This window comes from Lawsonibacter sp. LCP25S3_E2 (assembly GCF_052117285.1).
Taxonomy (GTDB): domain Bacteria; phylum Bacillota; class Clostridia; order Oscillospirales; family Oscillospiraceae; genus Lawsonibacter.
Map to the genome: position 1 here is coordinate 56,598 of NZ_JBQKJL010000006.1, position 55,724 is coordinate 112,321.

Annotated in this window: 54 protein-coding genes, 1 tRNA gene and 1 other annotated feature (2 of these 56 cut by a window edge); of the genes, 37 read left to right on the plus strand and 18 right to left on the minus strand. The window is 54.3% G+C overall.

Annotated elements, in window-relative coordinates; all coding sequences use genetic code 11:
• From ACTQ3R_RS07105 to ACTQ3R_RS07125, 5 genes are all read left to right on the plus strand, one after another.
• Positions 1–1,960, plus strand: the 3' portion of a protein-coding gene (locus ACTQ3R_RS07105) for an ATP-dependent helicase (RefSeq protein WP_441778499.1). Its footprint begins 584 nt before the window's first position; the window shows 1,960 of its 2,544 coding nt (coding positions 585–2,544); its start codon lies beyond the left edge, outside the window; it ends in the stop codon at positions 1,958–1,960.
• 316 nt (positions 1,961–2,276) lie between these two features.
• The gene (locus ACTQ3R_RS07110) at positions 2,277–3,941 is read left to right on the plus strand and encodes an efflux RND transporter periplasmic adaptor subunit (RefSeq protein WP_441778498.1); all 1,665 of its coding nucleotides are present in this window, start codon (positions 2,277–2,279) and stop codon (positions 3,939–3,941) included.
• A 14-nt stretch (positions 3,942–3,955) separates the two neighbouring features.
• Positions 3,956–4,651: an ABC transporter ATP-binding protein gene (locus ACTQ3R_RS07115; RefSeq protein ID WP_441778497.1), complete on the plus strand. Its 696-nt coding sequence runs from the start codon at positions 3,956–3,958 to the stop codon at positions 4,649–4,651.
• Positions 4,648–5,895, plus strand: coding sequence for an ABC transporter permease (locus ACTQ3R_RS07120; RefSeq protein ID WP_441778496.1), 1,248 nt, complete (start codon positions 4,648–4,650; stop codon positions 5,893–5,895). The genes ACTQ3R_RS07115 and ACTQ3R_RS07120 overlap by 4 nt, the downstream gene beginning before the upstream one ends.
• A 233-nt stretch (positions 5,896–6,128) precedes the next feature.
• Complete coding sequence (locus ACTQ3R_RS07125; protein ID WP_441778495.1) at positions 6,129–8,450, plus strand: S-layer homology domain-containing protein; 2,322 nt, start codon at positions 6,129–6,131, stop codon at positions 8,448–8,450.
• Between the two features lie 58 nt (positions 8,451–8,508).
• On the opposite strand, the gene ACTQ3R_RS07130 is transcribed toward ACTQ3R_RS07125, so the two are convergent.
• Positions 8,509–9,123: a DNA-3-methyladenine glycosylase gene (locus ACTQ3R_RS07130; protein ID WP_441778494.1), complete on the minus strand. Its 615-nt coding sequence runs from the start codon at positions 9,121–9,123 to the stop codon at positions 8,509–8,511.
• A 70-nt stretch (positions 9,124–9,193) separates the two neighbouring features.
• Here ACTQ3R_RS07130 and ACTQ3R_RS07135 point away from each other — a divergent pair, with 70 nt between their 5' ends.
• The 4 genes from ACTQ3R_RS07135 (at position 9,194) to ACTQ3R_RS07150 (ending at position 12,142) form a co-directional block, all read left to right on the plus strand.
• Positions 9,194–10,114 carry a DMT family transporter gene (locus ACTQ3R_RS07135; RefSeq protein ID WP_441778493.1) on the plus strand — a complete coding sequence of 307 codons (921 nt, stop codon included), beginning with the start codon at positions 9,194–9,196 and terminating at the stop codon, positions 10,112–10,114.
• A gap of 140 nt (positions 10,115–10,254) precedes the next feature.
• A complete protein-coding gene (locus ACTQ3R_RS07140; RefSeq protein WP_441778492.1) occupies positions 10,255–10,560 on the plus strand; it encodes a DUF2089 family protein in 306 nt (101 codons plus the stop codon).
• A 20-nt stretch (positions 10,561–10,580) separates the two neighbouring features.
• Positions 10,581–10,997 (plus strand): hypothetical protein, encoded by a 417-nt coding sequence (locus ACTQ3R_RS07145; RefSeq protein ID WP_441778491.1) that lies wholly within the window; start codon positions 10,581–10,583, stop codon positions 10,995–10,997.
• A 197-nt stretch (positions 10,998–11,194) separates the two neighbouring features.
• Positions 11,195–12,142, plus strand: coding sequence for a collagen-like protein (locus tag ACTQ3R_RS07150; protein WP_441778490.1), 948 nt, complete (start codon positions 11,195–11,197; stop codon positions 12,140–12,142).
• A gap of 128 nt (positions 12,143–12,270) precedes the next feature.
• Here ACTQ3R_RS07150 and ACTQ3R_RS07155 read toward each other — a convergent pair whose 3' ends face one another.
• The 4 genes from ACTQ3R_RS07155 to ACTQ3R_RS07170 all read right to left on the minus strand — a co-directional run bounded on the left by ACTQ3R_RS07155 (position 12,271) and on the right by ACTQ3R_RS07170 (position 17,561).
• Entirely contained in the window at positions 12,271–13,803 is a 1,533-nt protein-coding gene (locus ACTQ3R_RS07155) for a recombinase family protein (RefSeq protein ID WP_441778489.1), read from the minus strand.
• 175 nt (positions 13,804–13,978) lie between these two features.
• Positions 13,979–14,347 (minus strand): helix-turn-helix domain-containing protein, encoded by a 369-nt coding sequence (locus ACTQ3R_RS07160; protein WP_441778488.1) that lies wholly within the window; start codon positions 14,345–14,347, stop codon positions 13,979–13,981.
• A 121-nt stretch (positions 14,348–14,468) separates the two neighbouring features.
• The gene (locus ACTQ3R_RS07165) at positions 14,469–15,566 is read right to left on the minus strand and encodes an S-layer homology domain-containing protein (protein WP_441778487.1); all 1,098 of its coding nucleotides are present in this window, start codon (positions 15,564–15,566) and stop codon (positions 14,469–14,471) included.
• A 228-nt stretch (positions 15,567–15,794) separates the two neighbouring features.
• Positions 15,795–17,561, minus strand: coding sequence for an S-layer homology domain-containing protein (locus tag ACTQ3R_RS07170; protein ID WP_441778486.1), 1,767 nt, complete (start codon positions 17,559–17,561; stop codon positions 15,795–15,797).
• Between the two features lie 152 nt (positions 17,562–17,713).
• Here ACTQ3R_RS07170 and ACTQ3R_RS07175 point away from each other — a divergent pair, with 152 nt between their 5' ends.
• The gene (locus ACTQ3R_RS07175; protein WP_441778485.1) at positions 17,714–17,953 is read left to right on the plus strand and encodes a helix-turn-helix transcriptional regulator; all 240 of its coding nucleotides are present in this window, start codon (positions 17,714–17,716) and stop codon (positions 17,951–17,953) included.
• A gap of 48 nt (positions 17,954–18,001) precedes the next feature.
• Here ACTQ3R_RS07175 and ACTQ3R_RS07180 read toward each other — a convergent pair whose 3' ends face one another.
• On the minus strand, positions 18,002–18,598 hold the full coding sequence (locus ACTQ3R_RS07180; RefSeq protein ID WP_441778484.1) for a helix-turn-helix domain-containing protein: 597 nt from the start codon (positions 18,596–18,598) through the stop codon (positions 18,002–18,004).
• Between the two features lie 164 nt (positions 18,599–18,762).
• On the opposite strand from ACTQ3R_RS07180, the gene ACTQ3R_RS07185 reads away from it, so the two are divergent.
• The 6 genes from ACTQ3R_RS07185 to ACTQ3R_RS07210 all read left to right on the plus strand — a co-directional run bounded on the left by ACTQ3R_RS07185 (position 18,763) and on the right by ACTQ3R_RS07210 (position 22,223).
• A complete protein-coding gene (locus ACTQ3R_RS07185) occupies positions 18,763–18,987 on the plus strand; it encodes a hypothetical protein (RefSeq protein ID WP_441778483.1) in 225 nt (74 codons plus the stop codon).
• A gap of 192 nt (positions 18,988–19,179) precedes the next feature.
• The gene (locus ACTQ3R_RS07190) at positions 19,180–19,374 is read left to right on the plus strand and encodes a hypothetical protein (protein ID WP_441778482.1); all 195 of its coding nucleotides are present in this window, start codon (positions 19,180–19,182) and stop codon (positions 19,372–19,374) included.
• Positions 19,375–19,566: 192 nt separating this feature from the next.
• Positions 19,567–19,932, plus strand: coding sequence for a hypothetical protein (locus tag ACTQ3R_RS07195; RefSeq protein ID WP_441778481.1), 366 nt, complete (start codon positions 19,567–19,569; stop codon positions 19,930–19,932).
• Between the two features lie 52 nt (positions 19,933–19,984).
• Positions 19,985–21,052 (plus strand): FtsK/SpoIIIE domain-containing protein, encoded by a 1,068-nt coding sequence (locus ACTQ3R_RS07200; RefSeq protein ID WP_441778480.1) that lies wholly within the window; start codon positions 19,985–19,987, stop codon positions 21,050–21,052.
• A 129-nt stretch (positions 21,053–21,181) separates the two neighbouring features.
• Positions 21,182–22,099, plus strand: coding sequence for a rolling circle replication-associated protein (locus tag ACTQ3R_RS07205; protein WP_441778479.1), 918 nt, complete (start codon positions 21,182–21,184; stop codon positions 22,097–22,099).
• Positions 22,053–22,223, plus strand: a complete 171-nt coding sequence (locus tag ACTQ3R_RS07210; protein WP_441778478.1) for a hypothetical protein — start codon at positions 22,053–22,055, stop codon at positions 22,221–22,223. Before ACTQ3R_RS07205 ends, ACTQ3R_RS07210 begins: the two co-directional genes overlap by 47 nt.
• Before the next feature lie 300 nt (positions 22,224–22,523).
• Here ACTQ3R_RS07210 and ACTQ3R_RS07215 read toward each other — a convergent pair whose 3' ends face one another.
• Together ACTQ3R_RS07215 and ACTQ3R_RS07220 are read right to left on the minus strand one after the other, a co-directional pair.
• Complete coding sequence (locus ACTQ3R_RS07215; RefSeq protein WP_441778477.1) at positions 22,524–23,570, minus strand: DUF4062 domain-containing protein; 1,047 nt, start codon at positions 23,568–23,570, stop codon at positions 22,524–22,526.
• 92 nt (positions 23,571–23,662) lie between these two features.
• A complete protein-coding gene (locus ACTQ3R_RS07220) occupies positions 23,663–24,166 on the minus strand; it encodes a hypothetical protein (protein ID WP_441778476.1) in 504 nt (167 codons plus the stop codon).
• 243 nt (positions 24,167–24,409) lie between these two features.
• Between ACTQ3R_RS07220 and ACTQ3R_RS07225 the strand changes: the two genes are divergently transcribed.
• From ACTQ3R_RS07225 to ACTQ3R_RS07240, 4 genes are all read left to right on the plus strand, one after another.
• The gene (locus ACTQ3R_RS07225) at positions 24,410–25,594 is read left to right on the plus strand and encodes an MATE family efflux transporter (protein WP_441778475.1); all 1,185 of its coding nucleotides are present in this window, start codon (positions 24,410–24,412) and stop codon (positions 25,592–25,594) included.
• Positions 25,595–26,020: 426 nt separating this feature from the next.
• Positions 26,021–26,443, plus strand: coding sequence for a sigma-70 family RNA polymerase sigma factor (locus ACTQ3R_RS07230; RefSeq protein WP_333635468.1), 423 nt, complete (start codon positions 26,021–26,023; stop codon positions 26,441–26,443).
• Between the two features lie 411 nt (positions 26,444–26,854).
• Positions 26,855–27,067: a hypothetical protein gene (locus ACTQ3R_RS07235; protein WP_441778474.1), complete on the plus strand. Its 213-nt coding sequence runs from the start codon at positions 26,855–26,857 to the stop codon at positions 27,065–27,067.
• A gap of 72 nt (positions 27,068–27,139) precedes the next feature.
• On the plus strand, positions 27,140–28,756 hold the full coding sequence (locus ACTQ3R_RS07240; protein WP_441778473.1) for a recombinase family protein: 1,617 nt from the start codon (positions 27,140–27,142) through the stop codon (positions 28,754–28,756).
• 54 nt (positions 28,757–28,810) lie between these two features.
• On the opposite strand, the gene ACTQ3R_RS07245 is transcribed toward ACTQ3R_RS07240, so the two are convergent.
• From ACTQ3R_RS07245 to ACTQ3R_RS07260, 4 genes are all read right to left on the minus strand, one after another.
• Positions 28,811–28,886 (minus strand) — tRNA-Ala (locus ACTQ3R_RS07245).
• A gap of 204 nt (positions 28,887–29,090) precedes the next feature.
• On the minus strand, positions 29,091–30,206 hold the full coding sequence (locus ACTQ3R_RS07250; protein ID WP_441778472.1) for a DHHW family protein: 1,116 nt from the start codon (positions 30,204–30,206) through the stop codon (positions 29,091–29,093).
• Between the two features lie 13 nt (positions 30,207–30,219).
• Positions 30,220–31,623, minus strand: coding sequence for an MBOAT family O-acyltransferase (locus tag ACTQ3R_RS07255; protein WP_441778471.1), 1,404 nt, complete (start codon positions 31,621–31,623; stop codon positions 30,220–30,222).
• Between the two features lie 86 nt (positions 31,624–31,709).
• Positions 31,710–32,705: an Ig-like domain-containing protein gene (locus ACTQ3R_RS07260; protein ID WP_441778470.1), complete on the minus strand. Its 996-nt coding sequence runs from the start codon at positions 32,703–32,705 to the stop codon at positions 31,710–31,712.
• A gap of 291 nt (positions 32,706–32,996) precedes the next feature.
• Here ACTQ3R_RS07260 and ACTQ3R_RS07265 point away from each other — a divergent pair, with 291 nt between their 5' ends.
• Genes ACTQ3R_RS07265 through ACTQ3R_RS07275 form a run of 3 tightly spaced genes read left to right on the plus strand, consistent with a single transcriptional unit; the run spans position 32,997 to position 35,552 of the window.
• A complete protein-coding gene (locus tag ACTQ3R_RS07265; protein WP_441778469.1) occupies positions 32,997–33,356 on the plus strand; it encodes an ArsR/SmtB family transcription factor in 360 nt (119 codons plus the stop codon).
• Between the two features lie 15 nt (positions 33,357–33,371).
• Complete coding sequence (locus ACTQ3R_RS07270) at positions 33,372–33,593, plus strand: heavy-metal-associated domain-containing protein (protein WP_441778468.1); 222 nt, start codon at positions 33,372–33,374, stop codon at positions 33,591–33,593.
• A gap of 15 nt (positions 33,594–33,608) precedes the next feature.
• Positions 33,609–35,552: a heavy metal translocating P-type ATPase gene (locus tag ACTQ3R_RS07275; protein WP_441778467.1), complete on the plus strand. Its 1,944-nt coding sequence runs from the start codon at positions 33,609–33,611 to the stop codon at positions 35,550–35,552.
• A 49-nt stretch (positions 35,553–35,601) separates the two neighbouring features.
• Here the strand turns inward: ACTQ3R_RS07275 and ACTQ3R_RS07280 are convergent, their stop codons facing one another.
• Together ACTQ3R_RS07280 and leuA are read right to left on the minus strand one after the other, a co-directional pair.
• Positions 35,602–36,486: an aminoglycoside 6-adenylyltransferase gene (locus ACTQ3R_RS07280; protein WP_441778466.1), complete on the minus strand. Its 885-nt coding sequence runs from the start codon at positions 36,484–36,486 to the stop codon at positions 35,602–35,604.
• Between the two features lie 80 nt (positions 36,487–36,566).
• A complete protein-coding gene (gene leuA, locus ACTQ3R_RS07285; RefSeq protein WP_441778465.1) occupies positions 36,567–38,258 on the minus strand; it encodes a 2-isopropylmalate synthase in 1,692 nt (563 codons plus the stop codon).
• An 81-nt stretch (positions 38,259–38,339) separates the two neighbouring features.
• Positions 38,340–38,595, minus strand: a binding site (T-box leader).
• A 159-nt stretch (positions 38,596–38,754) separates the two neighbouring features.
• On the opposite strand from leuA, the gene rpmE reads away from it, so the two are divergent.
• The 6 genes from rpmE (at position 38,755) to ACTQ3R_RS07315 (ending at position 42,691) form a co-directional block, all read left to right on the plus strand.
• Complete coding sequence (gene rpmE, locus ACTQ3R_RS07290) at positions 38,755–38,958, plus strand: 50S ribosomal protein L31 (RefSeq protein ID WP_441778464.1); 204 nt, start codon at positions 38,755–38,757, stop codon at positions 38,956–38,958.
• A gap of 117 nt (positions 38,959–39,075) precedes the next feature.
• Positions 39,076–39,576, plus strand: a complete 501-nt coding sequence (locus ACTQ3R_RS07295; protein ID WP_441778463.1) for a flavin reductase family protein — start codon at positions 39,076–39,078, stop codon at positions 39,574–39,576.
• A 57-nt stretch (positions 39,577–39,633) separates the two neighbouring features.
• Positions 39,634–40,923: a GTPase HflX gene (hflX, locus tag ACTQ3R_RS07300; protein ID WP_441778462.1), complete on the plus strand. Its 1,290-nt coding sequence runs from the start codon at positions 39,634–39,636 to the stop codon at positions 40,921–40,923.
• A 137-nt stretch (positions 40,924–41,060) separates the two neighbouring features.
• Positions 41,061–41,606, plus strand: coding sequence for a GNAT family N-acetyltransferase (locus ACTQ3R_RS07305; protein WP_441778461.1), 546 nt, complete (start codon positions 41,061–41,063; stop codon positions 41,604–41,606).
• Positions 41,603–42,244 carry a YigZ family protein gene (locus ACTQ3R_RS07310; RefSeq protein ID WP_441778460.1) on the plus strand — a complete coding sequence of 214 codons (642 nt, stop codon included), beginning with the start codon at positions 41,603–41,605 and terminating at the stop codon, positions 42,242–42,244. Before ACTQ3R_RS07305 ends, ACTQ3R_RS07310 begins: the two co-directional genes overlap by 4 nt.
• A 225-nt stretch (positions 42,245–42,469) precedes the next feature.
• Positions 42,470–42,691: a hypothetical protein gene (locus ACTQ3R_RS07315; protein ID WP_441778459.1), complete on the plus strand. Its 222-nt coding sequence runs from the start codon at positions 42,470–42,472 to the stop codon at positions 42,689–42,691.
• 105 nt (positions 42,692–42,796) lie between these two features.
• On the opposite strand, the gene ACTQ3R_RS07320 is transcribed toward ACTQ3R_RS07315, so the two are convergent.
• The 4 genes from ACTQ3R_RS07320 to ACTQ3R_RS07335 all read right to left on the minus strand — a co-directional run bounded on the left by ACTQ3R_RS07320 (position 42,797) and on the right by ACTQ3R_RS07335 (position 48,748).
• Positions 42,797–44,899, minus strand: a complete 2,103-nt coding sequence (locus ACTQ3R_RS07320; protein WP_441778458.1) for a sodium-translocating pyrophosphatase — start codon at positions 44,897–44,899, stop codon at positions 42,797–42,799.
• 250 nt (positions 44,900–45,149) lie between these two features.
• Complete coding sequence (locus tag ACTQ3R_RS07325) at positions 45,150–46,589, minus strand: TrkH family potassium uptake protein (protein ID WP_441778457.1); 1,440 nt, start codon at positions 46,587–46,589, stop codon at positions 45,150–45,152.
• Positions 46,586–47,986 (minus strand): Trk system potassium transporter TrkA, encoded by a 1,401-nt coding sequence (trkA, locus tag ACTQ3R_RS07330; protein ID WP_441778456.1) that lies wholly within the window; start codon positions 47,984–47,986, stop codon positions 46,586–46,588. The genes ACTQ3R_RS07325 and trkA overlap by 4 nt, the downstream gene beginning before the upstream one ends.
• 45 nt (positions 47,987–48,031) lie before the next feature.
• A complete protein-coding gene (locus ACTQ3R_RS07335) occupies positions 48,032–48,748 on the minus strand; it encodes a hypothetical protein (RefSeq protein ID WP_441778455.1) in 717 nt (238 codons plus the stop codon).
• A gap of 217 nt (positions 48,749–48,965) precedes the next feature.
• On the opposite strand from ACTQ3R_RS07335, the gene udp reads away from it, so the two are divergent.
• The 8 genes from udp to ACTQ3R_RS07375 form a co-directional block, all read left to right on the plus strand.
• A complete protein-coding gene (gene udp / locus ACTQ3R_RS07340; protein WP_441778454.1) occupies positions 48,966–49,739 on the plus strand; it encodes a uridine phosphorylase in 774 nt (257 codons plus the stop codon).
• Positions 49,740–49,856: 117 nt separating this feature from the next.
• Complete coding sequence (locus ACTQ3R_RS07345) at positions 49,857–50,792, plus strand: hypothetical protein (protein ID WP_441778453.1); 936 nt, start codon at positions 49,857–49,859, stop codon at positions 50,790–50,792.
• Between the two features lie 12 nt (positions 50,793–50,804).
• A complete protein-coding gene (locus ACTQ3R_RS07350; RefSeq protein WP_441778452.1) occupies positions 50,805–51,041 on the plus strand; it encodes a helix-turn-helix domain-containing protein in 237 nt (78 codons plus the stop codon).
• Positions 51,022–51,975, plus strand: coding sequence for a hypothetical protein (locus tag ACTQ3R_RS07355; protein WP_441778451.1), 954 nt, complete (start codon positions 51,022–51,024; stop codon positions 51,973–51,975). Before ACTQ3R_RS07350 ends, ACTQ3R_RS07355 begins: the two co-directional genes overlap by 20 nt.
• Positions 51,976–52,246: 271 nt before the next feature.
• Positions 52,247–53,422 (plus strand): ABC transporter ATP-binding protein, encoded by a 1,176-nt coding sequence (locus ACTQ3R_RS07360; RefSeq protein ID WP_441778450.1) that lies wholly within the window; start codon positions 52,247–52,249, stop codon positions 53,420–53,422.
• Positions 53,412–54,299, plus strand: coding sequence for an ABC transporter permease (locus ACTQ3R_RS07365; protein WP_441778449.1), 888 nt, complete (start codon positions 53,412–53,414; stop codon positions 54,297–54,299). Before ACTQ3R_RS07360 ends, ACTQ3R_RS07365 begins: the two co-directional genes overlap by 11 nt.
• On the plus strand, positions 54,296–55,180 hold the full coding sequence (locus ACTQ3R_RS07370) for an ABC transporter permease (protein WP_441778448.1): 885 nt from the start codon (positions 54,296–54,298) through the stop codon (positions 55,178–55,180). The genes ACTQ3R_RS07365 and ACTQ3R_RS07370 overlap by 4 nt, the downstream gene beginning before the upstream one ends.
• 64 nt (positions 55,181–55,244) lie before the next feature.
• Positions 55,245–55,724: the 5' end (the start) of an ABC transporter substrate-binding protein gene (locus ACTQ3R_RS07375; RefSeq protein ID WP_441778447.1), read on the plus strand. It continues 675 nt past the right edge of the window; the window shows 480 of its 1,155 coding nt (coding positions 1–480); its start codon is at positions 55,245–55,247; the stop codon falls past the right edge of the window.

Sequence of the window (55,724 nt, forward strand, 5' to 3'; positions counted from 1 at the left end):
ACGGTCGGTGCTGGGGTACATCTCCCGAGCCAAGGACCAGCTGCTTCTGGCCCAGGACTATCTGGTCCAGTGCGAGAAGGCGGGAGACTTCCGCCTTTCTAAAATCGCAAAGATCTATGTGGAGTATCAGCGGCGGCTGTGGGAGGCCAACGCCCTGGACTTTGACGATATCATCCTTCATACGGTACGTCTGTTGCAGGGATTTCCTGAGGTACGGGAATATTATCAGAAAAAGTTCCGCTATGTGCTCATTGATGAGTACCAGGATACCAACAATCTCCAGTACCTCCTGGCCTCCACTTTGGCGGGGGGATATGAAAACTTCTGTGTGGTGGGGGATGACGACCAGTCCATCTACCGCTTCCGGGGAGCCACGATTGAAAATATCCTCTCCTTTGAACAGCAGTACAAGGGGGCCCGCGTCATCCGTTTGGAGGAAAACTACCGTTCTACCGGCCACATCCTGGATGCGGCCAATGCCGTCATCCGCAACAATCAGGGCCGCAAGGGCAAAGAGCTGTGGACAAAGGCCGGGGCGGGGGAGAAGCTGAAGCTCTACTCCGCTATGAACGAGAGCGATGAGGGGCAGTATGTGGCCGCCCGGATTTTGGAGAACTTCTCCAAGGGCCGGGCCTGGAAGGACCATGCCGTGCTCTACCGGATGAATGCCCAGTCCAATCAGTTGGAGCAGGCATTTAAACGAAACGGCATCCCCTACCGGATCATTGGCGGCACCCGGTTCTTTGACCGGGCAGAAGTGAAGGACATGATCGCCTATCTGGCGGTACTCAATAACCCGGAAGACGATTTGCGCCTTACCCGAATCATCAACAATCCCCCCAGAGGGATTGGCAACACCACGGTGGAGCGGGCGGCCCAGATCGCCCGGCGGGAGGGAGCCTCTCTCTATGCGGTCATCGACAACGCGGGGATGTACCCGGAGCTGGAGCGCGCGGGCAAGAAGCTTGGGGAATTTACCGCCCTGATCAAGGGACTGCATGAGCTGCTGGAGGAGAACAAGCTCTCCCTGGCCGATTTCTATGAGGAACTGCTGGTCCGCACCGGGTACGCAGTCATGCTGGAGAGCAAGAACACCGTGGAGGACCGCACCCGTCTGGAGAACGTGCGGGAGCTGCTCACCTCCATCAACGGCTATCTGGAGAACCGGGCTGATCCGGAGGAGAGCCTTTCAGATGCCCTCCACGGATTTTTGGATGAAATCGCCCTGTATACCGATCTGGACAGCCACGACCCCAACCAGGACTGCGTGGTGATGATGACCATGCACGCGGCGAAAGGTCTGGAATTCCCGGTGGTCTTTGTTGTGGGGATGGAGGAGGGGATTTTCCCTGGTATCCGTGCCATCGGTGAGATGGAGGAGATGGAGGAGGAGCGAAGACTCTGCTATGTGGCCATGACACGGGCCCGGCAGGAGCTCTATCTCACCTGTGCCCGGCAGCGTATGCTCTTCGGCCGCACCAGTGCCAACCGACCCTCCCGCTTTACCGACGAGATTCCTCCGGAGCACATGGAGCGCTCCGGCCGTTCCTACCTGAGTGGGGAGGACGGCAGCTGGGGCGGCGTGTCCAGCCGGACCTCCGGCTATGAGGGCTATGGGGACTTTGGCCGCCGTGACTATGATGGGGGACGCAGCTCCTTTGATCAGCGTCCGGCTTCCTATGGGGGCTTTGAGCGTTCTGCCAGCCGAACTGCCTATGGAGCGGGCCGCACTGTGGCCTCCTCTTACGCTGCCCCCACTGGAAGAGGAAAGGCCCAGGGGAACGCAGCGGGTTTGAAGCTGATGAAGGGAGACCAAGTGCGCCACAAGGCCTTTGGAAATGGAATGGTCCTTTCGGTGCAGCCCACCGGGGGAGATACCTTGGTGGAGATCGCCTTTGACAACGTGGGTACAAAGCGGCTGATGCTCAAGTTTGCCGCTGCCCAGATGGAAAAAATTTAAAAAATATGGAAGAAGCCGAAACCTTTGGGTCGGCTTCTTCGTCTATTATCATAGAGGTCTCTCTGCCATCCGGGAAGACACCGGCATTTCGCACAAATAAAAGGGAGGTTTTTTGTAGGGTTATTCAAAAGGAGCCCGGAACTTCAGAAATTGCAGGGGGATTATTAAGAGAATCTTAAACATTTTGTAACCGACCGGTGGTTGTTTCCCAAAGGGGGTTGACCTATAATGAATTATGATAGACAATCCCTGTCAGTCCGGTCCTGTTCTCCCAAATCGGGGAAGGGACGGACCATCAATTTAGGAGGAAATCAAAATGCCAGAAGTGGAAGTGAAGGTACCTCAGCAGGAGACGAGCGCAGGCCAGCAGCCTCCCGTTCCAGAGAAAAAGCTCCCCGCCAAAAAGCGCAGTCCCAGAAAGACAAGAAATATGATCATCGCCCTGGTCGTGGTGGCGGCTTTGGCTGTGGGCGGTGTGTTTCTCTACCAGTTTTTGACGAAACAGCAGAAGGTGAACAGTGAGATTCAGAGCTCGCCGGTCTCTTTCGGTTCCATCCAGAGCAAGGTCACCGGCAGCGGAAACGCCATGGCAAAGGAGTCCGCCGCTATCACCCTTACCGCCGGCGGCATGGTAGAAGAAGTGTTTGTAACAGCGGGCGATGTGGTCACTGCCGGCCAGCCCCTCTATACCATCAGCAGTAAGGAAGCCCAGGATAAGCTGGATAACCTGAACTCGGAACTGAAGGACCTGTTGGAGCAGGCCAACAACCTTACCGTCCGGGCCCCCTTTGCCGGCAAGCTCCAGGATGTAAAGGAGTTCCAGCCGGACCAGCCCGTATCCACTGGCCAGGAAATTGCCACCCTGGTCAACGATAAGAAGCTGAAGCTCTCCCTTTACTTTAGCTACGCCTATGAACATGATATCTCCGTAGGCCAGTCCGTCCAGGTCTCCATCCCCGCGGTGATGCAGTCCTATACCGGCAAGGTGGAGGAGATCAATAAGGTGAGCTTTATCTCTCCGGAAGGAGCGGTCCACTTTGAGGTGGTTATCGTCTTTGACAATCCCGGCACCCTGACCGCTGATATGGATGCCTCCGCCATGCTTACCGCCTCTGATGGCAGCGCCATCTATCCCTATCAGAACGGCAAGACGGAGTTCTATGAGATCCGCACCATCACCGCCAAGGCTGAGGGCCCGGTGACTGGAATCGGCAATCTGCTGAACTATGCCAATGTCTCTGCCGGAGAGCCCCTTCTGTACCTGGGTTCCGACACCATTGACGAGAAGATCCGCGCCAAGCAGGAGGAGGTCAATGAGGCCCAGAAGGAGTTTGACAACTTCAACGCCGTCTCCCCCATCGATGGTACCGTTACCTCCTGCACCCTGGTGCCCGGCACCGAGGTGAAGAGCGGTGACACCGTCATTACTATTTCCAACACCACCAACATGGTAGTGGAGATCAGCGTGGACGACCGGAACATCGCCTTTGTGCAGCCTGGGCTCATGGTGGAGCTGAAGGACTGGAACGAGAATGTATTTATCGGCACCGTCTCCTCCATCAACATGGCCAAGGCTGAGAGCAGCAACGGCATGACCAGCTACCCCGTCACCCTCACCGTGGACAACGCCGACGGTTCTTTGCTGGCGGGTATGTATCTGGACTATTCCTTCGTTACCAGCCAGTCTGACGACTGTATGATGGTCCCCATGCAGAGTGTGAAGTACGTCAACGACGCAGAGGGTGCCACCTACTCCGTGGTCTTTATCCGCGCCGAGGAGAAGCCGGAGAACGCTGTGGATCTGGAGATCCCCGAGCCCATGCCCGGTGAACTGCCCAAGTACCCCTCTCCCGAGGACGGCTACTATCCCGTGAAAGTGGAGACCGGCCTTTCCGACAACTACAACGTGGAAATCAAGAGCGGCCTCAACGGAGACGAGGAGGTCTTTGTAAACTTCCTGGTCGAGCAGGCCTACGGCTAAGGCGAGGTGAGGCCATGCTCATTGAAATCAAAGATATCTACAAAATTTATAACGAAGGTAAGGAAAGTGAAGTCCGGGCCCTGGACGGGGTGTCTCTGCACATCGACCGGGGGGAGTTTGTGGCCATTATCGGAGCTTCCGGCTCCGGTAAGTCCACACTGATGAACATTCTGGGCTGTCTGGACATCCCCACCTATGGGGACTATGTTCTGGATGGCACCGACATCACCGACCGGTCCGACCGGCAGCTGGCCCGGATCCGGAACAAGGAAATCGGCTTCATTTTCCAGGGCTATAACCTGATCCCCGCCCTCACCGCCTATGAAAATGTGGAGTTGCCCCTCATCTACCAGGGGGTACCCCTGTGGAAGCGGGAGGAACTGGTGATGGAGGCTTTGGAGAAGGTGGCCATGGCCGACCGGTGGAAGCATAAGCCCTCGGAAATGTCCGGCGGCCAGCAGCAGCGTGTGGCCATTGCACGGGCCATCGCCACCCACCCGCCCATTATCATGGCTGACGAGCCCACCGGCGCGTTGGACTCCAAAACGGGCAAGCATGTGCTGGAGATCCTTCATACCCTCAATGAGGAGGGTACCACCATTATTCTCATTACCCACGACAATGGCATTGCCGCCACTGCCCACCGGGTGGTGCGCATTTCCGACGGCCATATCGTGGCCGACGGAACCAGAGAGGAGGTGGGCCTGTGAAGCTGGGCCAGGCGGTCAAAATGGCCGCAAAATCCATCTTTTCCAACGTGGGCCGCTCGGCCCTGACCATGTTGGGCATTATCATTGGCCTGGCGGCAGTGATCATTTTGGTATCCTATGCTCAGGGGCAAAACGCTGCTATGAAGGCCTACTATGAGAGTATGGGTACCAATACCGTCCAGGTAAGTGCCAGTACATGGAACTCCTCCATCAATGTATCACAAGCCCTCTATGATTACTGTCTGGGACTGAGTGACCATGTGGTGGGCGTTACACCAAACGGGAGCGTGTGGAGTGACACCAAAATCTCTTATGAGTCCAAAACACTCACTGGTGAGGATTGGAACACCCGTATAAATATTTATATGGGCAACGACCAGTATGGGCTTTGCAACGACTTTAAAATTGCCCGTGGCCGGGAGCTGTCCTACCTGGATATTGAAAAGCTCAACCAGGTGTGCGTCCTAGGCTCCGAGGCTGCCCAGCAGATCTTTGCCTTCGCCGATCCCCTGGACAAGACCATCACCATCAACGGGATTCCGTTCCGGGTGGTAGGAATCTACCAGAGTAAGGCGCAGGGGAAGAACCTGGGTACCAGTGAGAATAACCAGTGGATTCTGGACGAGATCAAACGTAAAGACCGGATGATCCTGATTCCTTCCACCATGACCCGGTACTTCAATCAAAATCGGCCCATTGAGGAATATGTGGTGAAGGTGAAGAGTTCGGATGACATCGCCACTGTGGTGACTAGTCTCAATGGTTATCTTGGTGGTCTCATCAATGAGAATAACGGCTATTTCTCGGTCAATTCTCCTGAAACCTGGCAGAACAGCCAGAATGAGGCCGCTGCCCTGCAGCAGCGATTTTTGGGCGGTATCGCCGCCATCTCCCTGCTGGTAGGCGGCATCGGCATTATGAACATCATGCTGGTCACCGTTACCGAGCGCACCCGAGAGATCGGTATCCGAAAGGCCATCGGTGCGGAACGTAAGAGCATTATTGTGCAGTTCCTCATTGAAGCGGCTATGATCTGCGGCATCGGCGGATTGTTCGGCATTGGGGTAGGCTATGTGGGTACCCTCATTGTGGGCAAATTGTCCTTTGGGATCATCCTTATCCCGAGTCCCGGCGTCACAGTGGGAGCCGCGGCCATTTCGGTGGCCTTGGGTATCATTTTCGGTATGTACCCCGCCGTCAAGGCTTCCGGTCTACAGCCGGTGGTGGCCCTGCGGGCAGACTGAGGAACTTCAAACCGGCGGACGAACCGCCGGTTTGAGAGGGATGCACAAAAGCCTTCCCTCGATTTCGTTGAAATTGTCGGGAAGTCTTTTGCGAGAAGTGTTTTTTCGGTCGGCAGAGCCGCCGAAAAAACAGATTGCAATTGATTTGCGCCTGCGGGCGCAAACTCCCTGCGGGAGGGCTTTCGGGCCTCTGCGATGTATGAAAAGACCGGAAGATATAAGGAGATAGAACAATGAATAAAAAACGACTGATTTCAGGCCTTTTGGCCGGGGTGCTGACCCTGGCTCTGGCTGCGCCCCTTGCGGCGCCGGCCCAGGCGGCGGGGAATTCCTCCTTCTTGGATGTCCAGGACAGCAACACCGCCGTCAACGCCGATATTTTGCGCCTTATGGGTGTGGTCAGCGGTACTGGCGGCAACTTCTTCAATCCCACCAGCCAGCTTACCCGTGGTGAGTTCTGTGCCATGGTGGTCAGCTTCATGCAGCGCTCCAGTGAGGTGGCCATCCATTCCACCCGCACCATTTTTACCGATGTGCCCAGCTCTCATTGGGCCAGGGGTTACATCAACCTGGCTTCCAGCATTTCCATCAGTGAGGGAGAGGACAAGAAGGTTCCTCTCATTACTGGCATGGGAGATGGGACCTTCCTTCCTGACCAGGCCATTACCCAGGCTCAGGCGGTTACCATTCTCATCCGTATGCTGGGCTATACCAGCGCCCAGGCTGGTGCCCTGTGGCCTCAGAGCTATATGAATCTGGCCGATTCCATCGGTCTGAGAGATGGCCTGCCCCAGGACTATAACCAGCCCCTTACCCGTGCCCATGCCGCCCAGCTCTTTGTCAATGCCCTGACTTGTAAGACCAATGAGGGCAAGGAGTACTATAGCACCCTGGGTGATCCCAAGGAGGACACGGTGATCCTGGCGGTGAACGTGGCCACCGACACCGGTGAGGTCATGGGCGCGGTGCGTACCTCCAACGGCACCTATGTGCCCAAGGTGGAGAATGTGGCCCCCACCGCCCTCCAGGGCCGTCGGGGCACGCTGATGGTCAATGATAACCAGGAAATCGTTACCTTTGTCCCTGATGACAGTACGCCGGTGACCATTACCCTCACCGGAGATGCCGAGCCCGGCTATGTGAAGGGCGGCGGACAGCAGTATACTATCTCCGGTGATACTCCTGTCTTCACCTCCGACCAGGAGAAGGGTAAGAGCTATCTGGAGTGCTATGAGACCCTCTACTCCGGTACCCAGCTGACCATGTTCACCCAGCGGGGCAAGGTGGTCGCTATCTATGCTGTGGGCGCCACTACCTCCGCCAGCACAGAAGCTGTGGTGGTGATGGGCAACGCCACGGTGGGTACCTTCCACCAGCTTACCGGTGGTGCCACCAACTTCAACATCATCAAGAACCGTCAGCCCATCAAGCTTTCGGATATCCGACCCTATGATGTGGTTACCTATGACGAGCTAAGCAATACCCTCATCGTCTCCGACCTGCGCATTACCTGTACCTATCAGGATGCCAAGCCCACTGTGAACACGCCCAAGACCATTACCTCCCTGGGCAATGAGTTTACCGTTTTGGAGAGTGCCTGGAACACCACCAAGGACTTCACTCTGGGTGACACAGTTTCTCTGCTGCTCACCGCCGACGGAAAGGTGGCCGGCATGGCGAAGGCCGGTGCGGATACCCGTTCCACCGCAGTGGGTATTGTGGAAGATGGTGCGGCGAAGGTATTCCTGCCCAATGGCAGCACCATGGACCTGAAGGGGACCATCAACGGCAGTGCCGGCAGCGTAGAGGGCCAGCTGGTGATCTTCTCCATGGGTAGTAAGGTTCTGAACGTCAGCCGCCTGTCTGAAAACCGGGTGCCTGGCACGTTCAATGTGGCCGAGATGACACTGGGTTCCTACACGGTGTTAAACAGCGTGCGCATTTATGAGAAGGTCACTACCAGCGCGCTTGCTGAGATCGATCTGAACGATCTGGCTATGGGCAGCATCCCCTCCAACCAGATTGCTGGTTACCACCTGAATAGTGCGAACATGGTGGATTATTTGGTCTTGGACAACGTCACTGGCAACGCCTATGAATACGGCATGATGTCCGGAATCACCACAGGTAGCAAGGATGATCCCAAGACCCAGTGGTCCCTCATGCGCGGCGTAGGCGGCAATCTCAAGCTGGGTGAAAAGGCTGGTTACTCCGGCAAGACCGGCGATATTGTGGGTATTGTTACCTACGAGAGCCAGAAGGGCGAATTGCTCATCCGGGATGTGCTCCAGCTGACCAAGATGGTGGGCATCACAGGCAAGGACTTCTTTGAGAGCCAGGGCGATCTGTACGTCTCTGTGGGCGGTACCAACTACCGCGTGGCAGACGATGTGGAGTGCTATGGCGGCATGAGCGGAAACCGCAATGATCTGGGCAGCTGGTTTACCCAGAGTGAGGCCCGCGACCGGGTCAACGCCATGAAGGCCTATGCCGATACTATGGCTATCTATATTGATCCCATCGGCAAGCAGGTGAGAGTGATCACGGCTGGCTGAAGAGATACCTCCCTTTGATACAAGAGGGCGGGCCCCAACGGGCCCGCCCTTTTTGCTGCTATGAGTGGATTGTATCGTCTGATTCACACCAGAACCGCCAGGGGAAGTCGATTGCCTCTTGAGCATAGTCAATGCCAATACGCTTGCCCACAAAAATTTCCTTTGGACTGGGGCCGGGGCAGACATAGAGACCTCCTGTCTTGTTTGTCAGATCCAATCCGTTTTCGTTCCGGGTGAGGAGCAGGCCCTTGCAGAGCTTTCCGGGTCCGTTGAGGAAATTCTTTTTCTGGTAAGAAGTGAGGGCTTCCATCTTGCGGCCAAAGCGGTTTTTTGCTATAATATCTCCGTTTTGTACCGCCTGGACCCCTCGGATGAGCACAGCGGAGGGCTCTCCTTCAGACTCCGTGACGAAGTTGAGGCAGTGATACATGCCGTAAATAAGGTAGATATAGGCCGTTCCCGGAGGCGCGAACAGAGTCTCTGTACGGGGGGTGCGCTTATAGCCATAGGCGTGACAGGCCTTATCCATTCGTCCCACATAGGCTTCGGTCTCCGTGATCCGGCAGATAAGCTCGGTCCCATCAGGAAGCGAGCGTACCAGATATTGCCCCAAAAGGGCTTGGGCTGCCTCCACGGTATCACGGTCATAAAAGCTTTTCGGTAAAGGTTCCATATTGCCCTCCCTGCGTTTTTTTCCATAGTACCACATCAGGCGTTTACTTTTCAATCAGGAGTTGAAGTCCATGTCCCCTAAAACCATGCACCTTCTGGCAAAGCCCATGCTTTTTGCCGCTGCCATCATCTGGGGTACTTCCTTTTTTATCATGAAAAATGCCCTGGATGTCATCCCTGTGTTCTTTCTGCTGGCCTTGCGTTTTACCGCTGGGGCGGTGCTGCTGGCCCTTATTGTTGGAAAACGCTGGAAGAAATTTACCCCCGATTACCTGTGGCGGGGGGCTGTAATGGGGGGCTTTCTCTTTCTGGCCTACTCCATCCAGACCTTTGGCTTGGCGCTGACTACGCCTTCCAAAAACGCCTTTCTCACGGCCGTGTACTGTGTGTTGGTTCCCTTCTTTACCTGGGCAGTGGTAAAACGCCGCCCAGACCGGTACAACATCTCTGCGGCAGTGCTGTGTGTGGCCGGAGTGGGACTGGTATCGCTCAATGAACAGTTGTCCATCAATGTGGGAGATCTGCTCACCTTGCTGTGCGCCGTCTTTTATGCCAGCCACATTGTGGCCGTGGAGAAGGTCTCTCCGGGCAAGGACATTACCATCCTCACCGTGTTTCAATTTGCCTTTACCGCCCTGTATGCCTGGATCGGCGGCCTGCTTACAGAGGATTTTCCCGGCGCTGCACTCCTGGACCCGGCAGTCTATTTGCCCCTTGCCTATCTGTGCGTCATGGCCACTACGGTAGCCCTCCTCTTCCAGAATGTGGGCCAGGTGTGGTCTGACCCCGCTTCGGCCTCTGTGATCTTGTCTCTGGAGTCGGTGTTTGGGGTACTGTTCTCCGTTATCTTCTACGGCGACCCTGTGACCCTGAGACTGCTGATAGGCTTTGCACTGATCTTTGTGGCCGTGGTGTGTTCGGAGACAAAGCTTGCGTTTTTGCGGAAAAAGACCGTTTCAGAAGGGAAGTCCATCTCCTTATCGAAAAACTGAAGTTAAAGATCCCGCCGGACTTCCGGCGGGATCTTTTTGCCATATATAAACAATTAAAAAGAAAACGAAAAATAAAATTAAAGATTGACTTTAATAAAATTAAAGTGTATACTGAGGACACAGAGAAAGGAGGGGACAAAATGGCACTGGAGATGCTGCCCGACTGGATGGTCAATTTGGAAGAGGAGGACATTGCCTTCATCAAAAAGTTTATTCTGGCTTCCGGATCGTTGAAAGAGGTAGCTGCCCAATATGGGGTGACCTATCCTACGGTGCGGCTGCGGCTGGACCGGCTCATTCAGAAGATCAAAATTGGGGAAGACACCGCCGCCGATCCCTATATTGCCACCATCAAGCGCCTGGCGGTGAGTGACCGGCTGGACTTTGACACCGCCAAGCTGCTTATTTCTGAATATAAGAAGACAAAAGGAGAGCCGCCCCTGTGAGGGTGGGGAAGGAGGAGACTATGTCCTTTGCAAGTCCATTGGTTTGGCTCAGCCTGATGATGAGCCTATTTTTCCTGCTGCTGCCAGTTGCGCTGTTGGTGGTGCTCCAGGTATGGCTGTGCAGAAAGAGTCGGAAGCTAGGGTTAATTCTGCCCGTCTTGTCCCTTGTGGTATCGCTCCTTCTGGTGCTGAGTCTGGGTGTTTTCCAGCGCGTTGGCGGAGGGGCTATGAGAGTTACCGACGAGTACGGGAACGTAGTGCAAGAGGAGTACATAGAGGCGAAGCCTATCACTCCGGGGGATATTGGTGCCCTGGCGGGAATGTTTCTGGTGAGCAACATCCCAACGGTAGTGTTTGGCGGGATCTGGCTGTATTACAAAAACCGCCGGGATTTTAAAGATGACCTGAAACGAATGAAAATAGAGGACCTGGAATAAAAAATCCGCCGCCGAAATTTTCGGCGGCGGATTTTTTGGGAACTCTGCCGGACCCTTGACCATAGAATAAGAAAAAGAGGAAAGGCAGGGAAGCGTTTGTGAACCACCATAAAATGCCTCCAGACGGTTTTTGCCCCGAGCCGCCATTCTGGGCTTGCTGGGTGCTCTCACCTGAACTGCGGGGGCCTACCGGGCCTATGGGCCCTCAAGGCGAGATTGGCCCAACAGGTCCTGCAGGAGCTACTGGACCCCAGGGAGAGCCAGGGGAGACAGGTACGCCTGGCCCCACCGGTCCCCAGGGAGAAACTGGTCCCACCGGACCTACTGGGCCGCCTGGCCCCGATGGGCGTACAGGCATCGCAGGAGAGGATGGTCCCACCGGCCCCACCGGTCCCCAGGGAGAAACTGGTCCCACCGGACCTACCGGGCCGCCTGGCCCTGATGGGCGTACAGGCATCGCAGGAGAGGATGGTCCCACCGGACCTACCGGCCCCCAGGGGGAGATGGGCCTTACCGGACCTACCGGCCCCCAGGGGGAGATGGGCCTTACCGGACCTACCGGGCCCCAGGGGGAAATGGGTCCTACCGGACCGACTGGTCCCCAGGGAGTGATTGGTCCCACCGGGCCAACAGGTCTCCAGGGGCAAACCGGTCCAACTGGCCCAACTGGTCCCCAGGGAATACCAGGTGGCGCGGGTCCGCAGGGGGAGGTCGGACCCACCGGCCCTGCAGGAGAGGCTCCACAGGACAGCTTTGCCTCCTTCCTCAACACCCAATATCCCATGAGCAACGGCACTCAGATCGTCCTGCTGCCCGATGTGAGGGACACTACGGGAAATATCACGCAGCCGGATGTGACAAAAATTGGTCTGGCACCGGGCTATTATCTCATCTCCTATAAAGTTTCCTGTCTCTTTCGTCAGGCCAGCTATATGCAGGTTACCCCATTTTATAATGGTACCTCTCATCTGGAGACTGGAATCTATTTTGCTACCAGCACGGAGGGTTCCAGTGCCTGCGGTTCGGCCTATCTTATTCTTCGTGCACCGACAGCCACGCAGTTCAGCCTAACCTTCACCAGTTCCAGCAGTGCCACGGACGGGGAGATCAACGTGACGGTTTTGAAGCTGAACCGGCCCCTTTGAGGGAAACGAAAAAGGGGACGCTGGCCGGAGAGCGGCGTACCAAACCGGCCTTCTGGCCGGCGGCGCTTTTGCGCCATAAATTCGGAGCGGAGAATTGCGCAGGGGTGGCTCTGCCGACCTCGAGCATTTCAATCCCGGAAGGGTGAAGGCGGCAAAGCCGCCGAAACCCAAAAAGAAAGACACGCTAAAAAGCGTGTCTTTCTTTTTGGTGGACACCCTGCTTCCAAATCCGAACCGTTTATATTGTCTAAAGTGATTGTTTCCGTTCCGTCTTGATAGTTAAAGGTCAGAATGATTTTATCATCGTACACATAAACCGCATTGACAAAGCTATCAATCAAGCGTTGCCGCTGCTCCTGCTTGGTGGTATCAATGGCGCGGAAGCGTTGCAGGAAAAATAAAATCTGCTCTTTGCTAAGGTGCGGTTTTTGAAGTTCTTCCTGTAAGATGCTGACTGTCAACTGCTCCTTGGTGGCTTCCAGTTCCTCCAACCGCTGTTTTGTAGACACGGTGAAAATTCCTTGCTGAATGGCGTTCAACATATTTTGTATGCCTTGCTCGGTCTGCGCCAACTGCGCCTTTAGAACGGGCAGAGAGGTATTTTCCCGCGCTTGTACATCAAGCACCATACTTGCGATTGCGTTAAGCGTTGTATCATCAAATATCATTTGCATGGTACGCTCGACCACCAGATTTTCTATCCAGTCCTTTTTTACCGCCTTTTTAGTACAGCCAGTTTTCCGCTTTGCGCTTCCGCATTTGTAATAGTAGTGCTTCTTCCCGGTATGGCTCGTACCGCTTTCGCCTACCATCAGCCGCCCACACTTGCCGCAAAACAGCTTCGTTGTCAGCAAAAAGGCTTCATCCGCTTTACTCATAGCCGGGGCGCGTTTGTTCCGTGCTATGCGTGCTTGTACCCGGTCAAATAGTTCCTGCGGAACAATGGCGGGAACGCCGCCGGGGATAACTACATCTTGATACCGATACTCGCCTATGTACTTTCTGTTTTTCAAGATGGCGTTGAAGCTGCCTAAACTGTACGGCTTGTTGTGCTTGGTCTGCAACCCTCGCTCATTGAGAGATTCCACGATAGCGCGGACGGTTTCGCCATCGGCATAGCGGGTGAAAATCTCCAACACCACGGGCGCGGTCATGGGGTCAACCGCCAATCGTTTATCACTTCCCAACACATACCCCAACGGAATACCGCCGCCGTTGTTCAACCCCTTTAGGGCGTTTTCTTTCTGCCCTCGGTGTATCTTCTCGGACAGTTCAACGGAATAAAACTCGGCGTACCCCTCTAACAGACTTTCCAGCAAAATACCAGTGCTGTCCTCTGCAATAGCCTCTTTTGCCGATACCACCTTAACACCGTTTTTCTTCAAAATGGCTTTGTAGTGGGCGCTGTCATAGCGGTTTCTGGCGAACCTGTCCAACTTCCAAACAAGGACAATATCGAACAGGCCGTTTGCGCTGTCCTTAATCATGCGCTGGAAATCCGGGCGGTTATCTGTTTTCGCGGACAATGCACGGTCAATATAGGTGCTTAACACCGTTATGCCGTTGCGCTCGGCGTATTCCTTGCACTCCCGAAGCTGCCCCTCTATGCTTTCCTCACGCTGACTGTCGGAAGAATAGCGGGCGTAAATTACAGCTTTCATATCTGCACAACCTTTCGTTACTCTGTGGGTGGCTTGCCCGCCTCACTGGTGGGCGTTTCCCTTGATGTCCTGCCATTCAAAAATCTCCGTTTGTCAAGGTCTGGCACAGCCAGTTCATTTTAACCTTGACGGGCGGAGATCTTTTGAATATTCTCCGCAAGGGGAAACTCCCGCCCTATTTTCGCTGTTCCTCTAATAGCTTTGTCAGCGTTTCCCGCAGTTTTTCACTGACCGGGGAAGTCGGGTCAAAGCACATATCTACAAACTGCCGTAGTTCCTTGTTGTCCTGTGTAATGGCTTCCACCACTTTCGGCTTATGCTCGTATAGCTTTCCCTCTGGCTGCTCCGTTCTGGCAAAGATATAATCCAAAGAAACATCAAAAAAATCGGCATACCACCGCAAAATCTTTAGCGGCGGGGAGGACTGTCCGTTTTCATAGCGGTTCACACTGGCCTGTGTTGCGCCCATCAGCGCGGCCAATTTAGCCTGCGACAAGCCGACACTTTCTCGCAGAGATTTAAGCCGCTGCGCTACCTCTTGCATAGTCAACACTCCTTTCTTGTTTTATTGTGATACAATATACGAGTTAAATAGTCAACACGAATATAGCATAAAACGAGGCGGTCAGAATAAATACTCTGACCGCCTCTGAAACAATAAAGGCTTATTTAGAAAATGCCCGGTACAGGAAGGTCACAATCTGGGCGCGGGTGCAAGTGGTATCGGGAGAGAATATGGTTTTGCTCGTGCCGCTTGTCACACCTTGTTCAACCGCCCAGTCAACAGCGGGTGCATAAATCGTTGTAGTGGCTACATCTGTAAAGCTACTGCTTTTTGCCGCAGCGGGGAAGCCTGCCGCACGCCAGATATAAAGAACCGCCGAACTACGGGTACAAGGGGTGTTTCCATTGAAAACAGTGCTATCTCTGGAAACGATATTATTTTCTTTCGCCCACAACGCGGCCTTATAAAAATAGTCGCTTTCCTTTATGTCGGTGAATGTGTTCGTCTTGCTAGTCGGTTCGGGCGAACCCTGTGACCGCCAGAGGAAAGTCAAAATCTGCGCCGTGGTGCAGGTGCTATTCGGGGAGAAGGTCGTTTTAGATGTTCCCGCTGTGATACCCTTATCGACTGCCCAAGCCACCGAGTTCGCGTAATAGGCGTTGGCGGCTACATCGGTAAAGGTCTGGCCGGTGGGCGTGCTGGGTTTGCTCGGAGTGCTCGGAGTGGATTTTGAAGTGAATGGACTGCCCGCCGTTTCGTCCCATGGAACAAAGAAAGCAATCATGCCGTTATTGACCGCATCGCTTGTCAAATATCCAGTCGATTCATCGATTGCGCCGCCCGATGTGCAGAAGTGCGCGGCTAAAAGACCTTGTGAACCATCTTCGTAGTCAAAAGACTTCCACGGGTAGCCGCCGCCGTCATCTTCATCGACTTTGCAGGCATCGCCTTCCTGAGTGAGCCACACGCCAAGCATAGAGTCGATCCAGCCGCCATTTGGAGCCGTAATAACCGTACCGGTAGAAACCGCATAAACAACGGATGTTTCCTCTTTGATTCGATTCAAAATGTAGCTGCTGCCCTGTATTGCTTCCAAATCCGAAACAGGAATGGTGTACAGGATGGGTTTTGAAAGCGTGTAAATGTTTCCAGATTTGTCAGTGACGGTGGTGTCTCCCGCTTTGTTTGCGGCAAATGCGGGGACAGTCAAACTGAAACAGAGTGCTAATGCGAGTGCGAGGGATAGGAATTTTTTCATTTTTCTTTCCTCCTAATTTGTGCGAAGTGGGGTTGCTACTTGTAGTCTAACATATATTTTTCAGTGACGCAATCATTTTATGTGAGGTTATACCTAATATACGCCTTTGGCAAATCGGGGAATACTTTCGTTCGACAGTGGCACACAAAATGAATGTTGTAGACAACACGAAGAATAAAGCGAGGCGGTCAGAATAAATACTCTGACCGCCTCTGAACTAACAAAGACTTATTTAGAAAATGCCCGGTACAGGAAGGTCACAATCTGGGCGCGGGTGCAAGTGGTATCGGGAGAGAATGTCGTTTTGCTTGTGCCGCTTGTCACACCTTGTTCAACCGCCCAATCAACAGCGGGAGCATAAATCGTTGTAGTGGCTACATCGGTAAAGCTGCTGCTTTTTGTCGCAGCGGGGAAGCCTGTCGCACGCCAGATATAAAGAACCGCCGAACTGCGAGTGCAAGGGGTATTTCCATTGAAAACAGTGCTATCTCTGGAAATGATATTATTTTCTTTCGCCCACAACGCGGCCTTATAAAAATAGTCGCTTTCCTTTATGTCGGTGAATGTGTTCGTCTTGCTAGTCGGTTCGGGTGAACCCTGTGACCGCCAGAGGAAAGTCAAAATCTGCGCCGTGGTGCAGGTGCTATTCGGGGAAAAGGTCGTTTTAGATGTTCCCGCTGTGATACCCTTATCGACTGCCCAGAGGACAGAATCTGCAAAATAATCTGTTTTCACTACATCGTTGAATCCGCCGACTTTTTCTGCCGTAACGCTGGGAGTGGGTGTCGGAGTAGGCTTAGGGGTAGAGGCGGAAGAAGATATTTTAGCGGTTATGCCTTTCAACTGAACCGGGGTAGTCTGCATTGCAAAGTCATAGGGGTCTTTGTCATTTCCGATTCCGTTCAAGTAACTGGAGCGCCCCCAGAGCCAAACAGAACCGTCTGTTTTAACCGCTGCCACGCTCAAATCGCCACAAGTGACCGCTGCAACACTATCCAACACTTTACAAGGCGTCAACTGGTATGGGATACCCTGTGAAGAGTAAAGCGTTCCACTATAGCCGTTGCCGACATTTCCGCTGCCATTTTCACCCCACATCCAAAGTGAACCATCCGCTTTTAAGGCAGCAGAAACAGATGGGTTGTTGCAAACCGAAACCGCATTGTCCATCACTTTGCAAGGTGTTTCATAGGTGCCCCAATTGACGGCTCCGTTTGCCATCTGTCCACTCGCATTAGCCCCCCATACCCAAAGAGAGCCATCCGTTTTGGCAACGGTTGTCACAAAACCGGTGCAATTTACGGAGCGAACATTTTCCATAACCTTAATCGGTACGGTTTGAAGTTCAGACCCGTCTACATTTTTCCCATAATATTCGTTGCATAATCTGGATTTAGAGCCCCACATCCAGAGAGAACCGTCCTTCGTAATTGCAGCCGTATTATGCCTGTCACAGCTGACAGCAACAACATTTTCCAAAACGCGGACAGGAATATCGGAATCGTTTGTAGTACCGTTTCCTAACTGCCCGACAAAATTTTTACCCCACATCCAGAGAGAGCCATCTTCTTTGATTGCGGCATAGGTATCATTATCATCAGACACACTGACAGAAACTACTCCGTCCATGATTTTTTTAGAAGTAAAGCGTTCAATATAGTTATAATTTTCATCATAGTAACTATATTTAAAAGTCCACAGTGAACCATCTGTTTTTACAACAGCGTGTTCCCACAACCCACAACTCACGGTGCGTACATTCTCCATAATTTTTGTGAACACCGGCGATGTCCCACGGTTTTCCAGTCCCAAATTTTGATAATTGGGGTCACTAATCCAAAGTACACCATTGGTATCTACAACCGCCAGTATGTCACTACCTAAGCTGATCGTATTTACTTGCCCCACCGTGGCAGAATCAGCGGCCAAGGCGGGAACGCTCATTCCCAAGCAAAGCACGAGGACAAGCGCAAGAGATAAAATACGCTTCTTCATCTTTCTTCCTCCCTAAATAAATATTTTGCCGAAGATTGCTGTTTTTAGTCTAACACATATTTTTCTTTTGTGCAATCGCTATTTATGAGGCGTTGCCTAACATACATTCCTAATGAATTTGGGTACACTTTCGTTAGGTGGTGGCTCACAAAATGGAACAGCTTGTATTCGACGAGGATATTTATAATACGATACGGCGTAATATTAAGAAATATCGTAAACAGCGCGGCTTAACGGCTGCGGAATTGGCAGAACGAATTGGACGCTCACATGACTTTATGCGACAGATTGAGAGTGAAAAGGTTGCCTACAATTTCAGCGTGGATACCTTTTATAGAATTTCCGTAGCTTTGGATGTTAGCCTAGATAAGTTAGTTAATAGAGAAAATTGAACAGAACGCAGCCCCTACGGATTAAGACCGTAGGGGCTGTCTTTTTTATTATTTACCGCCACATTCGTTATAGGCGTTTTCTAATAATCTCAAAACATTCTCATCTGTAATATAAAATTGAGATAGCAAAGCATATTCATCTTTTTCTGTTTCATCTAATAAGGCAGCTTCAGTTTTTTGCTTTTCCTCCCTTATCCATGCATCAATGATTTTATCTGGAACGCCCTTTTTCCTTAGTTGTTCTGCCTCGGTTTTGTTTTTCAAATAGTTAAAAAAGGACGCGTTTATTGAAATGAACGGTATTTCGTGTGAAGCAGCGTCCCCCAAAATCAATTTTCTCCGCTCTATAGATACATATTCACACAGCGTATCAAGTGTATTCTGTGCAGATGTACCATCATCGGCTAAACCACAAATGTAATCTGTACTTACATGGTAATGTCTTGCGATTTTTCCAGCTAACTCAAGTGAAAGTTTGCTCTTGCTCTGCTCAATATTTTGAATGGTGGCCTTCTTCTCGCCAATGGCTCCTGCAAGTTCCTCTTGCGACTCATTTTTCAGTTTCCTTAATTGCCGGAGCCGTATAACGATAATACTTTGTTGTTCATCTATGGTATTACTTTCTCGATAACTCGTAACGAGCACCTCCTTGTATCGTGAATTATACCATAAATCGCAGTATATGTCAATATATACGATAACAACATATTTTTACCGCAATTAGTGCTAAAAGATTTTTGTAGTAAGAAGTATGACAATGGTAGCAGGATGCGGTACAATAGATGACAGAAAGGAGGTGACAACATACGATGGAGCGAAAAAAAGAGATTAGTTCTATTCATCTTATCCCACTAATGGACGAGGGCCGACTGCTTCTCCTTTATGCCGACAAAGATGCGACCAGAAAATGGATGATGGGTAGAGAAGACGAGGCAAAGTTCACAGCACTTTGCATGGATTGCGCGGGAAGTGACTTTGACCGCCTTTCAATCATTCTGGAAGACGGTGTGCCTCGGAAAGTGGACATTTGCTAAAATGCGAAAAAATGTAGAAAGGAGGGTGTATCAGTCAGTTGCTTTCTGGAAGGTAGCGACTGAGGTGTGAAATCGGAGGCAGCTCCGCCGGGTGTTGGGCTGCCTCCTAAAATTTATTACAGGTTGTGGCTTATAAGTAAAACATTACAAATGTAATAAAAGCGGAAATGCAATAAAGCGTGAGGATGATATATGCCTTACAAACTTTCAGACGAAGGCCGACTACTTCTCATTTATGCCGACAAAGATGCAACCAGAAAATGGATGGCAGGTAGAGGAAACGATGCATTGTTCACAACATTTTTCATGGATTGCGCGAAAAGTGGTTTTGACTGCCTTTCAATCATTCTGGAAGACGGTGTGCCCCGGAAAGTGGACATTTGCTAAAATGCGAAAAAAGTGTGAAAAGGAGGGTGCATCAGTCAGTTGCTTTCTGGAAGGTAGCGACTGAGGTATGAAATCGGAGGCAGCTCCGCCGGGTGCTGCGCTGCCTCCTAAAATTTATTACAGATTGTGGTTTCTATAAAACAATGAAAAATATAACAAAAATAGAAATGCAATAAAATATAAGGAGGATATATGCCCTACAAAGTATCCGTTGACTTGGCTGCTGTGAATAGCAACCATAATTTTGCAATTTTGACAGGAAAATCACCGATATATTCATACGGAAGCGATGGCAAACGCACTTCCGAGGAACCTATCGGGGTTAAGCTGACTGTGGCGCTGCAAGGTGCGCGCCTTGCCCCTCTTACGGTCAAGTTTGACCATGACCCGCTGCCCAAAGTTACTGATGAAGAAATTGAGGAAGCTGTTATGAACTGTCAGCCCTTGTTTGTGCAGATTCCCGACTGTGCTGTGAGCCTTTTTTCCAGCAATGGTAGCGGTATCGGTATGACCGCTACCGCCCAGACCGCCCAGATCGTTACCCTCAACAGCAAATAAAAATATAGGGCAGACATAGGTTTTCCTATGTCTGCCCGGAAAGGAATTTTGCATGGAGCAAGTAAAAAATCTAATATTTCAAAATGATAATTTCACTTTCTATGCTGTTGTACTTGCCCTCACCCTGACTGTGGCTATCTGCCTTGTTCAAGTCATTCGTACTCCGCCGCTTTTGAAACGGCGCTTTGACCGCGCCGTGCGGCGCTGTGGCCTGCATAACGCGCAAAACGAATACCCTGTGCTTATCAGCGTCAAACGGGATAAGGACAAGCCTCATGGCTTGATTTTGAAGGTCAGAAATAAAGGACTGTCACTGCCGGATTTTAATAACCACTATGAGCGATTGAGGGTAGCTATGGGCGGAATTTTCCGCATGGAGTACGGGCGTAATATAAACTATACTCTTCTATTCTTTCTTCCACAAAAATATATTCGCCCCGCCTTGTTCACACCAGATGATTCGGCTTCTGGCAGTATTGATGTAAAACACATCATCAATATGCTCATCGTTGGCGCGACTGGCACAGGGAAAACCGTTGCCCTAAAAATCCTGCTTGCAAAAATTGCACGATTCCAGCCGGACGCGAAAATCTGGCTGCTTGATTTCAAGCAGTTTGACTTTCGCAATCTTTCGGACAAGCCCAGATATTATGGCTATGCAGACTGTTTGCAGGGCTTAGAAGATTACTATACGGCGTTCAAGCAGCAGCAGGAAAGCGGCACAGCAGGTGCGCCCCAATATCTTATCATTGATGAGTGGGGCAGCTTTCTTCTGTCCTTGGATAAGAAAACCGCCGAACAGGCAAAGGCAAGGCTCGCGGAGTTGCTCATGCTAGGGCGGGCATATCGCTTCTTTCCTATTATCGGAATCCAAAGACCGGACGCGGCTTATTTTGCCGGGGCGAGAGATAACTTTCAATGCTGCCTTGCCCTTGGCAATCTTAGTCGTGAGGGGCGGAGAATGCTGTTCCCGGATGAAGTTGCAGAATCCATTACACAGTGCAGCAAGCGCGAGGGGCATCTTTATATTGATGGCGTTGGTATCGAGAAAATCAGAATTGCAGAGGTGCAGAGCATGGATGCTTTGGACGAGGCGATTCAAGAGGCAATGAGCCGTTAAAACGGGCGGAGCGGGCGGCGAAGCAGTGCGAGAGCCGCCGAACCGCCCGCCGCCGCAGGCGGCTTAACTTGATATTTTATGAACATTGACAGAATCCCGGATGTGCGGCCAGACACGGCGGAAACGCCTGTGACGGTCAAACGATGCGGGAATGTGATTGAAGTTCGCTATATGCGTTCCACTCCATGTGCTGTCATTGAAAAGGTAAACGCCGACTTGTATGTTGATAAACGGACGGGCGAAGTCAAAGAGTTCTGTCATACAGAAAATCGGGCAGACAGCAAAGCCAGTGTTGCACAATCGCTCCGCAAGCTGCGCGACTTAATCAATGCCAATCTAACAGCCCCGGAAATGGCATTGTGGGTAACGCTGACATATAAAGAAAATATGCGGGATGAAAAGCGCGTCTACGAGGATTTCCGCCGTTTTTGGCAGCGGTTTCGGTACTATCTCAAAAAGCATGAATACCCTCCGGCGGAATACATCACAGCAGCAGAACCGCAGGGGCGGGGCGCATGGCATTTGCATTGTCTCTTTCTGTTCCCGGAGAAAGCACCGTTCATTCCTAATGCAGATATGGCGCGAATTTGGGGGCATGGATTTACCAAGACCAAAAGCCTACAAGGAATTGACAACCCCGGCTTATACCTAACCGCATATCTGGGCGATATGGAATTATCGGAAGCGCTCCGCGTCGGAAATGCAAAAGGACAGATAGCAGAGGCGGAAATAACAGACGCACAGGGCAAGCGCCAAAAGAAAGCAATTATCAAAGGGGCGCGGCTGCATCTGTACCCGCCCGGCTTTCATCTGTACCGGGCAAGCCGGGGTGTGAAAAGGCCGGAAATATGGCGGACAACGGAAGCCGAAGCGCAAGCATTGGTACACGGCGCACCGCTCACCTATGAAAAGACAATCTCCATTACCGATGAAGCCGGGGCAGTCAAGAACATTATCAACTATCGACAATATAATAGTGCCTCAAAGGAGGGAGGCCAGCTTGACACAGAGCAAGAAGCAATACCATCCCAAGATACCCGACTATGAATTAGAGGCAATCGCCCGCTGTCTGCTCCCAGATATGCAAAGCTATTTTGAAAGTGACGAGGGCAAACGGGCCTTTGCCGAATGGCAAGCACAGCAGCAAAAACAGGGTGATACTCCCAAATAACAGCGGCGGCAGTATGTGTACCACACATACCGCCGCCGTTTTGCTTTATACTATCTCGTCTAAATAAATGATAAATCCGAACCCATTCCCTATCGGAAAAAGGTTCGGATTATCTTGATTTGGTGGAGATAAGCGGGATCGAACCGCTGACCTCTTGAATGCCATTCAAGCGCTCTCCCCGTACAAGCGTGTAGCGAACCCCCTAAAAATGGGGGTGGAGAGAGTGCTTTTGGTACGCAGGAATGCTATTTAGTTATCCCAATTGGTGCACACGAATAAGTAATTGGCTGATATTGTCGTTTAGTTCTCATCTTCTTCTGATTTCTTTATTGCGATGAGTTGGGTCATAACATAATCTCCGTATTCAGTCAAAGTCCAATAATTCAATGTGTCTTTTACGCTGCGATTTCTTACACTTTTCATTATAAGTCCAAGGGCTTTATATTGGATTTTAATATTCTGAAACTCCTCGTTTTCGATAGAAAAGTCATAAAATCTACTATACCTTTTCTCTTTTAGTTCCTTTGATAATTCATCGGAAAGCAAGCCTTTAGCATACTCAACAATAGCATCTTTGATGACTGACTCTTTACATTCGATTACCATATAAGGTGCAATAATTGCAAACAAATCATTCCATGTTACTGTGACAAAATTTTTAATAGAATACCTACTATATTGGGGGGTATCTGCCTTATATCTTATGGTAATGTCAATGGTATCATCACCTTGAGATAGTTTATCGGTGCCTGCTGGAGCAGTCATTTTGCTTTTCTGAAGTTTTTGTTTTAGTTCGTCGTTTTCTTTTTGTAATCGCAGTATCTCTCTCATCGAGGCCTCATCAATGGCAGAATCGGCCCTAACCCAACCAACCGCTGGAAACTGTTTTATCAGTTTAACCATTGAACGGGAGACCACGCTTCCTAATTCATCGGGTGAACTCCAATATCGAACCATCTTTTTCTGTACTAGTTCTCTAAAATGCTCTAACTTTTCTTTGCCCTCGTCAGTCTTTTCTGTAAACGCCGATTTAATTTCTCCAGGATTTTTATGTAGGAAAGCAATTATAGGCTTGTTAGTTTCAATTGCATATCTATACTCCATTTCTGTGTAACTCATGCCTTCATCATTCGTTGAACCATACCGCCCACCAATAATAACAATATAATAATCACTATCATCAATTACGCGCTTAATTAACGACCATTGATCTTCATTTGATGCAGGAAAAAGTTCCATACCAGCCGGAATACAATCCAATTCCAGCAACGCCTGCATAACTTCACGACGTTCCTCTTGTAAATCTTCATAAGTTGAACTCACAAAGACTTGAAATCTTTTATCCATTTTAATTCTCCATACTTATTCCAGAAAATCTTGATTATATCGCAATGATAGCCACTTAACTCATGTCCATCCACAATAAGTTAAGCTGTAAATTACAAATTATCCATCAAGCCTTTAGAGGGAATCGAGGCTTTTTGAAAGGCATTTCGTATGGTCTTAGCCTGTCTTTCACCCTGCTTTGCTATCCGGCTAATTATTTCTTGACTATTTCGAAGCTGATCAGTCGAAATTGATACTTTTACTGCGGTTCCATGAAAGCGTGTTTCACCCACACGGCTCTCCCGACCCTTTTGTAACCATATAGCCTCACCCGGCTCTTTTCCAATTGTTATGCTGTCAGAAATGGACTTAAAGAAGGCCATATGAGATGCGTACGATATTGCATCTTTAGACGAATTCGGTGTAATTCTAAACGGAAATTCTAAATATTGCTTTCGGAATTGTTTAATTGCAGTTGCGGTGAAAAGCATACCAAAAGGACGAGCCCACTTAAAATTGGCGTAAAAATCAAACGGCTCATCTACGACAATTTCATGCAGTTCTTTAGAGAATCGCAGAGCACCTTGACTCGATAAGTCGTTAATTTCGTATTGCATATTATCCTCCTAGAACAAAAAATAATTTTTGTCACGAAGTTCTTATCTCAAAAAGCTGTCAGCAATATCGTCATCACTTAAACCACCGTAATGTGTTAATTATATCACCTTCCAAAAGAATACGCTACCAGAACGGGACTAAAAGTGGCGTTATTGATAAATCAATGTCAGAAAGGAGTGATACCCCCCGCAGGCCAGCCATTGGGCTGGCTTTTTTCATGTCATCACGAAGGAGGTTAGCAAATGGCAGATGACAAACTGAACGCAGGCACGAAAGATAATACGCCACCGGAGGCAGCCGCTCCTGCCGGAAAGGTCATTGACCTTTCCAGTATCCAGGCTGCTACCGATCATGACGGTAAGGAATCCACTGCTCCCGATGTGACCGCCAGACCCCTGGAGGCAGTCCCCGATCAGAAGCGCCGGGGCCGTCCCCCGAAAGAGCAGGCTGGAGTGTCTGCGGGGAAAAAGGAGAAAGCGGCGGAGCCCCGCACAGGCCGCCCGTCTAAGGTTGACAAGGCGGCCCGTGAGGAGGCCCCGCCCTCTGTCCGGGACAAAGTGTCCAGAGGTAAGAAAGCTGACAAGGGCAAGGAAACGGGCTCCGGCGGTGCGCCTGTGTCTAAATCCGCTAAGGCGGTAAAGCCGGGCAAGGCCGCTCCCGTCAAGGAGGCGGCAGTCCCGCCGCCGGAGATCAATCTGCCGCCTACGCCTGACGTGCCGCCCCGCCCGGTGGAAGAGGGAAAAATCGTCTATCTGAAAATGGCGGAGCTTCATCCGTTCCATACATTCCGGGAGCACCCCTACAAGGTGCAGGACGATAAGGCGATGGACGATCTGGTGGGGACGATCAAGGAACACGGCATTACCGCACTTGTCAGCACATATAGCGTCACAGCAATAGCAGCTTATGGAGTAACGGGAAAGCTGGAAACCATCCTATTTTATCCCGCGATGGCATTGAACATGGTCTTGACTACCATTATCGGACAATGTGTCGGTGGTACACGTTATGATCGGGCCAAGGATTATTTGAAATGTGCATTGGGGTACGGCTGTGGTCTGCTTATAATTCTTTCTGCTCTGGTAGTCGGATTTTCAAGACAGCTTTCCGGGCTATTCGTGAAGAGCGATGCTGTGGCGGCCATTGTCGGAACTTATTTTCTGATTATCAGCGTAGGGTACGTTCTGAATACGGTTACAAACTGCTATCTTGGTGCCCTTAATGGTATGGGAAAGCCCTCAAAAAGTATGTTTCTGATGATCTTTTATTACATTGTAGTTCGGATGCCTCTGGCCTATTTACTTTCCTATCTGGGTTTTGGCCTAAATGGAATTTGGGTTGCAGTTCTGGTCAGTCATGTGGTGGCCAGTGTCGCTGCAGGCATCTCTGCAACTATTACTTTCAAAAAGCGGACAAGTACAACCTAAGTCAATTTCATTTGGTAAGTGCAACTGTCCGGCGGCGGTAAATAAAAAAAACCGCCATTGGGACAGTTGGTTTTGTGCGCTCAAATTTCATTTCAACGGCGGTTCATAACGAACCGCCGTTTCTTATCATAGCGGCGGTGTCCAGGAGGTATCGCCGTGTTCTTTCTCTATCCCCCTAACCTGTCAAAAAAAGCCCACCCGCCCAACAGGATCAGTCCGGCAGTAAATATGCAATTTGGCAGTACATAAATGACGATGTAATTTCATGCGCTTGCGTGGCCTTGTGTCGCGCAGGCGCATTTTGTTTGTCCGACTTCTGGACACTTTGTCCAGAGGTGCGGGGCGGCTTCCCAGGGTGCCGCTCCCCGCCGGGCCCCATTTTGTTTCCGCTCAATCCATCAACCGAAACAAAATGGAGGACAAGCTATGACAACGATCAATCTGAAAGATTTTTATTATTGGTACTTAACGGACGAACTGGTGGAGGTGCCTGACGAGGTAGCCGAGGAACTCATGGCCAGCAAGCGGCGCGAGGCCGCTCATGCGGAACGGGTGCGCTACAACAAGGCTTATTATTCCCTGGACTGTGACGATGGGATCGAATACTCCGCCTGCCTGCACGAACCCAGCCCCCAGGAGCTCATGGATCGCAAGGAGCTGTTTTTCCGGCTGTGGAACGCCCTCAACTCCCTGCCGGAGATCCAGGGCCGCCGGGTGGACGCTTATTTGATCCTGGGAAAGAGCTACCGTCAGATTGCCCGCGAGGAGGGCGTGGACAAGAGCGCCGTCCGGCACTCGGTGGAGAGCGGTATCAAGCAGATGAAAAAATATTTGCAGGAAAATTTCTAATTGCCATCTCCATTTGGCCCCTTTTTTCTGGTGGTATATGAGAGGAGGTTCCTCTCCGCAAAGGGACACCGGGGCCCCGATATAGAGCGGGGAGCTCAGCGGCGGGTGTCTGACACCAGCACCGCAAGTGGGACAGGCCATCCCACGGCCACGATCCGCCGGGTCAGGCTGGCTGTCTGACCGTCCGGGCCGCCGCCCCTTTGCGCGGGGCCGTCGCGCCGAGTATCGCTGTCTAACGACAGGCCAAGGAAATGAGCGCGGCGGCCCCATCTTTAGACCTATGGACACTTTGTCCAGAAGCGAGGCAAGGAACAAGGCCAGCATCAGAAACGGTGCTGGCCCTGTTCGGTTCCCCACGGGACAAAGGGGAGTTTGTTCGTGTCAGTCCATCCATGAGAGAGGAGGCTGTATATGCCAAAGGCAAATGCTGTTTTTGTCATTGATGGGTTTGAAATATCCGCCACCTTTGCTGAGTCACAAAACATGGCGGCTATTGGGCAGGTCAAGCAGATTTTGCTCTCGTCCTTTGTGGCGCAGACCTCATCCACCCGGCCCGGAGTCATCCTTGTCAAGCCCTCGGAACAGAGGGATAATAATGGTGGGGGTAGTCCCTATGTACCTTGACAAGTTCAAAATCCTGCGTACAAAAAGCCTCTTTTCACCTGCCAAAATGACATTTGAAAGGATGGCTTATATATGGAAAATCAAATGATAACTGGCACTCGCGTTGATTGTTTATATCGGGTGTCTACCGACAAGCAGGTGGATCATAACGATAAAAACCAGGCCGACATTCCCATGCAGCGGAAAGCCTGCCACGCCTTTTGTGAGAAAATGGGCTGGACGATTGTTCACGAGGAACAGGAGGACGGCGTTTCCGGTCACAAGGTACGGGCGGAAAACCGGGACAAGCTGCAAATCATCAAGGAACGGGCCCGGCAGGGCAAGTTTGATATTCTGCTGGTGTTCATGTTTGACCGCATCGGGCGGATCGCAGACGAAACGCCCTTTGTGGTGGAATGGTTCGTCAAGAACGGTGTCCGGGTCTGGAGCACCCAGGAGGGTGAGCAGCGGTTTGACAACCACACCGACAAACTCACCAACTATATCCGCTTCTGGCAGGCGGACGGTGAAAGCGAAAAAACCTCCATCCGCACTAAAACCGCCCTGGGGCAGCTCGTGGAAGATGGAGGCTTCAAGGGCGGCGTTGCGCCCTATGGCTATGACCTTGTGAAAAGTGGGCGCGTGAATAAGCGCAAGCATGAGGTTTATGAGCTGGCGCTCAATGAAACCGAGGCCGCTGTTGTCCGCATTGTCTTTGACAAGTATGTGCATGAGGGCTATGGGGCCCAGCGGATCGCCACCTACTTAAACAAACTGGGCTACCGGGCCCGGAGCGGCAAGATGTGGCATCATGCCACCATTCGGGGCATCCTCTGTAACCTGACCTATACCGGCGTACTCCGTAGCGGGGAAAGCCGCTCCCCGGTGCTGCCCCACCTGCAAATCATCGAGCCGGAACTGTTTGAAGCGGCCCAGCGCATTCGTACCAACCGGGCCAATGAAACGGAGCGCACCGTTCCCCGCAACATTGCGGGCCAGTCGCTCCTGTCTGGGAATGTGTACTGCGGCCATTGTGGGGCCCGTCTCAACCTCACCACCAGCGGCAAGGCTTATCCCTGTAAAGAAGATCCCCACCGGGTCATCAAGCGGGTGCGGTACATCTGCTATGGCAAAACCCGCAAGCAGACCGAGTGTGACGGGCAGACGGGGTACACAGCCCATATTCTGGACGGGATCATTGATAAACTGGTGCGGCAAATCTTTGAGCGCATGAAGGCGATCCCGAAAAGCGAGATCGTCAACGCCCGCTACCGGGAAAAGATGGAGGAACGAAAAAATCTGCTCCGCTCCATTCGGGCCGATTACACCAAGGCAGCCGATGAGCTGGATATGCTCAAAGCGGAAGTCATCAAGGCTCTGCGAGGAGAAAGTGCCTTTTCCACAGACCTGCTGGGCTCTATGGTGTCCGAGGCTGAGGCCAAATGCGCCGAACTGCAAAAGCAGTTTGAGGACGCACAGGCTGCCTATGAGGAAGGGCAGACCGTTCTGCACTCCCTGGAGGAGCAGTACGATAATGTGATCTCCTGGGCGGATCTATATGACACGGCCAGCCTGGAGGCAAAGAAAATGATCGTCAACTGCCTGATCCGCCGGGTGGAGGTCTATCGGGACTATAAACTGCACATTGATTTCAACATTGATTTTACGCAGTTCAGCCTGGGACTGGACATTGTAGAAATCGCCGCATAAAACAAAAAACCCGTTTCCTTTCAGAAACGAGTTTCTTGCTTCACTCTCTGGTGATGGTGGAGATAAGCGGGATCGAACCGCTGACCTCTTGAATGCCATTCAAGCGCTCTCCCAGCTGAGCTATACCCCCATGTGGAAGAGAGTGAGTATTTAGTTTTTGTCGGGGTGCTGTTACACGCTTGTACCGCGCTCCCAGCTGAGCTATACCCCCGATTCACTTGTCGTGCGCCCTGTTTGGCGCTCAAGCAAGGGGTATTATACCAGCCTTTTTCGGAGCTGTCAACAGTTTTTTTCACATTTTCCACATTTTTTTACACAGAGCCCAACCTACCCTCTAGCGGGAGAGAACGAAGAGATTCTGGTCGGTGGTAAAGTTCTGGAAGGAGTAGAGGACCACCACCTGATCAATGTCATTCTGGGCCACATAGTCCTTCACGCTGGTGAGGTTATACCGGGGGTCAAAGAGGTGAATTTCAGAAAAACGTTCGGTGAGGAAGGGAGCCAGGGAGTCGGAGTAAGAGTCCCGGATCACCAGCACTTTGGGGGCATCCGTGTGCTCGGTCTCAATGACGCACAGGGATTGGTTGCCGCCCAGAAAGTAGGAGTACTTGTCCTTCTCGTTGAGGTAGCGGTCCACATAGAGGCTGCCCTCCTCCGGGCTGCCGGTGAACCAGGAAGTGACCTTTACACCGTCGCCGGAGACGTAGGTGTCAATGGAGTCGGGAGCCACCCAACGCACGCCTGAGGTGGAGAAGGTAGTGCCGTAAAACTCCGTGGTGACAGTGGTCTTCTCATAGTCGCTGAGATCCAGCGGCTCCAGACCCATGGCCTCCAGCAGGACGTTAGCCCCGTAGAAAGCCCCCAGGCTGGTCCAGTGGTGGTCGGTGCGGTAGTAGATATCCTCATCCTTGTGCTCCAGCAGAGCGCCGGACATATCCAGAGTCTGGGCTCCGGTGTTGAAATAAAACTCCTCGATCAAAGAAAGCTCATCGGCAGTGGGGGCCCCGGCAGGGAGCCGGTCGGACCACACGGCGGAAGAGGAGGGGATCAGACCCAGGTATACGGGCACAGACACATTGCCCACCAGGGCATCTACATAGGCAAGACGCTTGTCCAGCTCTTCCTGAGAGGGGGTGTTCACCCGGTTTAGAAGGGTGTCCTCCTTTCCAAAGTAAACTCCGTTATTCTCCTGCTTGCCGGAGAGGCGTTCGCTCCAGGCCTTCAGGGCCACCCAGAAGTCCCGGCCCACGATTTGGTCAGATACATATTCCTCGGCCCCTTCCATAAAGGTGCCATCGGTGAGGGTTCCCAACGTGAGCTTGGGGGGCTTTGCCAGGTAGCGGTTCTCCAGGGGAGAGAAGTTCCGGTCGGGGAGGACAGTGCTCACCAATAGCATGCCTCCCACGAACAGGCAGAAGATGGCGGTGATAAGTGAGTTGAATTTTTTCATCGTGTCGCCTCCTTTAGAAGCGGAAGTAGAGGAAGGGATTGTAGGTGCCGTCTACCAGGTAGGCCGTGCAGAGCACGAGCCCTCCCAGCACCAGCACCACGCACACCGCCTGGGCTGCCAGCCGGGGGAGCTTGCGGTAAATGCTGACTCCCAGGGGAGTGGAGGCCAGGGCCGCCACTCCCAGAATAGGCAGGTAGCTGGTGAGGTAGTAGCCCAGGTTAGCATTGACCAGGGGTACGCCTCCAAAGCCGAACATGACCTTGAGATATGCAGTGAGGTGGGAGAAGTCCTCGAGGGCGAAGATGGCCCAGCTCACCAGGACGAAAAACATGGTGTAAATATGGCCCACCAGGGCGGGGGCCCGGTCCAGAGCCTTCAGCAGGAAGAACTTCTCGAGCATCAGCAGCACAAAGAAGTACAGTCCCCACAGAAGGTAGTTCCAGCTGGCTCCGTGCCAGATGCCTGTGGCCGCCCATACCACCAAAAGATTGAACATCCAGCGGGGTTTTGAGCAGCGGTTACCCCCCAGAGGGATGTACAGGTACTCCCGGAACCAGGTGCTCAGGGAAATGTGCCAGCGCCGCCAGAATTCGGTGATGCTTTTGGAAATATAGGGGTAGTTGAAGTTGGGCAAAAACTCAAAGCCCAGCATGCGGCCCAGACCCACGGCCATGTCGGAATAGCCGGAGAAGTCAAAGTAGATCTGGAAGGTAAAGGCCAGCACACCCAGCCAGGCACCGGCCACCGTCAGCTCTCCAGGCGCCATGGCCTTGTAGGTGTCCCAGAGCATGCCGACGTTGTTGGCGATGAGCAGCTTTTTGCCCAGACCCACCATAAAGCTCTGCACGCCGGCGGAGAACTTGTCCACGTTGCAGGTGCGCTGGTCGATCTGATCCCCCAGGTCCTTATATTTGATGATAGGACCGGCAATAAGCTGGGGGAAGAGGGTGACGAAGGTGCCGAAGTTGATGATATTGCGCTGGGCCCTGGTGTCTCCCCGGTACACATCAATGGTGTAGCTCATGGTTTGGAAGGTGTAGAAGGAGATGCCGATGGGCAGGTGAATCCCCAGCACGGGCATGAAGGTAAGTCCCATGGACTGGAGAGAACCAGCGATGAAGTCCCAGTATTTGAAGAAGAACAGCAGAGCCAGGTTAAAGAAGATGGAGGAAGCGACCGCCATCCGTGCACCCTTATCGTTGCCGTTGTTCTTACACCGCTCTACCAGAAGTCCGTGGGTGAAGTCGATGGCGGTGGAGAGAAACATGATGGCCACATACTGCTGCTCCCCCCAGTAGTAGAAGAAGAGGGAGGCGCATAGAATGACCAGGTTGCGAAGCTTCCGGGGCACCAGATAATAGACCAGCATGGTAAGCGCCAGGAAGTAAAACAGAAAAATTGGGGTGGAAAAGACCATAGCCCTTCTCCTTTGCGTTAAAATTGGCGGGAAAAAGGGACCGCCGTTCAGGCGGCCCCTTTGATATTACCACATTTGTGGAGGGATTAAAACAGGTTATTAAAGGCGGTGACGATGTCGTCGCAGTTCTCGTGGACCACCATCATCACATAGTTGCCGTTAGAGACCACACGGGAGTTGTTCTTCCACTGCTCGGTGGGGCCGGGATACCAGGCGCCGCCGGGGTTCTCGCCGTCGCCGGCCATGTAGTTGATCCGGGCCTGGAGAATGCCCTTCACGGTGTCCACGTCCTTGCTGTCCTTCACCTGGACCAGGACGAACTCGCCATTGTTCATGGTCATCATGGTGCAGTAGACCAGGCACTGCTCGGTGCTCACCCCGGACAGACCGCTGTAGAGAGAGTCCATGAGAGAGGCGTCGGCCAGCTGGAGGTGAGAGAACTCATAATCGGCCATCATCTGGTCAGCGAAGGCGGTCAAATCCACATTGGAGCTCTGAGAGCCGCTGGAGGAGCTGCCGGAGCCGCTGGAAGAAGAACCGGAGGAGCTGGAGGAGCCGCCGTTATCGGGCTTTTCTTCCTCCACACGGACCCGGACGATGCAGGAGGCAGACAGCCCGGTATTTTCGTCGGTGACGGTGATGGTAGCGCTGCCCTCGCCCACAGCGGTGACCACGCCCTTCTCATCTACGGTAGCGACCTTCTCATCGCTGGAAGCCCAGCTCTGCGCACCGCCGGCGGGCTCCGCCTTGGCCTTCAGCTGCCAAGTGGCCCCGGTCTTAAAGAGGGTAAAGTCGCTCTTGCTCAGGGACAGGGAGCTCTCCGCCACGGGCTCGTCCACCTCTCCGGCGGAGCCGTCAGGGAGGGAGGCGTCGGGCACCTCGTTGGCGTCGGGGTTGGAGCTGTCGGGGAGGAGCAGGCCACCCTGGGAGCTGTCGGAAGAACTGGAGGATCCGGAGGCGCTGGAGGAAGAGGAAGATCCGGAGGAGCTGCTGGAGGTGGAGGAGCTGCCGCTCCCGCCGCCGCAGGCGGACAGCAGGATCAAGGCACAGGCCAGGGCTGCGGCAAAAATACGTCTTTTCATAGTTACAAAACTCCTTTTCTAGGGGCTGTCAATTACAGCGTGATCTTGTATACGCTGGCTTTGACGAATGATTGGGAGGAAAGGTTCCCAAATTTCAAAAATTTTTTATTACTGGGTTTTCCCGAGGAGGTATTATACTGTGCCTGCCCATCCTTGGCAAGAGGATGCGGCTGGAATTCCTTTGGGCAAAGGGACAGTTTTTTTCGTTCCCCCTTGACAGTGGAAGTGATAGGGAGTATAATCCGGATAAACATATGAATAAATGTTCATATATAGAAAGGAAACGGACGGATGAGACGAGAGATTGCCCCCTGCTGCCAGGAGCAGCAGGTCCACCCGGAAGCCCTGGAGAAGGTCCGGTCTCTGCTGCCCCCTGACGAGCGGCTTTATGACCTGGCAGAGCTGTTTAAGATTTTTGGGGACAGCACAAGGCTGAAAATTCTCTACGCCCTGTTGGAAGGGGAGCTGTGCGTGTGTGATCTGGCCGGACTGATGGCCGTCACACAGAGCGCGGTGTCCCATCAGCTGCGGGTGCTGAAAAACAGCAAGCTGGTCAAATTCCGCCGGGAGGGCAAGACCATCTATTACTCTCTGGCAGACAGCCATGTGGAGCGTATTTTAAGTCAGGGTATGGAGCATATAGAGGAGTAAAAAGGAGGGGTAACCATGAAAAAAACCTATAAAATGGAGGACCTGGACTGTGCCAACTGCGCGGCCAAAATGGAGGCGGCCATCCGGAAAATCGATGGCGTTACTGGGGCCAGTGTGAGCTTCATGGCCCAGAAGGTGACCATTGAGGGGGACGACGAGCGCTTTGAGGAGATCCTCAAGGAGGCGGTAAAGGTCTGCAAAAAGGTAGAACCCGACTGCCGCATCCTCATCAAGTAAGGAAGTGACGTAGCGGTGACCGGAAAACAGAAGAAAAATCTCATACGCATTCTTTTGGCAGGGGTACTGCTGGTTGCGGCCAGCCTGATTCCACGGGAGGTATTCCTTCAGCCGACCTGGATGATCCAGTTTGTGGATCCGGGACAGAGTTCCGCTCTCCCGCCCCAGTGGGTCCAGACAGGAGGAACGATCTATTCCTTTCCCCGGCTTTTCCTGTTCCTCATCCCCTATGCCTTAGTGGGTTGGGATGTGCTGTGGAAGGCTTTGCGCAACATCAAAAACGGCCAGGTGTTTGACGAAAACTTCCTCATGTCGGTTGCTACGGTTGGAGCTATGGCCATGGGGGAGTATGCCGAAGGGGTGGCCGTCATGCTCTTTTATCAGGTGGGGGAGCTCTTCCAGAGCGTGGCCGTCCACCGCAGCCGCCGCTCCATTGCCCAGCTCATGGATATCCGCCCGGACAGTGCCAATGTGGAGCGGGCGGGGGAGCTTTGTGAGGTGGACCCGGAGCAGGTCGCGGTGGGGGAGACCATCGTTGTGAAACCGGGGGAGCGGGTCCCCCTGGACGGCAAAGTGCTGGAGGGAAGTTCTGCCCTCAATACCGCCGCCCTCACCGGTGAATCCTTGCCGCGGGACGTGGGACCGGGGGAGGAGGTCATCTCCGGCTGTGTAAACCTGTCCGGAGTGCTGCGGGTGGAAGTGATAAAGCCCTATGGGCAGTCTACTGTGGCCAGAATTTTGGACCTGGTGGAAAACTCCAGCGAGAAAAAGGCAAAGGCCGAGCATTTCATCACCCGCTTTGCCCGGTACTATACTCCTATCGTAGTGTTTGCAGCCCTGGCTTTGGCTGTTGTGCCTTCCCTGGTGGATGGACAGTGGGGAGTGTGGGTGCCTCGCGCCCTTAATTTCCTGGTGGTGTCCTGCCCCTGCGCCCTGGTGATCTCCATCCCCCTGAGCTTCTTCGGAGGACTGGGAGGCGCTTCCCGCCGGGGTGTTTTGGTAAAGGGGAGCAATTACCTGGAGGCTCTGGCCCATGCGAGTGTGGTGGTCTTCGACAAGACGGGGACCCTTACGCGGGGGGAATTCTCCGTGACTCAGGTGAAGACTCTGGCCGGAACAGAGGAGGAGCTTTTGGAGACGGCGGCTCTGGCCGAGCAGTTCTCCACTCATCCCATCGCACGTGCCATCCTGATGGCCTGGGGGAAGGAGCCGAGCCGGGACCGGGTGGAGGACGTGGAGGAGCTGGCTGGCCACGGTGTTCAGGCAAAGGTGGACGGGCAGGAAGTGCTTGCTGGCAGCCGGAAGCTGCTGGAGGAGCATAAAATCTCCCTGCCCGATGCGGAAGAGGAACTGCCTGGTACCGCAGTTCATGTGGCGGCAGAAGGTAAGTATTTGGGATACCTGCTGGTGGCCGACCAGGTAAAGGAAGGGGCTGCCCAGGCTCTTCGGGACCTGAAGAAAGCCGGGGTACGCCAATGCGTCATGCTCACTGGGGACAGTGAGTCGGCCGCCCAGGCGGTGGCCGGGGTACTGGACATTGACCAGGTCTATGCCCGCCTGCTCCCTGGGGACAAGGTGGAGAAGGTGGAGCAGCTGCTCGGCCAGAAGCAGCCGGGAGAGAAGCTCGTTTTTGTGGGGGACGGCATCAATGACGCTCCCGTTCTTACCCGTGCGGACATTGGGGTAGCCATGGGGGCGTTGGGCTCCGACGCGGCCATCGAGGCCGCCGATGTGGTACTCATGGACGACGATCTGAACAAGCTCTCAGTGGCGGTAGCCATCGCCCGAAAGACCATGACCATTGTGAAGGAAAATACCATCTTTGCCATTGGAGTAAAATTCCTGGTGCTGGGACTGTCCGCCGCAGGATTTGCCAATATGTGGGCAGCGGTATTTGCCGATGTAGGGGTGTCAGTGCTGGCCATCCTCAATGCCTCCCGAATGATCGGAGGGAAATAAGAGAAAAAACTCCGCCTCAGGGCTTCCAAGAAGCCTGGGCGGAGTTTTTTTATGGTATTGGGGGAGTGGTAGTGCTTCGAATCCACGCCAGGTACCGGGCACAGCCCTCCTCGTCCTTTAAAGGGTACACAAATCCAAGAGCCGCACCTACCCCGCAGGCGGTACGGTGAAACAGCCCCATAGCGGTGTCTATGGCCCGGCGGAAATGGACGTAGTCCCCATCGGTGTAGGTGCTGACAAAGCAGCGGTAGTCCTCCGTGGACAGCAGATTCTTAAAATATTTGTTAAGCTTGCCGCAAGACAGGGAAAAGTCCGTCTGCACCCCGATGTACCAGCTGAGCATCTGCTCCAGCATGGGCCGGGCCAGCGTGTGGTAGGTGGTCATGGCAAAGGGGAGCTCGTCTCGTGCGATGCCCTTTTCCACATCGCACAGGCACCAGAAAAATTCCTTGCAGCACCCCTGAAAGTGCCGCTGGTCAGGCCGCTTCACATGGAAGTCCTCGTCGCTGGGAGAAGGCAGGTTGGGCAGGCAGCCCACCTTGTCCAACAGGGGGAGAAAAAGCTTGTTGCGCCAGGCGCCCCGCTCCATGGCTCCACGGGTCTCCACCCCCACGTCAATGCGGCTGCCGTCGGCGAAGAGCAAAAGCCAGGAGTAACCCTCCTGGTAATTGCCCTGCAGGCCGAAACGCTCACCATAGCCAAAGGCGTCGTCCTGTTCCTGCATGAGAAGGATCGGGCCAAACTCCTCCAGCCAGGAGGGGTCGGAGCGGAAACTGTCCACCTCAGTGACCACATACATCAGGTCAAAGTCCTGGTAGATATCCTTTGGCACGTTGGGGTTGGTGCGGGAGCCCTTTAAATAAGCGGCCAAAATCCGGGAGTCGGACTGGGCCCGGTGGAGGATGAGCTCCATGATCTCCTGATCGCTGCGCATACGCATCCCTCACTTTACGTTGTTAAGGCCGCGCCCACGGCGGCCATGGGCTGCCGTGGGCGCGCTGGGGTGGATTCCTATTACTGGTGGTTCCGCTTTGCCCGGTTAATGGCGGAGAGGATGGCCCGCAGGGGAGCCAGGTTGATGTTGTGGGACAGACCTACGCCCCAGTACTCCTTGCCGTCCCGCTGGTCTTTGAGCAGGATGTAGGCTACGCCCTGAGAGTCAGAGCCATTGGTAATGGCGTGGGAAGCGTAGTCCAGGAAGGAGAAGCGGGCCATCTTCTCGTCCTTGATGGCGTTAAAGAAGGCATCGATGGGGCCGTTGCCCTCACCGGACACCTTGAAGATGGTGTCGGTGTGCTGGAGAGTGCCCCAGAAGGTGACGTGGGAGTGGCCCTCGCTGTCTACGCTTTCCTGGAAGGCGTGCTTGAGGAGCTTGTAGGGCTCCTTCACATCGATGTACTCCTGGTGGAACAGCTCGTTGATCCGCTCGGGAGCGATCTCCGTGCCCACCTTGTCCGTCTCTACCTGGACAATATGGCCAAACTCCGGGTGCATGGCCTTGGGCAGGTCAAAGCCGAAGTTGTGCTCCATGATGTAGGCGGCGCCGCCCTTGCCGGACTGGGAGTTGATGCGGATAATGGGTTCGTACTCCCGGCCCACGTCGGCGGGGTCGATGGGCAGATAGGGAATTTCCCAATACTCGGTGCCGCTCTCCTTCATATACTGGGTGCCCTTGTTGATGGCGTCCTGGTGGCTGCCGGAGAAGGCGGTAAAGACCAGCTTGCCGGCGTAGGGCTGCCGGTCGCCTACAGGCATCTTGGTGCAGCGCTCGTACATCTCCTTAATCTTGTTGATGTTGGAGAAGTTCAGCTGGGGGTCAATGCCCTGGGTCCACATGTTCATGGCCAGGGTGATCATGTCCACGTTGCCGGTGCGCTCGCCGTTGCCGAAGAGGGTGGCCTCCACCCGGTCGGCGCCCGCCAGCAGTCCCATCTCAGTGGTGGCAACGCCGGTGCCCCGGTCGTTGTGGGGGTGTAGGGAGATGATAGCGCAGTCCCGGCCGGGAATTTTCTTGCAGAAGTACTCCAGCATGTCGGCAAACTGGTTGGGCATGCAGTTCTCCACGGTGGTGGGCAGGTTCAGGATGACCTTCCGCTCCGGGGTGGCGTGGAGGTGGTCCAGCACCGCCTGGCAGATCTCCACAGCGTAGTCCATCTCGGTGCCCATGAAGGACTCGGGAGAGTACTCAAAGCGCAGGTTCATGCCCTCGGCAATGAGAGGCTGGGACATCTCATAGATGAGGTCAGCGGCGTCGGTGGCGATTTTGGTGATGCCATCGGTGTCCATGTGGAAGACCACCTTGCGCTGAAGGGTGGAGGTGGAGTTATAGAAGTGGAGAATGACGTTCTTGGCGCCGCGGATGGCCTCAAAGGTCTTTTTAATGAGGTGCTCCCGAGCCTGGACCAGCACCTGGATGGTCACATCATCGGGGATGTGGCCGCCCTCGATGAGCTCCCGGCAGATCTCATACTCCGTCTCGCTGGCGGAGGGGAAGCCGATCTCGATCTCCTTGACGCCGATGTCGATGAGGGTATGGAAGTACTCCAGCTTTTCATGAAGGTTCATGGGGTCCACCAGGGCCTGGTTTCCGTCACGAAGGTCCACAGAACACCAGATGGGAGCTTTGGTGATGACCTTGTCGGGCCAGGTACGGCCCACGATCTTCTGGGGCTGGAAGGGAATGTACTTTTGATATCCGGGTTTCATAGCGTTTCCTCCTATATGATAAAGTGTATTGTGTGCGTGAAAAAGTCTGATTGGGATAAAAAAAGCCCCTGACGTTTTCACGTCAGGGGCGAAAAAATTTTCGCGGTACCACCCTGGTTCGGCTGACGGTTACCCAGACAGCCCTTTGAAACCTCTAACAAGGTCCTGGTCAATAACGAGACCAACCGTTCCACCCTACTCCACGGGAAAACTCCGGTTTTCTTCAGGCAGACTGCTCAGGGGCCAGTTATCCACGGCGGCTCCACACACCGGCTCGCACCAACCGCCGGCTCTCTGAGTGGGAGACTGTCGTCTTTTTCCCCGTCATCACATTTTCTTAGGAAGTATTGTAGCGAAAAGGATCGCGATTGTCAAGTAGCACATGCAGTTTGCCTAAAAAATTTTTTTGAAAAAGAGGTTGCTTTTCCAGAAAATATGTGATATTATATCAGTTGCGTTTACGAGATTACCCTCAATGGAGAAAGAGGTGAACATAATGAAGGAAGGCCTCCACCCCAACTATGAACAGACCACCATCCGGTGCGCCTGCGGCAACGTGATCGAGACTGGCTCCACCAAGAAGGACATCCGCGTAGAAGTGTGCTCCAAGTGTCACCCCTTCTACACCGGCAAGCAGAAAATGGTGGATACCGGTGGCCGTGTCAGCCGCTTCAACAAGAAGTTCGGTCTGGACAAGTAAGACACTCCCAAAAGCCGCGCCGAGGAATCGGTGCGGCTTTTTGCGTATTTTCCCGGTATTGTCCCCAATTTAGGGGCATAGAATAAGCTGCACCCATATTGCAAGGAGGTATGTCACATGTTTATGTCTGTGGATCCGAAGTCCCTGGATCAGAATGTCTTTTCTCTCATTGGAGATCAGTGGATGCTCATCACCGCCGGTACGGCGGAAGCCTGCAATACCATGACCGCCTCCTGGGGTGGGCTGGGGGTACTCTGGGGAGCACCCGCAGCCACCTGCTATATCCGGCCCCAGCGCTATACCAAGGAGTTTGTGGACCGGGAGGAGTACTTCACCCTCGCGTTTTTCTCTGAGGAGTACCGCAAACAGCTTTCCCTGTGCGGCTCCAAAAGCGGCCGGGAGGCAGACAAGGTAAAGGAGTGTGGCTTCACGGTAAAAACGGCTGCCTGCGGTGCCCCCTACTTTGAGGAGGCCCAGCTGGTTCTGGTGTGCCGCAAGCGCTTTGCCCAGGCAATGGACCCCAACCACATTCCCCAGGAAATCAAGGAGAAGTGGTATCCCCAGGAGGATTACCACACCATGTATATCGGCGAGATCGTCGAGGTTTTGAAAAAGTAAAACAAATCCCCTTTCGAAAAAGCGCAGAACATGCTTTTTCGAATTTTTGGAGGTTTTATGTCCGAGAAGTTCACACAAGAGAAGTATAACCGGGCGGTGCTGGTGGGCCTTAATGCCTTCAGCCTGTCACGGGAGGAGAACGCCACTGAGGAGTCCATGGAGGAACTTTCCGCCCTGCTGGAGACGGCAGGGGGCGAGACGGTGGGGGTCGTCATGCAGTCCAAGGACAGCCCCGATCCCCGCACCTTCATCGGCGAGGGCAAGGTGGCCGAGGTCCGGGATCTGGTTCAGGCTATGGACGCGGACATGGTGATTTTTGACAACAGCCTGTCCCCCTCTCAGCAGCGGGTACTCAGCGAGGAGCTGAAGGTGTCTGTGCTGGACCGCTCCGCACTGATTTTAGATATCTTTGCCCAGCGGGCCCGCACACGGGAGGGGCGGCTCCAGGTAGAGCTGGCCCAGTACAAATATCTGCTGCCCCGGCTTTTAGGTATGTGGAAGCATCTGGAGCGCCAGGAGGGTGCCATCGGTACCCGCGGCCCCGGTGAGACCCAGCTGGAGAGCGACCGGCGGCATATTCACAAGAAAATTTCCAAGCTGGAGGCCGAGTTGAAGGACGTGCGCCGGGTCCGGGCCACCCAGCGGGAGCGGCGTATCAAAAATGAGGTCCCAGTGGTAGCCATTGTGGGCTATACCAATGCGGGCAAGTCCACCCTCCTGAACCATCTGACCGGGGCGGAGATCCCCGCCAACAACCGCCTCTTTGATACCCTGGATACCACCACTCGCACCCTGGAGATTTCCGACACCTGTACCGTGCTCATCTCCGACACGGTGGGCTTTATCCGCAAGCTCCCCCACCACCTGGTGGAGGCCTTCAAGGCCACTTTGGAGGAGCTGGAGTACGCCGACCTTCTCCTCCATGTCATCGATTCCTCCAGCCCCCAGTGGCGGGAACAGGCCGAGGTGGTGGAGCAGCTTATCCACGAGCTGGGAGCCGATCAGACTCCCCGCATCGAGGTTTTCAACAAGTGCGATTTGTGGACCGGGGACATCCGTCCCCACGGAGAGGGCCGGGTATCCATCTCCGCCAAGACCGGGGAGGGAGTGCCCGAGCTCCTGGCCGCCATCGGCCGGGTGCTGGACAACGGTGCCCGGCGGGTCACCATCCACCTGCCCTATGACAAGGGCGGGCTTTTGGAGGCCCTCTATAAAGAGGCCAAGGTGGAAAACGTGGAGTACGGGGAGACCATCGACGTTGTGGCCGTGTGCACACCCAAGATCATCGGACAGTTGGGACCGCTGGTGGAAGGATGGAAGCCTCACAAGGAACCCTGGGAGGACTAGGGCGCAAACATGTTCTGCGGAACATGAGGGCTTTGCCCCTTGCGCCCTTCCAGGGGGAACCAGTTCCCCCTGGATACGGGCCTTCGGCCCGATACCCCCTCCGCTCTCCGAGGGGAGCGAGCAAGGAGAGTGCCGGTATGATATTAGAAACACCGAGATTGACACTGCGTCCCTTTTTGGACCGGGATGCGGAAGATGTCTACGCCTACGCAAAGGACCCCAGAGTGGGCCCGGCAGCGGGCTGGCCGCCCCATACCAGTGTGGAGAATAGTCTGGAGATCATCCGTACCGTCTTTGCCGCTCCCACTGTCTTTGCTCTGGTGGACCGGGAGAGCGGGAAGGTCATCGGTTCGGCCGGCTTTGTGGGCCGGCACCGCACGGAGCTGCCCGGACCGGATGAAGAGCTGGGCTATGCCCTCAGTCCGGAGTTTTGGGGCCGGGGCCTGATGACGGAGGCAGCTTGGGAGCTGATCCGCTGGGGCTTTGAGGAGCTGGGTCTTTGCACCATCTGGTGTAACCACTATGAGGGGAATGAGCGTTCCCGCCGGGTCATTGAAAAGTGTGGCTTTCACCACCAATTTTCCCAGGAGGAAACGGTGGAGCTGATGGGAGAGCGGCGGCTGACCCATTACTATGCCCTAAGCCGGAAGGATTGGGCAGCCAGACAGGCGGTGAAGCAATGACCGAATATTATATTCCCACCCGAGAGGGAGTGGGAGAGCTGGTGGAAAAGCGCTCCCGCTTCCTGGGCCATGTGTGGCGGGTATCCTCGGAGGAAGAAGCCAGGGAAAAGATTGAGGCCACCCGGAAAAAACACTACGACGCCCGACACAATTGCTGGTGTTACATCATCCAGGACGGCCCTACCCGCTACTCCGACGACGGAGAGCCCCAGGGAACCGCCGGACAGCCCATGCTCAACGTGTTCCAGCGGGAGGGCGTGGTCAATGTGTGCTGTGTGGTCACCCGGTACTTTGGAGGGATCCTCCTGGGAGCCGGAGGGCTGGTCCGGGCCTATACCCAAAGTGCCAAAGACGCCCTGGATGCGGCCGGAATCTCGGTGGTGCGCCGGTGGGTGGCCATGGAGGTCCCCTGCACCTATGCCCAGTTTGAACAGGCCCGCCGGACGGTGGAGGCTTTTTCCGGGGTGGTGGAGCAGGTAGACTATGGCGCTGATGTGGTGCTCTCTGCGCTGCTCCCTGAGGAGCGGGCAGGGGAGTTTGCCGCCCATATTTTGGATGCTTCTGCCGGCACGATCGAGGTGCTGGAGGCAGGGGAACAATTTAAGGATGTGCCCCTCCGGGGCCCCGTGAGAGAGTAAACAAACAGGCTGTCATCGCTGGATGACGGCCTGTTTTTGTATTTATTGCATAAATCGAAAACGTTTCCATTATGCGAGTTCAACAATTATCGTCCTTGACGTTGCCAAAACCTGCTGGTAAAATACCGGTGACCATTCAGAAAGGTGGTCCTAAGCGCCCAGGCTGGAGGAGCGATCCGGAGGCCTGTGCGGCGCGTAAATTCTGAAGTAATGGAGGAATCAAGTATGGTACGTGAGATTGAGATCAAGGACGGCTCTCAGGTAGAGAAGATCAACCGGCTGGCTTGCAACACTCCCTTTGAGGTTTGGCTGAGTTCCGGCACTCTTATGCTGGATGCCCGTTCCCTGCTGGGGCTGTTCGCTCTGGTGGGCAAGAAGGCCCTGGTTGTGGCCGAGGATGATGTGAATCCACGGGCATTTAACAAGCTGGTCAATAAGATGGTGTAACCATTGGAAGCGGCTATATGTCCCCCGCTTTTGGGTGACATGGCTGCAGCAAACGACACCCCCGCGTCTCATGGAGACACGGGGGTGTCGTTGTATTATGGAAGATTACAGCAGGTGGAAGTTCACAATGAGCCCGGAGAATACAATGGATACGGTGGACACCAGTTTAATAAGAATGTTCAAGGAAGGGCCAGAGGTGTCTTTGAAGGGGTCGCCCACCGTGTCGCCGATGACAGCGGCCTTGTGCTGGTCGGAGCCCTTCCCGCCGTGGTGGCCGGCTTCGATGTACTTCTTGGCGTTGTCCCAGGCTCCGCCGGCGTTGGACATGAACACCGCCATGGCAAAGCCGCTGACAGATACGCCGCCCAGAAGACCGACCACACCCTCTACAGAGAGAATGAGGCCGGTGAGGATGGGGACGATAATGGCCAGCAGGGAGGGTTTCACCATCTCACGCAGGGCGCCTTTGGTGCACAGGCCTACGCAGGAGGCATAGTCAGGATCGGCCTTGCCGTCCATGATCCCCGCAATCTCTCGGAACTGCCGGCGGACCTCCACCACGATGGACTGGGCGGCCCGCTGCACCGCGCTCATCGTGAAGGCGGCAAAGACGAAGGTGAGCATGGCTCCAATGAACAATCCCACCAGAACGGCGGGGTTGGTGAGAGACAGGTCGGGGGCATGGTCCATCTTGGCCTTGACAATGTCCACATAGCTTACCAGCAGGGCCAAGGCGGTGAGGGCGGCGGAGCCGATGGCAAAGCCTTTGCCGGTAGCGGCGGTGGTGTTGCCCAGAGAATCCAGAGCGTCTGTGCGTTCCCGGACTTCCTTACCCAGACCGGACATTTCGGCAATGCCACCGGCGTTGTCGGCTACGGGGCCGTAGGCGTCGGTAGCCAGGGTGATGCCCAGGGTGGAGAGCATGCCCACAGCGGCGATGCCAATGCCGTAGAGGCCCTTGGAGAAGAGAAGTGTGTAGTTCTCGGAAGCAGTGGTCATGGTGCCTCCGGCGGCCAGGAAAGAGACAATGACCGCTGCGCCTACAATAAGGATAGGAGCGATGGTGGACAGCATGCCCAGGGAAAGGCCTCCGATGATGGTGGTGGCGGCGCCGGTCTCAGTGGCGTCGGCCAAAACCTGGGTAGGCTTATAGGTATCGGAGGTATAGTATTCCGTGAAGTAGCCGATGGCACAGCCGCCAATGAGGCCGCAGAGGATGGCGATATAGACGCCCCAGCTGCCCAGGATGAAGTAGGTGAGGGGGGCGGCGATGATGGCGGCCAGGACGGCGGCGGTATAGGTGCCCTTACGCAGGGTGCCCAGCAGCTCCCGCTGGGAGGCACCTTCGCGGGTGCGGATGAGGAAGGACCCAAAGATGGAACACAGAATGCCCACCACAGCCAGGGCAATGGGCAGCAGCATGGCGCCCCAGCTGTTGTCTGGATAGGCGGCCACACCCAGAGCGAAGGTGGCCAGGATGGAACCCACATAGCTCTCGTAGAGGTCAGCGCCCATACCGGCTACGTCGCCTACGTTGTCGCCCACGTTGTCGGCGATGGTGGCGGGGTTGCGGGGGTCATCCTCCGGGATGCCGGCTTCCACCTTGCCTACCAGGTCCGCGCCTACATCTGCGGCCTTGGTAAAGATGCCGCCGCCTACACGGGCGAAGAGGGCCATAAAGGAGGCACCCATACCGAACATCACCATCGTCTGGGCGATTTTAGCGGCGTCAAAGTGGGCGATGTACTTCAGAATATGGAACCACACAGAGATATCCAGAAGGCCCAGACCCACCACCGTGAAGCCCATGACAGCGCCGGAGGAAAAGGCCACATTGAGACCCTTGTTGAGGCTCTCGCTGGCGGCTTGGGCGGTGCGGGCGTTGGCAGAGGTTGCGATCTTCATACCCACAAAGCCTGCCAGGGCGGAGTAGATGCCGCCGGTGAGAAAGGCGAAGGGGATAAACCAGTTGTCGAGCATCTGGAAGTAGGCCAGGGCCAACAGAATGAGAAAGACCACAAAAAAGACCTTGGCCACGGTGGCGTACTGGTTACGTAAGTAGGCGTTCGCACCTTGGCGAATGGCCGCGGCAATTTTTTTCATGGTGTCGTTCCCCTCAGAGAAGGAGAGGACCCTGCGGCTCTGGAAGAGAGCAAAGAGGAGGGCGGCCAGGGCTCCGGCAAGTCCGATCCAGAAGAATTGATCCATGATTTTACACGCTCCTTACCTATGCAGAAGTGATATTGACCAAATATTTTATGATTTTGCGGGGGTTATATGTGAATATTTTACCACAATAAAAAAGAAATGCAAGAACATAATTTAGTTCCTTAAAATATCAAGTCGTTTGAGCGCGTTTCATTCAAATAAAAAGAGAAATCCGGAACGATCCAATATCTGTCTGAACAGAAAAAACCGCCCCTTTGGAGAGGGGCGGTTTTGCTGTAAAAACAGAAACTCAGGTTCTGCGCCAGGCAGTGGGGCTGAAGAGAATGAGAATGGGGAAAATCTCAAGCCGTCCGGCGATCATGCACAGGGACATAACGCCCTTGGACAGGGAAGAGAATGCAGAGAAGTTGCCTGTGGGGCCGATGACCTCCAGACCGGGACCCACGTTGCTCACGCAGGTGAGAGAGGCACTGAAGGAGACGGCAAAGGAGTTGCCGTCCAGGGAGATAATAAGGGCGGCCCCAAAGACCAAAAGGACATAGGCCCCCACAAAGACCAGCAGGGAGTGGAGGGTATCCTCACCCACTACTTTGCCGTCCAGCTTCACCACTTCCACCGCGCGGGGGTGGGTGATGCGGTGCAGGTCCCGGCGAATGGAACGCAGAAGGGTGAGGATCCGGGAGCACTTCATGCCGCCGCCGGTGGAACCGGCACAGGCTCCGCAGAACATCAGCAGGATCAAAATCATCTGGGAGAACTTGGGCCAGAGCACATAATCCGCCGTGGCAAAGCCGGTGGTGGAAATAATGGAGGCCACTTGGAACACGGTGTAGCGCAGGCTCTCCCACACACTGGAATAGAAGCCCAGGTTGGCCAGGGTGATGAGCACAGTGGCCCCGGAGACCACCAGGAGGAAGAACCGAAGCTCATCGCTTTCCAGAGCTTCCTTCCACCGCCGGGTGAGCAGGAGAAAATAGACAGCGAAGTTCAGGGAGAAGAGCAGGATAAATACGGTGATGATCATCTCAATGGCTACGCTGCCATAGGCCCCCACGCTGGCGTTTCGGTTGGAGAAACCGCCGGTACCCGCGGAAGAGAAGGCGTGGATGAAGCAGTCATAAAGAGGCATGCCCGCCAGCTTCAAACAGATGATCTCCAGTGCGGTGAGGGCAAAGTACATGCTATAAAGAATTTTAGAGGTCTGAGACTGCTTGGGCACCAGCTTGGAAAAAACGGGGCCAGGGGTCTCAGCCTGGGTGAGGTAGTGGGAACGGATGCCCATGGTGGGTACAATGGCAGTGGCCAGCACCAGTACGCCCATGCCCCCCAGCCAGTGGGTAAAGGAGCGCCAGAAAAGGATACCCTTAGGCAGAGACTCAATGTCTGTGAGAATGGATGCTCCCGTGGTGGTAAAGCCTGAGCAGGACTCGAAGATACAGTCCATGGGAGTGGCAAAGTAGCCGCAGAACAGGAATGGCAGGGAACCTACAAGGCCTGTAACAATCCAAATGAGACCCACGGAAATAAAACCCTCACGGGTAAAGAACTGCCGGCTGCGGCAGGGGAGGGCGGACAAACCCAGTCCGCAGGCGGCCACAATGGCAATGGTCAGCAGAAAGGGGGTGGGGTCCTCCCGGTATAAAAGGGCTACCATCAGCGGCAGCACCAGGGCCACGGCTTCCACCAGGAGAATCCGGCCCACCAGCTTTAAGACCAGCTTAATGTTCATGCTCCGGTGCCTCCTGAGGGCACAATAAAGCCCGAATCCTCATCATAGATGTCATTGAGATCCAAAATGCCGCCCCCGCGGGCGATGATGATCACGGAATCTTCCTCCTGAAGACAAGAGGAGCCCTCGGGGATAATGATCTCACTGCCCCGGACGATGACAGCCAGCAATACTTCGGGCTTGAGGCGCAGGTCCTTCAGAGGCGTGCCAAGATGGTGCGTGTTTGGTCCCACGGTAAATTCCATGGCCTCTGCGGACCCGTCTGCAATGCGGTGCAGGGAGTTCATGACGCTGCCCTGGGAATTCTCCATCCCGCGCACCCGGTGGAGAATGTGGGAAGCGGTAATGAATTTGGGGGAGACCACGCTGTCCAGACCTAACGAGCGGACAATGCCTGCGTAATTCTGGCGGTTACACTTGGTAACCACTTTGGGAAGTCCCTTCTGCATGGCGTACAGGGAGATGATGAGGTTGTCCTCATCCCGGTCGGTAAGGGCTACAAAAGCGTCGGCGTTGGAGAAGTTTTCGGAATCCAGCACTTCGGAATCAGTGCCGTCCCCGCAGATGACCATAGCCGAGGGGAAGCGCTCGCTGATGAGCCGGCAGCGCTCCTCACAGCGCTCCACAATTTTGAACCGGATGCCCGAGGAGGAGAGGAGCTTGGCCAGATACATGGAAATCTTGCCTCCGCCGACCAAAAAGACCTGCTTCACCTTTGGAGCATAGCGGCCGAGCAGATGGAAGAACTGGTCCAACCCATCCGGCTGGCCTACCAGATAGAGCTTGTCACCCTCCTGGGGGACATAGGAGCCGTTGGGAATAAAGACCTTGCCGTCCCGGTCAGCAGCGCAAAAGAGCAGGGAGAGCTTTTTTACCTGGGGAGAGAGGGTGTGGATGGGCTTGCCCACCAGAAAATCCCCCTCCTGCAGACGCACACCCATCAGCTCCACTCTTCCGCGGCAGAAGGTCTCGATATTGGCGGCGGCGGGGAAGCGCAGCAGACGGAAAATTTCGATGGCAGTGGCATTTTCCGGGTTGATGACCATGTCGATCTTCAGGTTGCGGCGCAGGTCGGCCAGACTGCTGGTATACTCGGGGTTGCGGATGCGGGCAATGGTATAGCTGGCTCCCAGGCTCTTGGCGGTGAGGCAGCACACCATGTTTACCTCGTCGGAGCTGGTGGCGGCTACCAGCAGGTCAGCGCTGTCAACTCCGGCTTCCCGCAGCGTGGCCACGGACACACCATTGCCCCGGACGGTCATCACGTCCAACTGATCACCTGCCCGGCGCAAGATTGCTTCACTCTGGTCCACAATGGTGATGTTGTGCTCCTCCAGCACCAGCTGCTCGGCTAGGGAAAAGCCAACCTTTCCACAGCCTACGATTACGATGTCCATGTCTCAGGAAATCCTTTCTATTGTAAATTAAATTGTAATGATGTGTTAAATGGTCCACTCTCCGTGGACGATGCCGACCAGCAGCCAGTTTGTATCCTCCAGAGTAAAGACTAGCTTCAAGGAGGACCAGTCCAGCCCGTCGTTGTGTGGGTCGGCGCTAGGAAGGCAGAAGTCAACAAAGCGGCAGCCGGGATATTCTTCCGTAAGATTTTCCAGAGCATTGCCGGCGGTGATGATCTGATCCACCCCGATCATGGAGGCCTGGGTGTAGTCAATGTTGTAGACGTACCGGGCAAAGTATTGCTCCATGGTCATTTTAATGGGATTGCCCCGGCCATCCTCAAAGCCCCAGGTGTATATGTTTTTATCTTTGGCCAGGTCCTGTACCTGGGTGGAGGTAAAGGTGAGGTCAGAGTCAAAGTTTACCGTGGAGTAGGGCGTGAAGGTAACGCCCCGAGTGGGGTGGATGTATTTGGCCACGGTTGCGTAGTCCTTCTGGCGCAGAGCCTGATTCACGATACAGGCGGTGTTGAGCAGGGGGAAATTGTCACTGGCGCTGGGGGTGGAGGTACTGGCTCCGGAAGCGGACGAGGCCGAGCCGGAACTGGAACCCGAGCTTGAGGGTTCTAACGTGGTGAAGGTCATAGTACCTACGTCGGCGGTGGTAGTTTTTGCGGGAGTCCAGTCGATGGGGACGAGCACGCCGATCAGTAGGCCAATGAGCAGACATAGAATGCAGGGAAAAAGCAGGGAACGTTTCATGATATGCCTCCTAGTAGGGGGTAAAAGGGAATAAAATCCCGTTGCTTGCCGATGGGGTGACCATTATTATACAATAAGACTTCTCTATATGCAAGTATTCCCGCAAAATGCATAGGCGATCTAAACACATGGGAAGGATTCTTGTGAAAAATAGAAACTTGTGATATGATCATACCAAGATCCCCGCCCTTAGGGCGGAGAAACAGGAGGCAGAGCCATGAACGAACAGCAGCGGGACAGACAGTTCCATATCCAGTGTGCCCGGGGAGAGGTCGGGCGCTACTGTATCCTCCCTGGAGATCCGGGACGGTGTGAGGCCATTGCAAAGTACTTTGACGAGCCTGTGCATGTTCAGTCCAACCGGGAGTACACCACCTACACAGGAAAGCTTTTGGGAGAGAAAGTAAGCGTAGTGTCCACGGGCATTGGCGGCCCCTCTGCGGCCATTGCCATGGAGGAGCTGTGCAACATCGGAGTGCACACCTTTATCCGGGTGGGTACCTGCGGGGGTATCGAGCTGGGGGTGCAGAGCGGCGACGTGGTGGTGGCCACCGGCGCGGTGCGTATGGAAGGGACCAGCCGGGAATATGCCCCCATCGAGTGGCCCGCTGTCCCCGACTTTCAGGTGACCTGTGCCCTGAGCACCGCCTGCCAGCGGCTGGGGCTTTCCTGGCATGCCGGGGTAGTCCAGTGTAAGGACTCCTTTTATGGCCAGCATTCCCCCGGCCGTATGCCCGTGAGCGGAGAGCTGCTGGAGAAGTGGGAGGCCTGGAAGCGGCTGGGGGTATTGGCCAGCGAGATGGAATCTGCCGCCCTCTTTACCGTGGCCGCTGCCCGCCGGGCACGTTGCGGCTCCGTGTTCCATGTGATCTGGAACCAGGAGCGGGAGAAGGCGGGGCTGGATCAAAAGGAGTCTCACGACACTTCCGCGGCGATTCGCGCCGGGGTAGAGGCCCTGAAGCTGCTGATTTTAAAGGATCTGGAGAAATAACCGACTATGGGAGCCTGAAAAGGCTCCCATTTTTTAAACAGAAAATTATTGACAAACGATAATTTACTTGATACACTCAAGATGAAATTATTGTTTTGCGATAATTAGGAGGGCGCTATGAAACACAAACTTTGGGTGGTCCCGGCCGGAGCGGCTCTGGGTCTTGGGTGCGGGGGACTGATGCTTTTTGGAGGGAGTTGGAGCGTGAAAGGCCTGGCCGCTCCGCTGCTGGCCCTGGGAGAGGGGCTGCGGGGGCTGTCCCTGTCCGGCTTCTGGGGAAATCTGGCGGCTTGGGGGCTTGTGCTGCTTGTGTCTGCTCTGCCTCTGGTGGCGTTGATCCTGCTGGACGGGAAGCGCCGGGCGGCGGACGAGTGGCTGCTGGGACTGATGTCCCCGGTGTTGATGGCCAGCTTATGGCTGCTGGTCAACCCCACCCAGATGGGCTGGATGGTGCGGGAATTTTTCCCGGTGGCTGCCGGTTGGACCCTCCTTTCTATGGCCCTTGCTTTTGTGGCTCTGCGGCTGCTGCGGTCCCTGGAGGGAGCTCCACGAGAGAAGCTGGCACGGGCCTTCGCGGCGCTGCTCTATGTCTGTGCAGCGCTGACCGCCTTTGCCGTTGTCTGCAGCCAGGTACTGGAAGGGGCCCAACAGTGGGCGGAGGTAGTGGCGGACAACACCGATCCGGGGAGCCTGACTCCGCTGATGATCGGCCTGTTGTGTCTGCTGAATGCTGCTCCGGGCATCCTCTCTGCAGTGACCATGGTGTGGGGGGCCTCCCTGTCCCGTGTGTTGGGCCGGTTGGACTTTGAGGAGGAAGGGGTGGAGCTGTGTGAGCGCACTGCTCTTGCCTGCCGCATGGTGGCCCAGGCTACCGTGGTGCTGGCGGTGTCGGGAAACCTTATTCAGCTGGCCCTGCTGGAGCAGCTGCACGCCACCCACTTCTCCCTGACGATGCCCCTCTTCTCCCTGATGCTCTCAGCGGGGCTTATGCTCCTGTGCCGTCTGCTTCAGCGGGGGCGGGAACTGCAGAAGGACAGTGACTCTATCATATAAGGAAGTGGGACTATGGCCATCCGGGTCATGCTGGGGGAGATTTTAAAGGAGCGGGGGATGACCTCCAAGGAGCTGTGCGCCAAGGTGGGCATCACCGAGGCCAATTTATCCATCCTTCGCTCGGGGAAGGCCAGCGGCGTACGCTTTCACACCATCAACAAAATCTGCTACTATTTGAACTGTGACGTGGGGGACATCCTGCGCTTTGACGGACGATTGGAGGACGGCGATGAAGAACCTTTGGAATAAGAAGTGGCCACGGGTGTTGCTGGTGGTCCTGATCTGCGGCGTGCTTGCCCTGGCGGTGGACGCAACGGGAGGAAAGCTGGCCCAGCCGGAGCGGAAGGCGGTGGAGGAGGACAAGTTTATCGGCTACCAGCTGGTCTTTGAACGCCTGCCCGGGGAGTGGGAAGAGATCACACGGGACTACTCCGGCTGGGTGGACTATGGGCCGGATTATGTGAAGGTGGACGGCCTGGGGACGGTGGCCTTTAGCAAAAAGATCCTCATCGGGGAATATGACGAGGCGAAAAGCCGCTATGTGTTCCCAGGCCGGGAGGGCTTCAACTGTTTTTGTGCCGTCCAGGACCTGGAGGGCGGAAAGCACTATACCGGCTATACCGACATGGCGGATGTGCACACCAAGGTAGGGGATATGGAAACCTCTGTCAGCGGCACGGTATACTTCGGGCCCCCGGTGGATGCCACCAGCTGGAACACCGAGAACTACGACTATGGCTGGACGGCCTATCCGGTCTATCAGATGAAGGACGGCACCGTCTATCTGGAGGACGGCGGCAACAGCTACGGAGGCATAGGCGGCTTTACCGTTTCCACCAAGACGGCCTACACCGAGACGGTGGACGGAGAGGAGCAGACCACCTCCTTTGAGGTGTCGGTGTCCATGGAGTCGGTGGAGCGGGTCCGGGAGTTTTCCGTCACCTGGTTTGATGGGGCAAACCAGCAGGTGATGGAGCACACCATCCCCATGGAAGAAATTGGGGAGGAGGGCCTCACCTTGGAGCGGCCTCAGAGAGCCGTGTGGGTTCTGGTGTCCGAAACAGACCGCCTGGGAGCGGTCAAGCGCAGTGCCTATACCCTGGGTGAGGAGGGGGCTTCCCACCGCCTGGTCCGGTTGGACGAGCGGGGAATGGGAAGGGTTACTTACCTCACTTTGAAGTAAGCTTTTTTTAAAAAAGAGGAAGAAAACGGGAGATGGGAGCCCCCCATCTCCCGTTTCTCAAACATACGGAAAACCGGGGGTAAAATGGGGGTGAAATTGTGGGAAAAATTTGGGGAAAATCATTGACATTTGGGGTACAGTCAGATATAGTGTATCTCGCTATCCGTGAAAGCCCGGCCCCCCGGACGCTCTTTGGGAAGTGAGCGCCGACCCGGGTGAATAAATCGAGGGAGCTGACAAGGTTACAAAGCAATTAAAGGGGGAAGCGCGCATGTCCAAGGAGCTTATCCGTCTGTCCAACTGCACCATGGCCTTTGATGGCGAGGTGGTGCTGGATGGCATCAATTTGTATATTAACGATAAGGAATTCCTCACACTGCTGGGTCCCAGCGGGTGCGGCAAGACAACCACACTCCGAATCATCGGTGGTTTTCAGACGCCCACCTCTGGCGACGTATTTTTTGACGGTGTGAGGATTAATGCTGTCCCGCCGCATAAACGGGCAGTAAACACCGTTTTTCAGAAGTACGCTCTGTTCCCGCATTTAAATGTATATGAGAACATCGCCTTTGGCCTTCGTCTGGGCAAGACCGACGAGAAGGGCAAAAAGGTCAAGCTCAGTGAGCAGGAGATCCACCAGCGGGTGATGGAGATGCTGGAGGTCGTGAACCTCCGGGGCTTTGAAAAGCGGCACATCTCCCAGCTCTCCGGCGGTCAGCAGCAGCGTGTAGCCATTGCACGGGCGCTGGTGAACCGGCCGAAGGTCCTTTTGCTGGACGAGCCCCTGGGCGCGTTGGACCTGAAGCTCCGCAAAGATATGCAAAACGAGCTCAAGCGCATCCAAAAGGCCATGGAGATCACCTTTATCTATGTGACCCATGACCAGGAGGAGGCCCTTGCCATGTCCGACACGGTGGTGGTCATGGATGCGGGCAAGATCCAGCAGATCGGCACCCCTGAGGATATTTATAATGAGCCTAAAAACGCCTTTGTGGCCGACTTCATTGGGGAGTCCAACATTCTCGATGGTATCATGCGTGATGACGGAGTGGTGGAGATCTTCAACCGGAAGTTCAAGTGTCTGGACAGCGGCTTTGAGAAGGACGAGCCTGTGGACGTGGTCATCCGCCCTGAGGACGTGGACATCGTCCCGGAAAACGAGGGGCAGCTCAAGGGCACGGTCACTTCGGTTACCTTCAAGGGGGTCCACTATGACACCATCGTGGACTTCTACGGCTTTAAGTGGCTTATTCAGACCACCGATTTCTGCCCCGTAGACAGCCGTATCGGCATTAAAATCGACCCGGACGGAATCCACGTCATGAAGAAGAGCCATTACTCCGGCATGTTCGGTGACTATTCCTCCTATTCTGAGGAGTATGAGGAGATCAGCGACGCCTCCATTGACCCGGAAGAGGAGGAGCAGGAGGGCGGAAATGAAGAATAAGATTGCCTGGCTGTCCGCCCCCTATGTGCTGTGGATGGCCCTGGTGGTGGTGGCCCCCATCATTATGGTGGTGTTCTATGCCTTTACCACGGCCGAGGGTCTGGCCCAGTGGGGTGAGATTCCCATTACAGAGATCTTTACGCTGGACAACTTTGCCAGAATGGGCACCTATACGGTGATTTTTGCCCGTTCCTTCCAGCTGGCCCTGGTGGCTACCATCGTCTGCCTGCTGCTGGGCTATCCCCTGGCCTATGTGATGGCTAAGGAGGGCCCCGGTTTTCAGCGCATGGCCATGGTGCTCATCATGCTGCCCATGTGGGTGAACTTCTTGCTGCGCACCTACGCGTGGATGGCCATTTTGGAAAATAATGGTATTCTCAATAACTTTTTTGAGGCTATCGGTCTCTTTGACCTCATCAACCGCATTTTTGGGACCGACCTCACTTACTTCCGCATGATCCGCACCCAGGGAGCAGTGGTGCTGGGCATGGTGTATAACTACCTGCCCTTTATGGTCCTGCCCATTTATTCGGTCATTATCAAGCTGGACCACTCCCTGCTGGAGGCCGCACGGGACCTGGGAGCCAACTCCGCCCAGGTGTTCCGAAAGGTCATCTTTCCCCTGTCCCTGCCCGGAGTGCTGTCTGGAGTGACCATGGTGTTTGTCCCCTCGGTGTCCACCTTTGCTATTTCCCGTATGCTGGGCGGTAATAACCAGATGCTGTTGGGCAACCTCATTGAGCAGCAGTTTTTGGGCGGAGCCTATAACCCCTATCTGGGCAGTGCGATCGCCCTGGTCATGATGATTATCGTCATTGTCTGTATGGTGGTTATGAACCACTTTGGCGAGGGCGAGGAACAGGCGGTGATGCTATGAGACGTTACCGCATTGGAAGCCGTTTTTACATGGCCCTCATTTTTCTGTTCCTTTATGCGCCTATTTTGCTGCTGGTAGTGTTTTCCTTTAACGATGCCAACAGTAATGTGGTCTGGCAGGGATTTTCTCTGCGGTGGTATGAGGAGCTGTTCCGGGACCGGCAGATCATGGGGGCGGTATACAATACCCTTCTGGTTTCTGTCCTGGCTACCGCTATCTCCACCGTGGTGGGAACCTTCACCGCGGTGGGCCTGTTCGGCATGCGCCGGCGCTGGCGTGATCCCATTTTGACAGTGAATAATATTCCCATTATGAATGCGGATATCGTTACCGGTGTGGCATTGTGCATCTTCTTTGTGACTGTCATCGCCGGGTGGAATGGCGTGGTTGTGGAGGGGTGGAATGGGTTTGTGACCTATCTGGAGGAGAATTTCCGCCGCACCCTTCCCCGTATGGGTGAGGTCAACATGGGCTTTACCACCCTGCTGCTGGCCCATATCTCCTTTGATATCCCCTATGTGATTCTCAACGTGCTGCCCAAGCTGCGGCAGATGGACCGCAGTCTCATCGATGCGGCACAGGACTTGGGCTGCACCTGGATGCAGGCCTTCCGCAAAGTGGTGATACCTGAGATCAAGCCCGGCATTGTTTCCGGTGCCCTCATTGCCTTCACCATGAGCGTGGACGATTTCGTTATTTCCTACTTTACCGCCGGCTCCGCCTCCACCTTGTCCATTGAGATCTATGGCATGGTGCGCAAGCGTGTGAGTCCCGAGCTCAACGCCGTGTCCACCCTGCTCTTTGGGGTGGTGCTGGTGCTGCTCATCATCATCAATGTCCGGGAATGGCGTTTGGAAAAGTGGCAGACGGCCGGAACATAATGTGGTCCCATCGCCCAAAGGGCGTGGAGATAGAAAATCAACCAAATACTGGAGGAATGATCAATTGAAAAAAATCACTGCCTTGACCCTGGCCTGTTCTCTGGCTTTGGGCCTGTTCCTGTCCGGATGCGCCATGGAGGAGTCCACCAGCGGAAGCATGTCCTTTACCGCCGGCAGCGGCAGCACCGCAGGCAATAACAGCAGCAGCACCACAGGAAGTAAACGTGAGGTTAATGTGTGCAGCTGGGGCGAGTATATTGATGAGAGTCTCATTGATAAATTTGAGCAGGAGACCGGCATCAAGGTCAATTACAACACCGCCCCTTCCAACGAGGAGCTCTATTCTCTGCTCCAGTCCGGCGGCGTGAACTATGATGTCATCGTCCCCTCTGACTATATGATCGCCCGTCTGATCTCTGAGGATATGCTCCAGCCTCTGGACTACAGCAAGATCCCCAACTATGAAAAGATCGACGAGCAGTACAAGGGTTTGTCTTTCGATCCCAACAACGAGTATACCGTCCCCTACACCTGGGGTACCCTG

What these genes read in the sequence shown, in the direction of transcription:
- ACTQ3R_RS07110 (WP_441778498.1), top strand. Translation starts at nt 2,277, where the DNA reads ATGCCAGAAGTGGAAGTGAAGGTACCTCAGCAGGAGACGAGCGCAGGC.
- ACTQ3R_RS07115 (WP_441778497.1), top strand. Translation starts at nt 3,956, where the DNA reads ATGCTCATTGAAATCAAAGATATCTACAAAATTTATAACGAAGGTAAG.
- ACTQ3R_RS07125 (WP_441778495.1), top strand. Translation starts at nt 6,129, where the DNA reads ATGAATAAAAAACGACTGATTTCAGGCCTTTTGGCCGGGGTGCTGACC.
- ACTQ3R_RS07130 (WP_441778494.1), bottom strand. Translation starts at nt 9,123, where the DNA reads ATGGAACCTTTACCGAAAAGCTTTTATGACCGTGATACCGTGGAGGCA.
- ACTQ3R_RS07135 (WP_441778493.1), top strand. Translation starts at nt 9,194, where the DNA reads ATGTCCCCTAAAACCATGCACCTTCTGGCAAAGCCCATGCTTTTTGCC.
- ACTQ3R_RS07140 (WP_441778492.1), top strand. Translation starts at nt 10,255, where the DNA reads ATGGCACTGGAGATGCTGCCCGACTGGATGGTCAATTTGGAAGAGGAG.
- ACTQ3R_RS07145 (WP_441778491.1), top strand. Translation starts at nt 10,581, where the DNA reads ATGTCCTTTGCAAGTCCATTGGTTTGGCTCAGCCTGATGATGAGCCTA.
- ACTQ3R_RS07150 (WP_441778490.1), top strand. Translation starts at nt 11,195, where the DNA reads ATGGGCCCTCAAGGCGAGATTGGCCCAACAGGTCCTGCAGGAGCTACT.
- ACTQ3R_RS07155 (WP_441778489.1), bottom strand. Translation starts at nt 13,803, where the DNA reads ATGAAAGCTGTAATTTACGCCCGCTATTCTTCCGACAGTCAGCGTGAG.
- ACTQ3R_RS07160 (WP_441778488.1), bottom strand. Translation starts at nt 14,347, where the DNA reads ATGCAAGAGGTAGCGCAGCGGCTTAAATCTCTGCGAGAAAGTGTCGGC.
- ACTQ3R_RS07165 (WP_441778487.1), bottom strand. Translation starts at nt 15,566, where the DNA reads ATGAAAAAATTCCTATCCCTCGCACTCGCATTAGCACTCTGTTTCAGT.
- ACTQ3R_RS07170 (WP_441778486.1), bottom strand. Translation starts at nt 17,561, where the DNA reads ATGAAGAAGCGTATTTTATCTCTTGCGCTTGTCCTCGTGCTTTGCTTG.
- ACTQ3R_RS07175 (WP_441778485.1), top strand. Translation starts at nt 17,714, where the DNA reads ATGGAACAGCTTGTATTCGACGAGGATATTTATAATACGATACGGCGT.
- ACTQ3R_RS07185 (WP_441778483.1), top strand. Translation starts at nt 18,763, where the DNA reads ATGGAGCGAAAAAAAGAGATTAGTTCTATTCATCTTATCCCACTAATG.
- ACTQ3R_RS07190 (WP_441778482.1), top strand. Translation starts at nt 19,180, where the DNA reads ATGCCTTACAAACTTTCAGACGAAGGCCGACTACTTCTCATTTATGCC.
- ACTQ3R_RS07195 (WP_441778481.1), top strand. Translation starts at nt 19,567, where the DNA reads ATGCCCTACAAAGTATCCGTTGACTTGGCTGCTGTGAATAGCAACCAT.
- ACTQ3R_RS07200 (WP_441778480.1), top strand. Translation starts at nt 19,985, where the DNA reads ATGGAGCAAGTAAAAAATCTAATATTTCAAAATGATAATTTCACTTTC.
- ACTQ3R_RS07215 (WP_441778477.1), bottom strand. Translation starts at nt 23,570, where the DNA reads ATGGATAAAAGATTTCAAGTCTTTGTGAGTTCAACTTATGAAGATTTA.
- ACTQ3R_RS07220 (WP_441778476.1), bottom strand. Translation starts at nt 24,166, where the DNA reads ATGCAATACGAAATTAACGACTTATCGAGTCAAGGTGCTCTGCGATTC.
- ACTQ3R_RS07225 (WP_441778475.1), top strand. Translation starts at nt 24,410, where the DNA reads ATGGCAGATGACAAACTGAACGCAGGCACGAAAGATAATACGCCACCG.
- ACTQ3R_RS07230 (WP_333635468.1), top strand. Translation starts at nt 26,021, where the DNA reads ATGACAACGATCAATCTGAAAGATTTTTATTATTGGTACTTAACGGAC.
- ACTQ3R_RS07235 (WP_441778474.1), top strand. Translation starts at nt 26,855, where the DNA reads ATGCCAAAGGCAAATGCTGTTTTTGTCATTGATGGGTTTGAAATATCC.
- ACTQ3R_RS07240 (WP_441778473.1), top strand. Translation starts at nt 27,140, where the DNA reads ATGGAAAATCAAATGATAACTGGCACTCGCGTTGATTGTTTATATCGG.
- ACTQ3R_RS07250 (WP_441778472.1), bottom strand. Translation starts at nt 30,206, where the DNA reads ATGAAAAAATTCAACTCACTTATCACCGCCATCTTCTGCCTGTTCGTG.
- ACTQ3R_RS07255 (WP_441778471.1), bottom strand. Translation starts at nt 31,623, where the DNA reads ATGGTCTTTTCCACCCCAATTTTTCTGTTTTACTTCCTGGCGCTTACC.
- ACTQ3R_RS07260 (WP_441778470.1), bottom strand. Translation starts at nt 32,705, where the DNA reads ATGAAAAGACGTATTTTTGCCGCAGCCCTGGCCTGTGCCTTGATCCTG.
- ACTQ3R_RS07265 (WP_441778469.1), top strand. Translation starts at nt 32,997, where the DNA reads ATGAGACGAGAGATTGCCCCCTGCTGCCAGGAGCAGCAGGTCCACCCG.
- ACTQ3R_RS07270 (WP_441778468.1), top strand. Translation starts at nt 33,372, where the DNA reads ATGAAAAAAACCTATAAAATGGAGGACCTGGACTGTGCCAACTGCGCG.
- ACTQ3R_RS07280 (WP_441778466.1), bottom strand. Translation starts at nt 36,486, where the DNA reads ATGCGCAGCGATCAGGAGATCATGGAGCTCATCCTCCACCGGGCCCAG.
- leuA (WP_441778465.1), bottom strand. Translation starts at nt 38,258, where the DNA reads ATGAAACCCGGATATCAAAAGTACATTCCCTTCCAGCCCCAGAAGATC.
- rpmE (WP_441778464.1), top strand. Translation starts at nt 38,755, where the DNA reads ATGAAGGAAGGCCTCCACCCCAACTATGAACAGACCACCATCCGGTGC.
- ACTQ3R_RS07295 (WP_441778463.1), top strand. Translation starts at nt 39,076, where the DNA reads ATGTTTATGTCTGTGGATCCGAAGTCCCTGGATCAGAATGTCTTTTCT.
- hflX (WP_441778462.1), top strand. Translation starts at nt 39,634, where the DNA reads ATGTCCGAGAAGTTCACACAAGAGAAGTATAACCGGGCGGTGCTGGTG.
- ACTQ3R_RS07305 (WP_441778461.1), top strand. Translation starts at nt 41,061, where the DNA reads ATGATATTAGAAACACCGAGATTGACACTGCGTCCCTTTTTGGACCGG.
- ACTQ3R_RS07310 (WP_441778460.1), top strand. Translation starts at nt 41,603, where the DNA reads ATGACCGAATATTATATTCCCACCCGAGAGGGAGTGGGAGAGCTGGTG.
- ACTQ3R_RS07315 (WP_441778459.1), top strand. Translation starts at nt 42,470, where the DNA reads ATGGTACGTGAGATTGAGATCAAGGACGGCTCTCAGGTAGAGAAGATC.
- ACTQ3R_RS07320 (WP_441778458.1), bottom strand. Translation starts at nt 44,899, where the DNA reads ATGGATCAATTCTTCTGGATCGGACTTGCCGGAGCCCTGGCCGCCCTC.
- ACTQ3R_RS07325 (WP_441778457.1), bottom strand. Translation starts at nt 46,589, where the DNA reads ATGAACATTAAGCTGGTCTTAAAGCTGGTGGGCCGGATTCTCCTGGTG.
- trkA (WP_441778456.1), bottom strand. Translation starts at nt 47,986, where the DNA reads ATGGACATCGTAATCGTAGGCTGTGGAAAGGTTGGCTTTTCCCTAGCC.
- ACTQ3R_RS07335 (WP_441778455.1), bottom strand. Translation starts at nt 48,748, where the DNA reads ATGAAACGTTCCCTGCTTTTTCCCTGCATTCTATGTCTGCTCATTGGC.
- udp (WP_441778454.1), top strand. Translation starts at nt 48,966, where the DNA reads ATGAACGAACAGCAGCGGGACAGACAGTTCCATATCCAGTGTGCCCGG.
- ACTQ3R_RS07345 (WP_441778453.1), top strand. Translation starts at nt 49,857, where the DNA reads ATGAAACACAAACTTTGGGTGGTCCCGGCCGGAGCGGCTCTGGGTCTT.
- ACTQ3R_RS07350 (WP_441778452.1), top strand. Translation starts at nt 50,805, where the DNA reads ATGGCCATCCGGGTCATGCTGGGGGAGATTTTAAAGGAGCGGGGGATG.
- ACTQ3R_RS07355 (WP_441778451.1), top strand. Translation starts at nt 51,022, where the DNA reads ATGAAGAACCTTTGGAATAAGAAGTGGCCACGGGTGTTGCTGGTGGTC.
- ACTQ3R_RS07360 (WP_441778450.1), top strand. Translation starts at nt 52,247, where the DNA reads ATGTCCAAGGAGCTTATCCGTCTGTCCAACTGCACCATGGCCTTTGAT.
- ACTQ3R_RS07365 (WP_441778449.1), top strand. Translation starts at nt 53,412, where the DNA reads ATGAAGAATAAGATTGCCTGGCTGTCCGCCCCCTATGTGCTGTGGATG.
- ACTQ3R_RS07370 (WP_441778448.1), top strand. Translation starts at nt 54,296, where the DNA reads ATGAGACGTTACCGCATTGGAAGCCGTTTTTACATGGCCCTCATTTTT.